Annotated in this window: 44 protein-coding genes and 3 other annotated features; of the genes, 36 read left to right on the top strand and 8 right to left on the bottom strand. The window is 30.8% G+C overall.

The window, feature by feature from the left end; all coding sequences use genetic code 11:
- Nucleotides 1-176: 176 nt before the first annotated feature.
- Nucleotides 177-2,528 carry a PAS domain-containing sensor histidine kinase gene (locus COL3_RS11510; RefSeq protein ID WP_008419483.1) on the top strand — a complete coding sequence of 784 codons (2,352 nt, stop codon included), beginning with the start codon at nt 177-179 and terminating at the stop codon, nt 2,526-2,528.
- A gap of 92 nt (nt 2,529-2,620) precedes the next feature.
- Here COL3_RS11510 and COL3_RS11505 read toward each other — a convergent pair whose 3' ends face one another.
- Both COL3_RS11505 and COL3_RS11500 read right to left on the bottom strand, forming a co-directional pair.
- A complete protein-coding gene (locus tag COL3_RS11505) occupies nt 2,621-3,454 on the bottom strand; it encodes a methyl-accepting chemotaxis protein (protein WP_008419484.1) in 834 nt (277 codons plus the stop codon).
- Between the two features lie 234 nt (nt 3,455-3,688).
- Nucleotides 3,689-4,342, bottom strand: a complete 654-nt coding sequence (locus tag COL3_RS11500; RefSeq protein ID WP_008419485.1) for a hypothetical protein — start codon at nt 4,340-4,342, stop codon at nt 3,689-3,691.
- Nucleotides 4,343-4,686: 344 nt separating this feature from the next.
- Between COL3_RS11500 and COL3_RS11495 the strand changes: the two genes are divergently transcribed.
- Nucleotides 4,687-7,161: a GxGYxYP domain-containing protein gene (locus tag COL3_RS11495; RefSeq protein WP_242982122.1), complete on the top strand. Its 2,475-nt coding sequence runs from the start codon at nt 4,687-4,689 to the stop codon at nt 7,159-7,161.
- Nucleotides 7,162-7,238: 77 nt separating this feature from the next.
- Here COL3_RS11495 and COL3_RS11490 read toward each other — a convergent pair whose 3' ends face one another.
- Nucleotides 7,239-7,694, bottom strand: a complete 456-nt coding sequence (locus COL3_RS11490; protein WP_008419487.1) for a DUF2798 domain-containing protein — start codon at nt 7,692-7,694, stop codon at nt 7,239-7,241.
- A gap of 241 nt (nt 7,695-7,935) precedes the next feature.
- On the opposite strand from COL3_RS11490, the gene COL3_RS11485 reads away from it, so the two are divergent.
- The 3 genes from COL3_RS11485 (at nt 7,936) to serS (ending at nt 11,392) form a co-directional block, all read left to right on the top strand.
- Nucleotides 7,936-8,367, top strand: a complete 432-nt coding sequence (locus tag COL3_RS11485) for a MarR family transcriptional regulator (protein WP_008419488.1) — start codon at nt 7,936-7,938, stop codon at nt 8,365-8,367.
- A 498-nt stretch (nt 8,368-8,865) separates the two neighbouring features.
- On the top strand, nt 8,866-9,519 hold the full coding sequence (locus tag COL3_RS11480; protein WP_008419490.1) for a membrane protein: 654 nt from the start codon (nt 8,866-8,868) through the stop codon (nt 9,517-9,519).
- A 289-nt stretch (nt 9,520-9,808) separates the two neighbouring features.
- Nucleotides 9,809-10,035: a binding site (T-box leader), on the top strand.
- Nucleotides 10,036-10,114: 79 nt separating this feature from the next.
- Nucleotides 10,115-11,392: a serine--tRNA ligase gene (gene serS, locus COL3_RS11475; protein WP_008419491.1), complete on the top strand. Its 1,278-nt coding sequence runs from the start codon at nt 10,115-10,117 to the stop codon at nt 11,390-11,392.
- Between the two features lie 270 nt (nt 11,393-11,662).
- Here serS and COL3_RS11470 read toward each other — a convergent pair whose 3' ends face one another.
- Entirely contained in the window at nt 11,663-12,724 is a 1,062-nt protein-coding gene (locus COL3_RS11470) for a galactose ABC transporter substrate-binding protein (RefSeq protein ID WP_008419493.1), read from the bottom strand.
- A gap of 220 nt (nt 12,725-12,944) precedes the next feature.
- Between COL3_RS11470 and COL3_RS11465 the strand changes: the two genes are divergently transcribed.
- Nucleotides 12,945-14,558 carry a beta-N-acetylhexosaminidase gene (locus COL3_RS11465; RefSeq protein ID WP_008419495.1) on the top strand — a complete coding sequence of 538 codons (1,614 nt, stop codon included), beginning with the start codon at nt 12,945-12,947 and terminating at the stop codon, nt 14,556-14,558.
- 129 nt (nt 14,559-14,687) lie between these two features.
- On the opposite strand, the gene COL3_RS11460 is transcribed toward COL3_RS11465, so the two are convergent.
- The 3 genes from COL3_RS11460 to COL3_RS11450 all read right to left on the bottom strand — a co-directional run bounded on the left by COL3_RS11460 (nt 14,688) and on the right by COL3_RS11450 (nt 16,059).
- Entirely contained in the window at nt 14,688-14,969 is a 282-nt protein-coding gene (locus COL3_RS11460) for a hypothetical protein (RefSeq protein ID WP_008419497.1), read from the bottom strand.
- A gap of 129 nt (nt 14,970-15,098) precedes the next feature.
- Nucleotides 15,099-15,740 carry a phosphoribosyltransferase family protein gene (locus COL3_RS11455; protein ID WP_008419498.1) on the bottom strand — a complete coding sequence of 214 codons (642 nt, stop codon included), beginning with the start codon at nt 15,738-15,740 and terminating at the stop codon, nt 15,099-15,101.
- 121 nt (nt 15,741-15,861) lie between these two features.
- Nucleotides 15,862-16,059: a hypothetical protein gene (locus COL3_RS11450; protein WP_008419500.1), complete on the bottom strand. Its 198-nt coding sequence runs from the start codon at nt 16,057-16,059 to the stop codon at nt 15,862-15,864.
- A gap of 346 nt (nt 16,060-16,405) precedes the next feature.
- Here COL3_RS11450 and COL3_RS11445 point away from each other — a divergent pair, with 346 nt between their 5' ends.
- The 22 genes from COL3_RS11445 to gltX all read left to right on the top strand — a co-directional run bounded on the left by COL3_RS11445 (nt 16,406) and on the right by gltX (nt 46,075).
- Complete coding sequence (locus tag COL3_RS11445) at nt 16,406-17,569, top strand: sensor histidine kinase (protein WP_008419503.1); 1,164 nt, start codon at nt 16,406-16,408, stop codon at nt 17,567-17,569.
- A 47-nt stretch (nt 17,570-17,616) separates the two neighbouring features.
- A complete protein-coding gene (locus COL3_RS11440; protein ID WP_008419505.1) occupies nt 17,617-18,294 on the top strand; it encodes a response regulator transcription factor in 678 nt (225 codons plus the stop codon).
- Nucleotides 18,295-18,440: 146 nt separating this feature from the next.
- A complete protein-coding gene (locus COL3_RS11435) occupies nt 18,441-18,953 on the top strand; it encodes a DUF1453 family protein (protein ID WP_008419508.1) in 513 nt (170 codons plus the stop codon).
- A 221-nt stretch (nt 18,954-19,174) separates the two neighbouring features.
- Nucleotides 19,175-20,893, top strand: coding sequence for an ABC transporter ATP-binding protein (locus tag COL3_RS11430; protein WP_008419511.1), 1,719 nt, complete (start codon nt 19,175-19,177; stop codon nt 20,891-20,893).
- Nucleotides 20,894-20,898: 5 nt separating this feature from the next.
- The gene (locus tag COL3_RS11425; RefSeq protein ID WP_008419513.1) at nt 20,899-22,764 is read left to right on the top strand and encodes an ABC transporter ATP-binding protein; all 1,866 of its coding nucleotides are present in this window, start codon (nt 20,899-20,901) and stop codon (nt 22,762-22,764) included.
- Between the two features lie 456 nt (nt 22,765-23,220).
- Nucleotides 23,221-24,051 (top strand): transporter substrate-binding domain-containing protein, encoded by an 831-nt coding sequence (locus COL3_RS11420; protein ID WP_008419515.1) that lies wholly within the window; start codon nt 23,221-23,223, stop codon nt 24,049-24,051.
- Between the two features lie 119 nt (nt 24,052-24,170).
- A complete protein-coding gene (locus COL3_RS11415; RefSeq protein ID WP_008419517.1) occupies nt 24,171-24,830 on the top strand; it encodes an amino acid ABC transporter permease in 660 nt (219 codons plus the stop codon).
- Nucleotides 24,817-25,539: an amino acid ABC transporter ATP-binding protein gene (locus COL3_RS11410; RefSeq protein ID WP_008419519.1), complete on the top strand. Its 723-nt coding sequence runs from the start codon at nt 24,817-24,819 to the stop codon at nt 25,537-25,539. The genes COL3_RS11415 and COL3_RS11410 overlap by 14 nt, the downstream gene beginning before the upstream one ends.
- Before the next feature lie 107 nt (nt 25,540-25,646).
- On the top strand, nt 25,647-27,206 hold the full coding sequence (locus COL3_RS11405; protein WP_008419521.1) for an amidohydrolase family protein: 1,560 nt from the start codon (nt 25,647-25,649) through the stop codon (nt 27,204-27,206).
- A gap of 21 nt (nt 27,207-27,227) precedes the next feature.
- Nucleotides 27,228-28,058, top strand: a complete 831-nt coding sequence (locus COL3_RS11400; RefSeq protein ID WP_008419522.1) for a sugar phosphate isomerase/epimerase family protein — start codon at nt 27,228-27,230, stop codon at nt 28,056-28,058.
- Nucleotides 28,059-28,290: 232 nt separating this feature from the next.
- Nucleotides 28,291-29,715, top strand: coding sequence for a Na+/H+ antiporter NhaC family protein (locus COL3_RS11395; protein ID WP_008419524.1), 1,425 nt, complete (start codon nt 28,291-28,293; stop codon nt 29,713-29,715).
- 71 nt (nt 29,716-29,786) lie between these two features.
- Nucleotides 29,787-30,755 (top strand): SIS domain-containing protein, encoded by a 969-nt coding sequence (locus tag COL3_RS11390; RefSeq protein WP_008419526.1) that lies wholly within the window; start codon nt 29,787-29,789, stop codon nt 30,753-30,755.
- Nucleotides 30,749-31,624 (top strand): fructoselysine 6-kinase, encoded by an 876-nt coding sequence (locus COL3_RS11385; RefSeq protein WP_347474374.1) that lies wholly within the window; start codon nt 30,749-30,751, stop codon nt 31,622-31,624. Before COL3_RS11390 ends, COL3_RS11385 begins: the two co-directional genes overlap by 7 nt.
- 185 nt (nt 31,625-31,809) lie before the next feature.
- Complete coding sequence (locus COL3_RS11380; RefSeq protein ID WP_008419530.1) at nt 31,810-32,541, top strand: GntR family transcriptional regulator; 732 nt, start codon at nt 31,810-31,812, stop codon at nt 32,539-32,541.
- 780 nt (nt 32,542-33,321) lie between these two features.
- Nucleotides 33,322-38,211 (top strand): starch-binding protein, encoded by a 4,890-nt coding sequence (locus COL3_RS11375; protein WP_008419532.1) that lies wholly within the window; start codon nt 33,322-33,324, stop codon nt 38,209-38,211.
- Between the two features lie 247 nt (nt 38,212-38,458).
- Nucleotides 38,459-39,268 (top strand): alpha/beta hydrolase, encoded by an 810-nt coding sequence (locus tag COL3_RS11370; RefSeq protein ID WP_008419534.1) that lies wholly within the window; start codon nt 38,459-38,461, stop codon nt 39,266-39,268.
- 612 nt (nt 39,269-39,880) lie between these two features.
- A complete protein-coding gene (locus COL3_RS11365) occupies nt 39,881-41,431 on the top strand; it encodes an acyl CoA--acetate/3-ketoacid CoA transferase (protein WP_008419536.1) in 1,551 nt (516 codons plus the stop codon).
- A gap of 27 nt (nt 41,432-41,458) precedes the next feature.
- On the top strand, nt 41,459-42,094 hold the full coding sequence (locus COL3_RS11360) for a class II aldolase/adducin family protein (protein WP_008419538.1): 636 nt from the start codon (nt 41,459-41,461) through the stop codon (nt 42,092-42,094).
- A 156-nt stretch (nt 42,095-42,250) separates the two neighbouring features.
- Entirely contained in the window at nt 42,251-42,772 is a 522-nt protein-coding gene (locus COL3_RS11355) for a GNAT family N-acetyltransferase (RefSeq protein ID WP_008419541.1), read from the top strand.
- A gap of 67 nt (nt 42,773-42,839) precedes the next feature.
- Nucleotides 42,840-43,211: a zinc ribbon domain-containing protein gene (locus COL3_RS11350; protein WP_008419543.1), complete on the top strand. Its 372-nt coding sequence runs from the start codon at nt 42,840-42,842 to the stop codon at nt 43,209-43,211.
- A gap of 192 nt (nt 43,212-43,403) precedes the next feature.
- Nucleotides 43,404-43,632, top strand: a binding site (T-box leader).
- A gap of 96 nt (nt 43,633-43,728) precedes the next feature.
- On the top strand, nt 43,729-44,289 hold the full coding sequence (locus COL3_RS11345; protein ID WP_008419544.1) for a DUF1697 domain-containing protein: 561 nt from the start codon (nt 43,729-43,731) through the stop codon (nt 44,287-44,289).
- A gap of 124 nt (nt 44,290-44,413) precedes the next feature.
- Complete coding sequence (gene gltX / locus COL3_RS11340) at nt 44,414-46,075, top strand: glutamate--tRNA ligase (protein WP_008419545.1); 1,662 nt, start codon at nt 44,414-44,416, stop codon at nt 46,073-46,075.
- Between the two features lie 391 nt (nt 46,076-46,466).
- Here the strand turns inward: gltX and COL3_RS11335 are convergent, their stop codons facing one another.
- A complete protein-coding gene (locus tag COL3_RS11335) occupies nt 46,467-47,744 on the bottom strand; it encodes a glutamate-5-semialdehyde dehydrogenase (protein WP_008419547.1) in 1,278 nt (425 codons plus the stop codon).
- A gap of 484 nt (nt 47,745-48,228) precedes the next feature.
- Between COL3_RS11335 and COL3_RS11330 the strand changes: the two genes are divergently transcribed.
- From COL3_RS11330 to COL3_RS11295, 8 genes are all read left to right on the top strand, one after another.
- A complete protein-coding gene (locus COL3_RS11330; protein WP_008419548.1) occupies nt 48,229-49,137 on the top strand; it encodes a 4Fe-4S binding protein in 909 nt (302 codons plus the stop codon).
- Nucleotides 49,138-49,299: 162 nt separating this feature from the next.
- Complete coding sequence (locus COL3_RS11325; protein WP_008419550.1) at nt 49,300-50,604, top strand: O-acetylhomoserine aminocarboxypropyltransferase/cysteine synthase family protein; 1,305 nt, start codon at nt 49,300-49,302, stop codon at nt 50,602-50,604.
- Nucleotides 50,605-50,753: 149 nt separating this feature from the next.
- The gene (locus COL3_RS11320) at nt 50,754-51,605 is read left to right on the top strand and encodes an EamA family transporter (protein WP_008419552.1); all 852 of its coding nucleotides are present in this window, start codon (nt 50,754-50,756) and stop codon (nt 51,603-51,605) included.
- Nucleotides 51,589-52,260 (top strand): ABC transporter permease, encoded by a 672-nt coding sequence (locus COL3_RS11315; RefSeq protein ID WP_008419554.1) that lies wholly within the window; start codon nt 51,589-51,591, stop codon nt 52,258-52,260. Before COL3_RS11320 ends, COL3_RS11315 begins: the two co-directional genes overlap by 17 nt.
- A 109-nt stretch (nt 52,261-52,369) precedes the next feature.
- Nucleotides 52,370-53,278 (top strand): glycine betaine ABC transporter substrate-binding protein, encoded by a 909-nt coding sequence (locus COL3_RS11310; RefSeq protein WP_008419555.1) that lies wholly within the window; start codon nt 52,370-52,372, stop codon nt 53,276-53,278.
- 23 nt (nt 53,279-53,301) lie between these two features.
- Nucleotides 53,302-54,063: an ABC transporter ATP-binding protein gene (locus tag COL3_RS11305; RefSeq protein ID WP_008419557.1), complete on the top strand. Its 762-nt coding sequence runs from the start codon at nt 53,302-53,304 to the stop codon at nt 54,061-54,063.
- 6 nt (nt 54,064-54,069) lie between these two features.
- Nucleotides 54,070-54,681, top strand: a complete 612-nt coding sequence (locus COL3_RS11300) for an ABC transporter permease (protein ID WP_008419558.1) — start codon at nt 54,070-54,072, stop codon at nt 54,679-54,681.
- 305 nt (nt 54,682-54,986) lie between these two features.
- Nucleotides 54,987-55,338 (top strand) — a binding site (T-box leader).
- Between the two features lie 68 nt (nt 55,339-55,406).
- Nucleotides 55,407-57,398 carry a class I tRNA ligase family protein gene (locus COL3_RS11295; protein ID WP_008419560.1) on the top strand — a complete coding sequence of 664 codons (1,992 nt, stop codon included), beginning with the start codon at nt 55,407-55,409 and terminating at the stop codon, nt 57,396-57,398.
- Nucleotides 57,399-57,671 lie beyond the last annotated feature (273 nt).

The raw sequence follows: 57,671 nt of genomic DNA, 5'->3' as shown, positions 1-57,671 counted from the left end.
TTTATTAAGTATATTCCTAAGGAATACTTAATCATAATTAACCATTATTGAAATTTAAATTATGTAATAATTTATTTTAATTTGATCAAATATAGAAATTATTGTAATAATATGTTAAAATATTAATAAAAGAAAGTTATAGATTTATATTGTTAATAGAAGTGGAGGTGCTACTTATGGATAAAAAGAATTTTAGCAAAAATATGAATTATCCCATTTTTATAGTTGAGAAAGGCGGGATAATTGTTAAGGTTAGTAAACAATTTACCAAGTTGACAGAATATACGCGCGACGAATTACTGAATAATAATATAGGGAAAGTATTTAAAACATTAGGAATCGGTACCGATATTGATATGGAAAATATTAATAATCGAACCGATTATTTTTTATTTAAAAAGTCTTTGGAGGTCGTATTTGTTAAAATCAAGGTGATATACGAAAAAAAGAAAAAAATATATATTTTTTTGGAAAAATCCGGCCTAAACCTTGAAGAAAACTACCCTTTTTTAAACGCATTATTTCTTGATGATTATTATGGAGTAGGGGTATACAGTTCAGATATGACACTGCTTAAAGCCAATGAAAGATATGTTGCTTATAAGGATGAGCCGTTTAACTCTATGGAAAATTGTATAGGAAAGCATATATCAGAGTTTCTGGCTGGTTTTAAAGGAAGTTCGTATGAGGAAATTTGGAACACTGTTCTCCAAACACAACAAACGTATAACATAGATGAGTATATGTACGAAGGACTTGAGCGTGGTACTACTTATTGGAAGCTATCTCTAATTCCACTTTCTGAAGAAAATAATATAAAGTACTACGTTGTAATGGTTGTAGAAATAACTGAACAAGTTTTACATAGAAAAAATGCAGAACAGGCAGCAAAGATTATGAAAGAGCAGAATAAAAAGCTCGAAGCAGTTATTAATAATGTATCAGATGCAATGTTTTTGTTTAACAACGACAATAGCATAACATTATTAAATGATAATTCAAAAAGTTTTGTATATAATATATTGGAGTATAAGAAGCCAGGGCAGGATGGTTATCTTTATAAAAATACTAAATGTTTAGATAAATATGGGAATATCATTGAATATAATGATTTACCAGGAGTCAGGGCAAGAAATGGTGAAAAAATTGAAAATTATTTTATGACTGTGAAAAAAACTAATAAAACATATTACTATAATATAAGTGCCAGCCCTATATATGATGAAAAAGAAAATATTATTTCTGTACTAATATGTGCTCATGATATTACAGAACTTGTAAACAACGAAAAATGGGTGTTAGAACAAAAAGAGCAATTGAGAGCTCTTCTTAATAATATGCAGGATTCTATTTATGTTTTCGATAGTGAAGGGAATAACTTTGTTATGAACAAAGTTGCCAAAGAAGAATTAAAGACTAAATACGGAGGCATAAATAACATATATCAAAATGCAAAGCATTTTGATTTAGATGGAAATGAAATAAAATTAGAGGATATGCCGCAATATCGAATAATAAATGGAGAGATTATCCGAGATTATATTATTAGCTCAAAAGTAGGCAATGTCGATGAATATTTATCAATTAGTGGTTCCCCAGTTTTTGATAATGAAGGAAAGTTCATGTATGGAATTATTTGTAGTAGAGATGTAACTGGTTTTATGAAAAATGAGCAGGCCCTAAAGGAAATTCAGTCAAAACTTTTGCAAGCGGAGCAAGAAAAAAATGAAACGCTGGAGAAAGCATTGGAAATGAAAGATGAGTTTGTTTCTTTTATATCCCATGAATTTAGGACACCCCTTAATGTTATTAATACTGCAATTCAGGCTATAGATCATCTTTGTGGTAAAGAATTATCTGACCAAGTAAAAAAGTATTTAGGAATGATAAAATCAAATACCTTTAGGCAGTTAAGGCTTGTAAATAATCTCTTGGATATTACACGAGCAGATGCGGGAAGAATTAAGATTAACAAAAAGAACATAGATATAGTTTTTCTTACAAAGGCAATAACAGAATCTGTACATACCTATGCCTCTCAAAAGGGGGTTAAACTAACGTTTTCATCATCTATAGAAGAAAGAATTATTGCAATTGATGATGAAAAATATGAAAGAATATTGTTAAATCTTCTTTCAAATGCTATTAAATTTACTCCGAAAGGTAAGTCTATTGCAGTAAAATTAGTTCCAAAAAGAAGCGGTATTTCTATTGAGGTTAAAGACAATGGCATAGGAATACCAAAGGAGAAGGTAGATATAATCTTTGAAAGGTTTGGACAGGTTGACAGTTCATTATCTAAGCAGGCTGAAGGTGCTGGAATAGGACTTTCTCTAGTAAAGAGATTTGTTGAAGCATTGGGGGGAAGTATATCTCTTAAGAGCAGTGTAGGAAGAGGAAGTACTTTTACAGTATTGCTTCCAAAACAAAAAATAATAGAAGAAGATGTGGAAAAAGAGTTGGTTGAATTTTCAGATAACCGTTTAGTACAAACTATCGATGTAGAATTTTCAGATATTTATTTGTAAAAATTAATTGTAATTATTTGGATATTTTTTCGTTATTCTGTAAATATAAAAATGGGGAGAACTTCAGTTTTCTGAAAATTCTCCCTATTATATTAATTCATTTTTATGTTATCAACTAATACTTGTGAATTTAAGGTGATTTGTTCTACTGTTGCAGATACCTCTTCTAAGGAAGCCGCTTGATTAGTAGCTATTTGTCCTAATTCATTTACTGTTTCTATTATTAATTTCATACTATTACTCATATCTGCAAGGGCTGCTGAAATTTTCTTAGAGGATTCACCGCTATTCAATGCCAATTTTCTCATTTCGCCAGCTACAACTGAGAAACCTTTTCCATACTCACCCGCTCTAGAAGATTCTATTGCAGCATTAAGTCCTAGTAGATTGGATTGTTTTGAGATACTTTCAATTAAGGTCACAGCTTCGCTGCTTTCTGCGATTAATTTTTCTGTATTTTTAGTATTATCTACCATATAGTTTAATTTTTCAGATAGTTGAACTGCACTGCTAGCAATTTCTGATACAGTTACATTAGTTTCCTGAAGTGAACTCATTAGTTCTTCAGTAGACGTTTTAATTCTTGAAAAATTTTCAGTACTTGTAGATATACTTATAAATCCAGAAACCTCGCCAGTATCATTTATGGCTGGGATTATAGTGGCTCTTGAATCTACACCATGATCTTTTTTATTATATAAGGTAGTTAATGTTTTCTTTTGCCTATATACCGTATCTATAATGCCTGTTTTTTTCGCTAGTTCAATATCAGCTTCTTGTCCAACATGCATAGGTGCCTTAACGCCTTTACCATCTAAAGAATATATACATCCATTTTTATCACAAATGGCAATTGCTGCATTTCCTCCAAACATTTCGCTTATAATTGGCGCGGATTGAATCAAAGACTCTAAGATTTTTTCCATTATAATACCTCCATATTTCATTAGTAATGTTATAATAATAATATAACACAGCGAAACAACATTTTCTACAAATAACATAATTAAGCAACAATTAAATATAAATTTAGAGGCAGTAATATAATAGTATTATTCTTTACATAAAACTATTATATTACTGCCTCTAATTTATATACTATTTTTGGAATGAAGTAATATTAAATGAATTTATATAAATTGTTATATTATGACTTTTAATTAGAAAATAATTATCTCTGCCTCTTCATTTACCCTTTGAATAGCCCCAATTGTTCTTAAAAGATTACCAATAACAGAATATAAGAAAACAAGAGTTATATTTATATTAGGGCCAATCGTGAAATTGGTTTGGTGTTTTTGAATCATATCATTTATTTCATTAAGTCTGATAAATGCAACTCTAGTATAAATAAGTATGGTAAATACACCAAGGCAACTAGCAAAAGTACCTAATTCACTTGGAGTTGGATGAATAGTAGTATCCTGCTGTTGCTGATCCTGATTCTGTTGCTGCTGATCCTGATTTTGGTTCTGATTTTGATTTGTATTTGTATTTGTGTTTGTATTCTGTTGTTGGTTTTGTTGCTGGGGCTGCATTGCCTTTTGAATTATAAGCTGCTCAGCTTGTCGCGCTGCAACAAGACCAAGTAAAGATGAAAATATATCAACATATGTTGCAGCTATTTCTATTTCTATTAATTCTAAATCTAATATATCATTACCAGTAAAAAATACACCAGCATTTGGTCCTTGATTTTGTCCTTGGTTTGGCCCTTGATTTTGAGTTTGGCCTTGGTCCTGGTTTTGACTTTGATTGGGGTTTTGATTCTGACTTTGGCCGCTACTCCTACTTTGATTCCGCTTCCGTGGCATATTTTCACCTCAAAAAACTACTATATTATAATATATTACATTTAAGGCTTAATGTTCTAATTATATTTTCATTAATATTATGTTCGTTTTAGTGAAATTTCGAATACTTCTTAAGAACGTTTTTACTATAGTTATCATAATATGAGAACTCACATTTATTTAATAATATATTTTAACTTAAATGTAGTGGTGGAAAATTGCACAAGGTATACCATAAATAACTTGAATAGAAGTGATTTTACTATCTTATACTATGGTTAGGAAACATAAAGTTTACTTTATCATAAAGGAAGTGAGAAAAATTGAATAGAAAATTAAAAAGTTTCTTTGCATTAATATTGACCATAGTTATTTTTTTATCCTTTACAGCAAATAATACTATTATAACTAAAGCTGCTGAGGAAAATAATGTACACCTTATTTTAGACTCATTAGATTATAATGATGTCCTTCCTAAAAACTTTCGAAAAACATCAGATTTATCAACTATACAGGACAATAAGGATTTAAATCTTAAGGGGGTGGAGCAACTAAATATTTCTGGAAGTCAGCAATTTTCAGAATATAATCTTCCTATTTTAGTGAAAGCTATAGGAACCTCATTGCCAATAACTGTGGTGGATTTAAGGCAGGAATCACATGGATTTATTAATGGATTTGCAGTAAGCTGGGCAAATTCAAAAAATAATGCTAATGAAGGATTAACAAGGGAACAAGTTTTAGAAGATGAAACTAGTAAGTTAAAAAGTATAAAATTAAATATTCCAATAACATTTTATAATCACCCTGGAAAAATTATTGTGCCAACAAAGGTTCAAGATGAAAATGAATTAGTTAAGACTAAAGATTTATTATATAATCGAATAACTGTCAGAGATGGTGGAATACCTTCAGATGATATGGTTGATTACTTTATAGACTTTGTTAAAACTCAACCTAAAAATTCCTGGCTGCATTTTCATTGTAAAGAAGGTGTAGGAAGAACAACTCTTTTTATGATTATGTATGATATGATAAAAAATTATAAGGAAGTTAATGTAGATGAAATAATAAAGAGACAATTAGCTTTAGCGGGTTTTGATGAAAAAAATATTAGTTCTTTTTATAACAATAAAGAAAAAGTTTCTTTCTTAAATAAATTTTATGATTATTGCAAGGCGAATGGAAATTCTTTCAATTTAAAGTGGAGTGAATGGAATAAAACTGCAGTTACCAGTGCTTCAATAGAGTTTAAAAAAGCTTTATCCTTAAATAAAACTTCCGCATATATAAAGAATGCAGAAATGCCTAAATCATTATGTGTTATTTCTTTAGATTCAATTACGCCAAGTGAAAGAACAATGGTAGCCAGCCTTCAAGGGTTGGTCAACAGCCATTGTTCTTTTCAAATATATACCTTAAATTCTTCTCAGCCTGATTATAAAATATGGTTAGAAGATTTAATAAATAATTATAACATATCTTATAATATGATCTCAGATCCTTGGCAACTGCTAAATATGTACAAAGACTACATAGAAGGATATATACTTTATAGTAATAAAATACCGAAAGATCCATCAATAAATAATGCATGTTCTCTCGCAGCCTTAAGTAAGTCCATAATAATAGACGAAGTTTTAGAGGCTAAAGTAAAGGAACATGATATAAAAATGAAAGGAGATTGCAGAAATACTGATGAAAGCTGGGCATATAATAATTTATGGAACAATGGATTAAACCATTCAACGGTAATAGAACTATCTCCAGAAAGAATTGATCCATTAAGAGATTATGCCATAATGACTAAGTCCTTGGTATTTTACGAAGATAGTGCTCAAAAAACTACTCTCAGAGAAAAGATCTTTTCATCAATGAAAGGAAATGCTATTTGTCTGGGATGGGGACCTGATGAACATATTAATGTAAGCACAGCTTCAAAATGTGGTGTAAGCATTGTTGCAGCAGACTGGGCATATAATTTGTCTACATTGAGTTCTTTTCCATCAATTCCTTTAGAAGCAGTATCATCAATGTCAATTCCCAAAGAAGAAAATGTTCATTATGTAACATTTATAATGTCTGATGGAGATAATTTGCAATGGAATCTAGGAACAAATTACACTTCTACAAAGTGGTTTGGTTATTCTAATAGGGATAAGCTTTCCTTAGGCTGGTCCATGAGTCCAGCATTATATTATTTGGCACCAACTGTTTTTAAAATGTATTATAGAAGCATAGGTAGCGGAAATGTACATAATAACTTTATAGTTTCTCCTTCAGGTAATGGATACATGTATCCAAGTAAATTTGCTAAAAATAAATTAAGTAAATATATCAATTCATTAAATAATTATATGGGGGCAGTGCAAGAAAAGTATGTAGCAGTAATAGATGATTCTTCTTTTTATAATATTAATCTTTGGAACAAGTTTACTGAAATGCCTAATATCTCTGGGTTATTTTATCTTGATTATATAAAGCATGATAATTATCAAGGAAAAATTGTATGGTCCAATAATAAGCCTATCGTTTCGTGTAGAGATTTACTATGGAATTCATTGGAGAGTGAAGATGAGTTAGTGAAGAATATAAATGATAGAATTAACTCAGGTCAAGTAAATGTACATAGCCCTGAAGCCTATTCTTTTGTTTATGTACATGTTTGGAGTAAAGATGTGAGTAATGTTGAAGAAGTTATAAATAAACTTAGGGAAAATTCCAATGTAAGAATAGTTGTGCCTGAAGTATTCATGGAATTAATAAAAGAAAATGTTAGACAAAAAACGAAGGAAAAGCCAATGGCTTTTCCTTCAAACTATAAAATTTGTAGTTTATAACTTATCATTAATATTAAAATCTGTTTTTATCCATGTTGTACCATGAGTACCTATTTTCAAAATATTAAAATTTTTATTTAGATAGCAGGATATAATTTAAAGAATATTGCTCTTGCAATTGGACCGACAATTATAAGTTGAAGTGGCAAGGCGCATATAAAATTTCTTATTAAAGTTATAGCAAAATTAAGAGGGAGTTCACGTGATATACCTTGGTGAATTATTAATGTTATTAAAGATAAAGAAAAACACATACCACATACCATAAAAAAGGATGTAAGTAGGATTTTTTTTATGATTGGAGAATCGTGATTCACCAATTTAGATACAATTGATTTCGCAATTTTACCAACTAAAAACCAATCTACAATTAAAGCTATACAAAAAATAGGAAGGAACCCTATTACAACATCTGTTGTAATAGAACTACTTAATCCATTTCTTAGAATAACATTATATATAGTCATTCCTAAAACCATTAACGTGCAACAAATTAGTGTAAATACGAAATTTTCTTTTTTATTTTTTCCCATTTCAAATCTCCTTTTATAAATAAAATTGTCAACTAAGATTACAATTAAGTATACAATATTGAATATAAAGTGTCAACTTGGTTTACAATGACATTGCATTTAATTTTCATGAATAGTTATTAACACGGTTATAAAGTTATTAAGATTACGGATAAAATGAATATGTAAAAAGGATATTATGGCAATATGAAATACTGTGTAGTATAGTAGTAAGTATTAGAAAGTAAGAGGAGATTTAGTAATGGATGATTATATAAGTGGGTTAAATCTAATAGATTTAGTAAGTTTAAAGCATAAAAAACTTAGAAGAGAAGTTATGGAATTATGGATGAAAAATAATGGAAATGAAATAACAGATACTGAAGCACATATGCTAGGAATGTTGGAAATAAAAAATATGACAATGGCAGAGAGTGCTAGGATGATGAATATATCAAGGCAGGCAGTTCACAAATGTGCAAAAAAGCTCATTGATGAAGGATATATTAAAATGACATCAATTGAAGGAAATAAACGCGATAAGTTAATATCTCTAACTGAAAAAGGTGAAGAATACTGCAACGAAATGATAAAGCTTAAAGAACGAATAGAAGAGCATATTTCTAAAAATATAGGACGCAAAAATGTTGAAATGTTAAAAAGATATCTGAGAGAAGATTGGATAGAAAGTTAGATGGTTATTATAACTTTCCATAGAAAAAAGAGTAGCATGTGCAGGGGTAATGCACATGCTACTCTTTATCACTTTATATTTAACGGGATAAATATTTATGAAAAAAATTTTATCAATCTTTTAAATTTATTATAGTATGGCTATGTGTCAAATTTGTGACAAGTTTGAATTTAAAATATTATTAAGTAAGTTTTGTGAGTTTATACAAAAAACTATTACAGGATACTATATTATCCAAAGCTTTTGATAAAAGAAAATAATGTGTATGTCTAAGGCTTCTAATCATAATCTCTAATAGTAATAGATGAACTCGTTTTATCGAAAGATTTAGGTAATTAAATGGAATTGAATTTTCAACTAGTTTAATGTACACTGACTATTGATTAAAAATTAATTGGTATCAGTTTTTAGTGCAAATTATTATTTGATTTTTAAGTCCTGAAAATATTTACTACTTTACAATTAAAAAGATTACTTTATTAAAAGAAAAGGAGAATCATGAAGAAATTATTTAGTCTTATAATTAGAATTACATTCGGATTTTTATTGTGTGCATGTGGAACTGTTATGGCACTTAATTCACATTTGGGATTAAGTCCATGGGATGTATTCCATCAAGGATTAACAAATATAACAGGATTAACTATTGGACAAGCAAGCATTGCTGTAGGAGTAATTATTGTTATAATAACAAGCATGCTTGGTCTCAAAGTTGGATTAGGAACAATTGCAAATATGATAGTAATCGGATGTTTTATAGATCTTATAATATATACTAAGATTATTCCAGTTTGTAATAACTTATTTACTGGCACACTTATGATGTTAGGTAGTTTGTTTGTTACAGCCTTAGGCAGCTATTTTTATATAGGTTGTGAAATGGGTTGTGGTCCTAGAGATGGTCTTATGATTGCATTAGTAAAACTTACAGGTAAACCAGTAAGTATAATAAGATTTTTTATAGAAGCAGGAGCTTTAGTTATTGGTTGGATGTTGGGAGGATTTGTTGGAATTGGAACACTTGTTACTGCACTTGGAATAGGGTATTGTGTACAACTTGTTTATAAGCTATTTGATTTTGATGTAAAGATACTAAAACACAGAACCATTAAAGAAGGTTTCAAATTTGTTAACGAGTGCATAACTAATTAGATTAATGGTTAGGCACAATCAAATAAATAACAAGCTCATTTGCCAGCCTATTTTCCATCATCCTGCGTCGGCAAATTGATGACCTAATAGGCTCGCTATGAGGGCAATTCGTCTCCTTGCCTGATGAAAAATATACACATTAGAAAGAAGCAGCTATGCTGCATATGATGAACCTTTATGGCAACTTTGGACTTGTTATTTATTTTCATATGCCTTATAGATTCAAGGACAAGCAAATACTTGAAAATTAGTATAAATGCATATATAATAGTATTATATGATATATGTATAGACAGCGATGATAAAAACTACGATTTATAAATTTCTTCAGAGAGCCGATGGTTGGTGAGAATCGGTGAAAGGTTAAGTCTTTCCACTTTTGGAGCTGTATGTGATAAAGCGCAATTAATACTTGTGCCTAAATATAAAGGGTAGTAACCTCTATATTACTAATGAAGTGGCTGATTTATATTTATCAGCAATTTGGGTGGCAACGCGGATTATTCCGTCCCAAGTATATATGTTTATATATTTGGGGCGGTTTTTTATTTTTTAATTCATTATAATAATTTATATTTAACCAGGAGGTAATGAAATGTTAGACATTAAATTCGTAAGGGAAAATCCAGAGATTGTAAAGCAAAACATAAAAAACAAGTTTCAAGATAGTAAGTTAGGTTTAGTTGATGAAGTATTAGAATTGGATATTGAACTTAGAAAAGTTAAGCAAGAAGTAGAAGCTTTAAGGGCTGATAGAAATAAGTTATCAAAACAAATTGGGAGCTTAATGGCTCAAGGTAAAAAAGAAGAAGCTGAGGAAATTAAGAAAAAAGTTAATGCTGATTCAGAAAGAATGGCTGAGTTAGACGTTAAAGAAAAAGAATTAGAAGAAAAAGTTAAAACTATCATGATGACTATTCCAAACATAATAGACCCAAGTGTTCCAATTGGTAAAGATGATAGTGAAAATGTAGAAGTGGAAAAATTTGGTGAACCTGTTGTTCCAGATTTTGAAATTCCATATCATACAGATATAATGGAAAAATTAAGTGGTATTGATTTAGATAGCGCTAGAAAAGTAGCTGGTAATGGTTTTTATTATTTAATGGGAAATATAGCTAGACTTCATTCAGCAGTAATTTCTTATGCTAGAGACTTTATGATAGATAGAGGATTTACATATTGCATTCCACCTTTTATGATTCGTAGCCAAGTTGTGACTGGTGTTATGAGTTTCGCAGAAATGGATGCTATGATGTATAAAATTGAAGGTGAAGATTTATACTTAATCGGAACAAGCGAGCATTCAATGATTGGTAAGTTTATAGATACAATATTACCTGAAACTGCACTTCCTCAAACTTTAACTAGTTACTCACCTTGCTTTAGAAAAGAAAAAGGTGCTCATGGTATAGAAGAAAGAGGAGTATATAGAATTCACCAATTTGAAAAACAAGAAATGATTGTTGTATGTAAACCAGAAGACAGCATGAAGTGGTATGATAAAATGTGGAAAGATACAGTAGATTTATTCCGTTCTTTAGATATACCAGTAAGGACTTTAGAATGTTGTTCAGGTGATTTAGCAGATTTAAAAGTAAAATCAGTGGACGTAGAAGCTTGGTCTCCAAGACAAAAGAAATACTTCGAAGTAGGAAGCTGTTCTAATTTAGGTGATGCACAAGCCCGCCGTTTAAAAATTCGTGTTGACGGCAACGATGGAAAATATTTTGCTCATACATTAAACAATACAGTAGTAGCTCCACCAAGAATGCTTATTGCATTTTTAGAAAATAACTTGAACGAAGATGGTTCAGTAAATATTCCAGTTGCATTGCAACCATATATGGGTGGTATGACTATAATTAAATAATTAAGCTTAGATAAAAAATAAGAGAAGCATGCATAGGGGTAATTATGCATGCTTCTCTTATTTTTTATATATTTATAAGGGTAAATATTTATGAAAAACGTTAAATTATCTCTATAAATAATTATATTAAATCTATGTGTCAGAATTATGACAATATTAGAATTCTTTTCTTTGCTTTCTTTTAAAGTGACATAATAAAATCGTCCATTAATTAAATTTCTTTAAATATAAGAAAGATTCTAAATTTATAAAGAAAAAGCCACAAAATACTTATAAATTAAACATTGGTCCAATGTATTCTTTAAATGGAATACGAACTGCTGCACCTGTTTCATCTAAATTATATGGCGTACCTTCAACTGGATTTTTGCCATAAACTAAATTCATTCCTATAGTATAAATAGCATTGGCCATATCGCGATGATCCTGGACTGCCGTGCCTAACATAAAGCCTTTTGAAATTAAATCTATAGCCTCGGGAACTCCATCTACTCCTACAACTGGAATTACTTTTGTTTTATCGCCCTTGTTATAGCCAAATTTTTGTAATGCTTGAACAGCTCCAATTGCCATAGAATCATCATTTGAAATTATGGCTTCTATTTTGTTACCATATTTTAAAAATAATGATCCAACATCATTTTGAGCATTTTCGGTGTTCCAGTTTAATATCTTTGATGCAAGTTCTTCTGTCTTTATTCCGGCTTCTTGGACAGTTGAAATTGAGAATGTTGATCTATCTAAGGAGGTTTTATTAAACCTTTCCCCGACAAGCATAATATACTGCAATATATTGTCTTTATTTTTATCGATAGATTCTTTATGACTGTTCCACGCATCAACTAGCATTTTCCCTTGCAGAATACCAGCTTGCCTTGAATCTGTTCCTACATACAAGGCTTTTTTGTAAGTTTTAATTCCATCTATTGTAAGAGGTTCTCGATTAAAGAATATTACTGGGATTTCATATTTTGAGATTTTGTTTACAAGTTCAGCTACTTTATTTACTTCAACCATATCTATTAATAAAAGATCAAGGCCTTCTCTAAGTTTTTTGTCTATATCAGCGTTTTGTGTCTCCTGATTAAATTTGGCATCGTAAAAAGTAAATGTAACTTTTCCTTCATTATTTTTTTGAATATCTTCAAAATCTTTACGCAAATCTATAAGATAATCATCAGAAAGATCCTTTGAAAATAAACCTACTCTAACAGGAAGCCTCGGAGAAATATTTGTGTTTATTTCAGTAGCCTTAATGTAGTCATTTCCTATAGTTACAATTACAATAATAAAAATCATAGTTATAGTTGTAAGTTTCGTAAATATTTTCATTTGAATCCTCCAAATTACTTTACTAATAATTTTATTATGTACTTTAATAAAAAGCTTATACCTCTTAATAGTTAGAAAAATGCATACTAAATTCAGATCTTGATCGCAATTTTTTAAGTGAGCAGTAGTATAAACCAATTTGATTTTGGTTAAAAAATAATAACGAAGGTTTTAACAAATAAACTTATATTTAAAAATACACAATAAGGATGGTGAACTAATGAAGAATAGACTTAATCCATACTTAAAGTTGATATCACTAATTGTGGTAACCATAATGATAGGAATGTACTTCACTACATTGAATCTTAAAGGAAAGAGTAAAGCACAGCAAACTATTGGAGCAAAAAATAGTAATAATGATATTATACCTAAGCCTCAAAGTTGTAAAGGGGGCGAAGGAAAATTTGTAATTAATGATGATACTTCAATTTATGTGAAAGGAAATAGTGAACAAGAAACAGAAGAAATCAGTAAAATTGCAGAATTTATAAAAGGAAAGTTAAAGGTAGCGACAGGATATGCGTTAAATATTATTAAAGAAGATAATCCTCCAGCAGGTAATATTTATTTAACGACAATAGGATCAGAAGAAGATAAAGGCGATGAAGGATATAAAATGATAACAAGTCCTAAAAATATTAAAATTATAGCATATAGGCCAAAAGGTATTTCACGAGGAATCCAAACATTAAGACAATTACTGCCGGCAGATATTGAAAAAGAAACTGTAGTTACTGATGTAGAGTGGAGTATTCCAGTTTCTACAATAGATGATAAACCTGAATATGCCTATAGAGGGCTAATGCTTGATGTTGCTAGACACTTTTTTACTATAGATGAAGTTAAACGCCAAATCGATCATGCGGCACAGTATAAAATTAATAAGGTCCATTTGCATCTAAGTGACGATCAGGGTTGGCGTCTAGAAATAAAGAAGTGGCCAGGTTTAACATCTATAGGTGGAAGTACTCAAGTTGGAGGCGGGCCTGGGGGATATTATACTCAAGAAGAGTTTAAAAATTTAGTAGAATATGCAGCCGAGCGATATATTGAAGTAATTCCTGAATTTGATATGCCAGGTCATAGTAATGCAGCACTGGCATCTTATGGATTTTTGAATGAAGATGGTAAAAAGAAACCTTTATATACAGGTATAGAAGTTGGATTTAGTTCCTTTATGACTCATGATGAAAAGACATATGAATTTATTGATGATATTATTAGAGAAGTTTCTGAGATATCACCTTCAAAGTATTTTCATATAGGAGGAGATGAAGCACTTAACACTAAAAAGATAGATTATGATTATTTTGTTGGAAGAGTAGCAAAAATAGTTGAGAAGTATGGAAAAACTCCAATTGGTTGGGATCCAATTGATACATCTCCAGAAATAAGCTCAAGTGTAGTATTACAAAATTGGAAAGATACAAATAACGCAGCTAGAGAAAAAAATATGCCTATTATTATGTCCATAGCAAAAAAAGCTTATTTGGATATGAAATATGATGAAAGTACACCATATGGATTAAATTGGGCTGGATATATTCCAGTAGAAACTGCATATAAATGGGATCCTACTGAATATGCTCCAAAGAAATTACTTTTAGGTATAGAAGCTCCATTATGGACAGAAACAATTCCTGACTCAAAAGCCATGGATTATATGATATATCCAAGATTATTAGGCTATGCTGAAATAGGCTGGACATCACAAAGTGCTAGAAATTGGGACGATTTTAAAAGCAGGCTTGAGACACAAGGAGCAAGGATGAAGAATCAAGGAATAAATTATTATCATGATAAAAGTGTATGGAAATCTGGAAAGGAATGATTGAAAAATATAAATTTAAGGACCTCAACAATAGCATCAAAAGCATTGTTGAGGTGTAGTTGAGTTGCTATATATTTAGGTATAATTTTTTTATCTTAAGATCAAGAAAAAAGAATGTAGTTTAAAATTTTAATATTCTCCTTGATAATCATACTTATCATCATCTTTATTAATATCAGGATGAGAATATTTTATTATTGTAGGTATTCTTTCAGTAAGATTTAATTCATTCTCTCGCTTTATGCTTCTATCACTTGAATTGTAGCTATTTTTTGTACGAAGTTCACTAGGAGTCTGACTTAAATTTCTTGCATAAGAAGAAGGTTCTGATTCTGATGAATGGATATCTGTTAATTTATTTGTATCGTAATCTCCTGGCGTTGGAGTATAAGGTGTTCTTTCTTTGCTCACAATGATCACTCCTAACATAATAAGTTTAAATTGTGTTTATAGTATCCAGTATTTTAAACTAAAACATAATTTAATTACATCAGTATTATTTGAAGAAATAGGACTATTAATACGTGGAATATTTTCTAATTAAGATTGTATATTTTTTAATTCTTCAACTAGCTTAAAAACTTCTTCATCAGTAGTTTGTTCGAAATTTTTATAATATGGACCTACTGCATAAAATTCATCAGGTATAAGCAGGCATATAACTTCATCTACAATTTCCTTCAGCTTAAATATAGTATCCTTGGGCGCTACTGGCACAGCTAAGATAATTTTTTCTGCATCATGCTTTTTTATAGACTGTATAGCAGCTTGTATTGTAAAGCCAGTTGCAATTCCATCATCAATAATTATTACTGTTCTATTTTCTACATGAGGAAAATCTTCATTCCCTTTATATTTTATTAATCGTCTTTTAATTTCGTCTGTTTGTTCAAATATTTCATTTTTTATATACTCATCAGATATATTTAACATATCTACGTATTCTTCATTTAAAAGATAAGTTCCATCTAGAGCCACGGCACCAATAGCGATTTCTTTATTATGAGGTAATCCAATTTTTCTTGGAATAATTAAATCCCAATCAAATTTAAATTTTTTAATAGTCTCATAAGCCGTAATGATTCCACCTCTTGGAATAGCAAGAATAATAGGATTTTCATTTTTAAATTTTTCAAGTTCAATTGAAAGTTTTTTTCCTGCATCTTCTCTATCTTTAAACATATTATCATCTCTCCCGTAACCCAATATGGAGTATTTTGAGTTAAAATTATTGATTATTCAATAGATATTTTTAGAACACCTCAGCAGTGAAATCGCTGAGGTGAACTTAGATTATTTATATTTAAGGTCTAGAAGTTATATTATTTGGATTTATATCATTTGAGCCATGAGTATATTTTGAACGCGGTTCATGACTTTTAACGTATCGTATCTTTTCTGAATCAAGGGAAGGATCATCCTCATATGAATGTATATCAATCATTTTTTCTGTATCATAGACTTCTGGAATTGGTCCTTCTGTTATTTTTTCTTTGCCCATAAAATCACTCCTGACATAATAAATTTTAATATCCAAAACATATAATAACTAAATTAAGTTTCGTTATATCATTATTATTAAGATAAACAGGCTTATTAATACGTGAAATAATTGAGAATTAAGAGAAAAATAGTAAAGTTATTATAAATTTTTGATGAAATTATAATAATAAAACCTAGTGCGCATTAAGTTTATACTTATATTCAGCATAAGATGATTTAAACTAGAAATACACCTTTAGATAGATAGACAGTGTATTTTATGTTTGTTAAAATATTAGAATATAATTAATGCATATGAATTTAGGATCATAGTTAAGTGATTTTTATGTAGGAAGTGAAATTATTTGAAATTTAAAGATAGGATACTAGGCTTGCATTTTTACAGTGTCTTTGCAATTATTGCTTTTATATTTATATATCATCGAGTTTTTGAGAATGTTAGAGGAATGCCTTTAATTGTTTGTATAGTGATATTATTTTTTGAAATAGTTTTAATTTGGTCTAAGAAAACAAAATGGAATAGTATGACGTACATTTGTATTTCTATATTTATAATTGCAATGGGAATGATTCTTCAGTATTGTTATGGCGTCGAAGCTTCAACAATATTATGGCCTTTAATATGGGCTTTTGGAGTTATGCCAGGGACTTATAATAATTTATCGGTTGTGCTCGCATTTTTAACTACAGTTCTTATTCTAATAATGTCTTACACTTTTCCATTTCCATTTGGAACATTGTTTAATTTAGTAGGTGTATATTTAGGTATACGAAGTATTAGAATCAGGCAGGAGGCATACCGTACCAGTCAGTTGCATTTAAGTGAATTGAACAAGGCCCATAGAGAGCTGCAGGAAGCTCACGCTGAACTTCAAGAAGCGTCTGTATATTCAATGAGATATGCAGCATTGGAGGAAAGAACAAGGCTTGCTCGTGAAATTCACGATGGAATTGGCCATCAGCTTACTTCACTTATAGTGCAACTGCAAGCTCTGGAGATTATGCTTCCTCAAGATCCAGGAAAAGCATCTGAATTAGTATCACAATTGCTTAAAATATCAAGGCAGACAATGGCTGAAGTACGCGTGGCGGTGAAAGAATGGTCTGATGATGAGATGGGACTTGGTTTGATAGCATTGAAAGGACTTATTTCACAAACACAAGCGCGTTCAGCAATTCAATTTAGTTTTATTCAGGAATCAGAGATTACAGAATGGCCAATTGAGATTAGTATTGTTTTGTATAGAATACTTCAAGAATCATTGACTAATATTTTACGTCACTCTAATGCAATATCTGTTGAGGTGCGAATAAAGGAAACAAATGATCAGGTTGTCTTAATAGTATCTGATAATGGTCGGTACACAGAAAATACACCATTAACACCAGGTTTCGGAATTAAGGGAATTATGGAACGATGTAAATTACAAGGTGGGACTTGTAACATTATTCCTGAAAGACCACATGGTCTTCGTGTGGAAGTTATTCTCCCGATAGAGAATATATAAAGATTAGATTTATAAAGTAATTTTAATGCATATGGAGGAAACCTTAAATGGATTTAAATAGTAAAATTAGAGTAGTGCTTGCTGATGATCAGCCAATAATTCTACAAGGACTACGTTATATTATTGATGCCCAGTCTGATATGGAAGTAGTTGGTGAAGCATCAGATGGTGAAAACGTAATAAATATCGTATTAAACACTAAGCCAGATGTTGTATTGATGGATATACAAATGCCTAATCGCACTGGTATAGAAGCTACAAGTACAATATTGAATTCGCTGCCAAATGTAAAAATTGTCTTGCTCACAACTTTTGATGTTCAAGAATATGTTTTTGACGGAATTCGTGCTGGTGCTGTTGGCTATTTGCTTAAAGATACGAATACTAAGGAACTTTTAGATGGAATTCGCTGGGTTCATCAAGGTCAAGCGATTTATAGAACTGCCACTGCCAGCAAAGCTTTAGCTGAAGCCATAGCAAGTGAAAAAAGTGATATTGGAGGCATTTATAACAATCAGCTTGAACTGCATGAGCCCTTAACTGAGCGTGAGATTGATGTATTGCAGCAAATAGCTTATGGACGTCGTAATTCAGGAATAGCTGATATTCTGCACATCTCACAAGGAACAGTAAAAACTCATGTTCACCGAATTATTCAGAAGTTAGGAGTTGAAGAACGCACTCAAGCTGTAGTATTTGCTATACGTAATGGTATTGTGAAGTAGAATTCATGTAGGTATATCTATAGATATACCTATTTCTTTTAAAAATCATCCATAGGGTAGACGAAATGATTCTGATTCGCCTGTATAATGTTTCGCATAGGTATCCAATAATTAAAATTGAATTTTAGGTGGAGGATGAATTAAAAATGAACACAAATCAGATAATTACTACATTTATAAGTGTAACATTAATCATTTATGCAATATTTCGTCAGTTATCAGAACGTAGAGTGAAGATACTTAATTTTATTATTTTCCCAATATTTGCAGCGTATGAATCCTATCAATTATTTCCCGGATTCATAATCCCTTTCAATCAGATTATTGAATTACTTCTAATAATTCTTATTGGGCTATTAGCAGGGGTGATTCAAGCTCACTATACAAAAGTATATTATAAAGGCAATCAGCTTTATATGCGTGGAGGCAAGGAAACACTTATTGCATGGATAGCAATGATATTCTTTAGATATATCGTCAGAGCTCTTTTTCAGGGAAGCAACTCATTTACATCATTCAAAAGTACTGGGTGGATATTATTTGCTGGAGTAGCTGTAGTCTTCGCTTTCAAAAGTATAATATTATTTTTAAAACATGAGGAAGTTAGACAGTTTTTTGAAGAAAGACTGATTAATGGACATAGTAAAATCAAGAGTTAATAAATAAAAAAAGAAGTATCTAGCTTTAAACAAATAGATTCATGGTCAAAGCAAAATTAGCATAAAATTTTATTAAAAACAGCAATAAGTATAATTCTTTTATCTTGTAGCTGTTTTTATTATGTGCATAAATTAATAAACAATGGTACATTTTCATAGTAAAAAAGATGTATAATATGATTTAGAATTATACTTTAAACGAAGGAAAGGAAATATTAAATATGAATTTATACAGTAAATACTTTAAAAAGTATAAAGTTCCATTCAGTATAGCTGTATCATGTGTTGCTTTTGAGGCATTTTGTGATTTGCTTGGGCCTACACTTATGTCAAATATTATTAATACTGGAATTGAACAAGGCGCACTTTCAAAGGTCTATTACTGGGGAATGCTCATGCTCATAGTAACTGGCGTTGGAGCATGTTTCGCCGTTACTCGAAATATATTAGCTAGCAAGGTATCTCAGCATATGGGGGCAGATTTACGGTATGATTTGTTTCAAAAGATTGTATATTTTTCAGAAGTAAGTGCTGATAAGATAGAAAGTGGTTCACTTATTACACGTATGACAAATGATACAGCACAAGTGGTACTATTTGTTAATGGAATTATGAGAATCTTTTTAAAAGCACCTATTACATGTGTTGGAAGCATAGTACTTGCAACTTTGCTTAATTTTAGATTAAGCCTTATTATTTATGGGGTTGTACTTGTGGTTGCTATTCTTATTACATTAAGTATGAGGTTAAGCTATCCTCGTTTTTATGAATTGCAAAAAGCTATGGATAAGGTAAATTCTATTGTGCAGGAATATCTTATTGGTGTACGCTTAGTAAAGGCTTTTGGAACATATGATAAAGAAAGTGATAAATTTGAAAATGCAAATTCAAATTTAATGGAAAAAGGTGTGTCATCTCAAATGATTATTACATTAATATCACCACTTATGACACTTACAGTCGGAATTGGTACAGTAGTTGTAATTCTTAGTGGAAGCATATTGTTTTCTTCAAGCATTGCAAATCCAGGAGATATTTCTGCATTTACAATTTACATGGCACAAATTCTGACATCCTTAATTATGATAACTAATATATTTAATACTTTTGTACGAACAAAGGCTTCAACTGCCCGTATTAAGGAAGTGCTTGATTGTGATGAAGATTTTTCTAATAGTGGTGAAGCAATAAAATTGAATGGTGACATTGAATTTAAAAATGTGGCATTTGCTTATCCTAATGGAAGTGGAGTGCCCGCGCTAAAGGATTTATCATTTTCTATTAAAAGTGGACAAAGTTTAGCAATAATTGGGCCGACAGGCAGTGGCAAATCAACTATTGCTTGGCTGCTTTTGAGATTTTATGATGTAGACAGTGGAGAAATTTTAATTAATGGTTGTAATATTAAGAGTTTAAATGTAGACTCTGTCCGCAAAAATATTGCTATTGTACCTCAAAAACCAATGCTTTTCTCAGGGTCTATTGCTGAAAATATTAGATGGGGAAATAATAAAGCTGATAATGAGATGTTACATGAGGCTGCAAATAAGGCACAAGCGGATTTTATTAGTAATATGAATGATGGTTATGAGAGTCTTTTAGGAAGTGCAGGAGTTAATATCTCAGGTGGGCAAAAACAGCGTATTTCAATAGCTCGTGGAATACTTAAAGATTCTTCTGTACTTATATTAGATGATGCAACTAGTGCACTAGATGCAGTAACTGAAGCTAAAGTTAGAGGGAACTTGAATTCAAAAAAAAGAAACCAAACTATAATCACAATTACTCAACGTTGTGGGACAGCTATGTTTGCGGATAAAATCTTAGTTATAGATAATGGAGTTAGAGTTGGATATGGAACACATGATGAACTTATGGAGAATTGTGAGATATACCAAGATATATATAAAACACAAATAGAAAGCAGCAAGGAGGGATAGGAAATATGTCGGAGCGATTTTCAAAGGGTGAAGTAAAAATGCCAGCCATTGGAGGAAGACCAGTTGACAGAGGTGGAAATAGATTTGCACCAACTGCTAAACCTAAGAATACAAAAGGCACGTTATTGCGTATTATAAAAATATATATGCGCTGGGCTAAAACTATCTTTGTGGCTGTAATTTTTACAATTATTTCTTCAGCAATTTCTGTTGCCATTCCTTATTTTGTGGGAAAAACTTTTGATACCTTTAAAGTTTCAACTAGAACAGTGGATACAAAAAATCTTTTAATGCTTTTAAGTATTATCTTAGCCTTGTATGTAATCAATTGGCTGATTTCATGTTTAAATGGGGTTATTATGCTTAGGGTTTCACAAAAACTTGTATATGTAATACGTACACAATTTTTTGAAAAGATGCAAAAACTACCATTAAAATTCTATGATACAAGATCTCATGGTGACACGATGAGTAGAATTACGAATGATGTAGATAATATTAGTTCAACAATTGCACAAACAACCACACAATTAATATCAAGTATTTTAACTCTTATTGGTTCTTTTGTTGTTATGGTTGCATTAAATGTACCTCTAACAGCGGTTGTTTTATTATGCATTCCTCTTGTTACGCTTTTAACACGTGTAATTGCGTCAAAAGGCCGCGCCTACTTTTTAGCACAGCAGCGAAGCCTTGGTTCACTTAATGGTGTAATTGAGGAAAATATATTAGGATTAAAAATGGTAAAGGCCTTTGGTAAGCAGGAGGATGTTTTAAAGCAGTTTGCAGAAATTAATGAAAAATTATATGAAAGCAGTAACAAGGCACAAATATGGTCTGGATATATGATGCCTCTTATGAATGTTATTAATAATTTTATATTTGCAGTTGTTGCCATTGTTGGAGGAGTATTATCAGTAGGATATGGTTTATCAATTGGAACTGTTGTAAGTTTTTTGAGCTATTCAAAACAATTTTCTCAGCCACTAAATGCTATAGCTGGCATGTTTAATACAATTCAGTCAGCACTTGCCGGTGCAGAACGTGTTTTTGAAATTTTAGATAGCGAAGAGGAAAGTGCCGATATAGAAAATGCTATCCAAGTAGAAAACCCAAAGGGAGAAGTAATATTCGAAAATGTATGTTTTTCATACAACAAGTCTACACCTATACTGAAAGATGTAAACTTTAAAGTAAACCCTGGGGAAACAGTTGCTTTAGTAGGAGAAACTGGTGCTGGAAAAACTACAATTGTAAATCTTTTGACTCGCTTTTATGATGTAGATAGCGGAAGAATTTTAATTGATAAAGAGCCAATTATTAATATAAAACGGAGCAGCCTCAGAAAGTGTTTTTCAGTAGTGTTGCAAGACACTTGTCTTTTTACAGGAACAATTATGGATAACATTCGATATTCACAAAAGGATGCAACTGATGAAGAAGTAATAAAGGCAGCTAAAATAGCTCATGCTCATGATTTTATTGATAAACTTCCAAAAGGGTACTATACAATGGTGTCCGGAGTTACGGATAATTTAAGTCAGGGACAACGTCAGCTTATATCAATTGCCAGGGCAGTATTATGCGACAGTCCTATTCTAATTTTAGATGAAGCAACAAGCAGTGTTGATACAAAGACTGAGAAAGATATTCAGCATGCATTACTAAGATTAATGAAAAACCGTACAAGTTTTTTAATTGCACACCGTTTATCTACGATTAGAGATGCAGATCACATTATGTTAATTGGTGGGGGAAAAATATTGGAAAGTGGAAACCATAAAAGTTTAATGGATAAAAAGGGACAATATTATAATATGGTAATTAGTCAAATGGGAAGGTTGAATAAAGAGAAATTGTCTGATATATAGAACTAAACAATAAAGAGTACCATGCTAAGGGGGAATTAAGCATGGTACTCTTTATTTCTATATTTTAGATGGATAAATATTTATGAAAAACATTAAATCAACTTATGAGTTAATTATAAGACCTTGTTGTGTCAAAATTATGGCAAACCTTATTTTTATTACTAAATATTAAGCGCTCTAATTAATATATTTAGATAAATTAAATGATAAAGTCAGTATAGGGCTAGAGTTGATTACAATTTTATAAGTAGTTTAATTTTAGGGAAAAATTTATATCTTAAGATAAAAGAGAAGCAAGATTTTATTGTAAAAACAAATTATAAATCGAAGATACTTAATAATACGTATTAGAACATTATTATAATGTATTGACTTTTTAATAGTATAGCAATATTATTCAATTAGTAGTAAAAATACTAATATTAAATTTAACTAAAATATTAAAGGGGGAAAAATATGAAAAAAAATGTATTAAAAGAGTTAATAGTATTTGTAGCAATTAGCAGTATGGCAATTGGAATTATAGGATGTAGCAATAGCAGTAATTCTAGTAAAAATTCCGAAGTAAAATCCTCGTCATTAAGTGACATAAAGTCAAAAGGTAAAATTGTGATTGGGACAAGCGCTGACTATCCACCATATGAATTTCATAAGCAAATAGATGGAAAAGATCAAATAGTTGGAATTGATGTCAGCATTGCTCAAGAAGTTGCAAAGGACTTAGGAGTAGAACTTGAAGTAAAAGATATGGATTTTGATGGACTTTTAGTATCACTTCAAGCAGGAAAATCAGATGTAGTATTTGCGGCAATGAATCCGACTGATGAAAGAAGAGAAAATGCAGATTTTTCTGATATATACAATAAAGAGAAGAATATATTTATTGTTAGAAAAGGCGACGAAACTTCAATAAAATCAATGGATGATTTAAAAAACAAGAAAATTGGAGTTCAAAAGGGATCGGTTCAAGAGACATTAGTAAAAGATAATCTTCCAGATGCAGAGGTAAAAGGATTAGGAAAGGCTACTGATTTAGTGTTAGATCTGAAAAACAAAAAGGTAGATGCAATATTGCTTGATTCGCCTGTTGCTAAGTTTAATTGTGAAAAAAATAATGATATTGCATTAACTTCAGTGACTATTGAAGCAAAAGAAGATGGGGCTGCTATTGCAATGAGAAAAGGTTCAACAGATTTACAAGCAGAAATTAACAAAACAATAAAAAGATTAAAAGATGAAGGAAAAATTGATGAATTTGTTGTTGAAGCAAATAAATTAATGGATTAGCATTCATATTAACTTAAATACAATAATTAAATTATATACATAAATTATTGATGTAAGGTATGAATATATTTTACATCAATAATTTTATAATTATTATTTAAAGTAAAAGGAGGATACTTTTGAATTTTATATTTCTAAAAAGGTACTATGAATATTTTTTAAAAGGTACATACACAACAATAGAATTAGCTTTCTTTGCAATAGTATTTGGGACAATCATTGGGTTAGGACTAACTCTTTTAAAAAGATCTGAAATTAAAATTATACGATTTTTAGCATCTACATATGTTGAATTCATACGGGGAACTCCTATTTTAGTGCAAATATATATAATTTATATAGGATTACCTAAATTAATAAATATAGGTTTAGCTGATATAGTTGTAGGTGCTGTTGCGCTATCTTTAAATTCAGGTGCTTATGTATCTGAAATTATAAGAGCTGGAATTAATGCAGTTGATAAGGGGCAGAGTGAAGCAGCTAGAAGCTTGGGAATGAATAAAAGAATGGCAATGTTTGAAATTGTAATTCCACAAGCATTTAAGAATGTTTTGCCTGCATTAGGAAACGAGTTTATTGCAATTATTAAAGATTCATCTATGGTTTCAGTTATTGGAGTCGCAGAATTAATGTACAATGCTGGAATAGTGAGAGGAAATACTGCTTTAGGACTAGAGCCGATAATAGTTGCAGCTGTTATTTATTTTATATTAACGTTTGCTATGACAAGAGGATTAATTATTTTAGAGAGGAAAATGAAGAAAAGTGATATTCGTTAAAAATTTATACAAGAGCTTTGGACAAAGTGAAGTTTTAAATGGTATTGATGAGTATATTTCAAGAGGAGAAGTAGTTGTAATTATTGGTCCATCAGGATCAGGAAAAAGTACGTTGCTAAGATGCCTTAATTTATTGGAAATGCCTACATCGGGAGAAATTATTTTTGAAGGAAAGAACCTTGTATCAAAATCTAGTGACATAAATAAAATTAGAGAAAAAATGGGGATGGTATTTCAGCAATTTAATTTATTTCCTCATAAAACTGTATGCGAAAATATCTGTTTAGCACCAATTAAAGTAAAAAATATTTCGAAAGCTGAAGCAAAGGATAAAGCATATGAACTTCTTGGTAAAGTTGGATTATTAGAAAAGGCTGATTGTTACCCAGCATCACTTTCGGGTGGACAAAAGCAAAGAATTGCAATAGCAAGAGCTTTGGCAATGGAACCAGAGGTTATACTATTTGATGAACCAACTTCCGCTTTGGACCCAGAAATGGTTGGAGAAGTATTAAGCGTTATAAAGAAGCTTGCAAAAGAAGGAATGACAATGGTGATTGTAACCCACGAAATAGGATTTGCCAGAGAAGTAGGAGATAGAATAATATTTATGGATGGAGGAAAGGTTATAGAGAGAGGAAGTCCAATAGAAATATTTAATAATCCTAAAAAATTAAGGACTAAAGATTTTTTATCAAAGGTTCTTTGATAAACAGGGCATTTTAAGAGAATCAGCATTATTTTTAATAAAATTTTCATATAACTATTGCATATAACGTTATATAATGTTATAGTATGTATCAAGGAGGTGTAGTAATGATTAAAAATAATATCGATATAATTTTAAAATCAAATAATATCTTTACAGGAATATCAGATAAGATAATTAATGGATATGTTGCTATTTCTGGTAATAAAATTGTTGCGGTTGAAGAAGGAGATGGTTATAAAGAGTTATTATCTAATAAGACGAATTTTATTGATCTTGGTGAAAACGTTATTAGTCCTGGATTTGTAGATACCCATACATTTTTCACTGGATATATAATTTTTAATATTGGGGTTGATGTTAGTAAAGCAAGTTCAATAGATGAATGCATAGAAATTCTAAAAAAATATGAAAGTACACTTGATAATAATGCTACAATTTTTGGGCATGGCTGGAACCCAGAAGCTTTTAAAAGCTTAACTGCAGTAGAAAAGTTAGATGAAATATTTATAAATAGAAGAGTCATTGTTTTTTCTAATAATAGAGATACTTGCCTTATGAATACAAAAGCAATTGAAGTTTATAAATTTACTCCAGATGAATGTTATCCAGAAGCCTATTGGAGGATAATGAGAGAATATTTGAATGATAGAAACTTTATAGACAAGCAATTTAAAGATTATATGCAAATGATGAATAGCAGAGGAGTTACGGCTGTAAAAGAAATGGGATTTGACGACTATTATGGATTTACAGATTACTTAGAAGAAGTAGAAAAAAATAATCTGTTATCCCTTAGAATTTCATTTATGTCTCAGCCAGTTGGACAAGGAATTAATATTCCATATGGACTAAAAATGAGGGAAAAGTTCAGTAGCGATTTCATTAGGTTTTCAGGATTTAATAGGATGACAGATGGCACAGTTGCAAGTTTAAAAGCAGATTTACTCAAACCGTATGAATGTTTGGAAAATGTAAATTGTATCATAGATATTGATTATGATCTAATTGAAAAAGAAGTTTTATTAGCTGATGAACACAATTTTAGATATTCCCTTCATGCGCAAGGTGATGGGGCAGTTCATAAGGTTTTAAATATTTATGAGAAATGTAAACGAGGCCAAGGAAAGTGTATTAACAGACATGCAATTACGGATATGGAATTTACACATCCAGATGATCTGGAAAGAATGGGTAAGCTAGGTATAATAGCAGAAATTTATCCACAAATAATGTCATTAGATTTAGAAGATGAAACAAAAGAAATGATAGAAAAAAATGTAGGACTTGAACGTGGGAAATACTTTTGGAATCGTAGAAAAATGCTAGACAGTGGTGTAGTTGTATCTTGTGGAACAGACTTACCACTTATGATAACTAATATACCGGAATCTATATATCATGCTTGCGGTGGATATTTTGCAGATGGTAAAGATCCGTATAATAAGCAAAACACTATGTCTATTGTAGAACTACTAAAAGCATGGACAATAGGTGGCCAGTATAATTGTGGATTTGAAGATAAGTTAGGAACCTTGGAAGTAGGAAAATTAGCGGATATTGCTGTTCTAAATAGAAATATATTTGAAACTCCAGTGGAAGAAATGAAAGATGTAGAAATTTGCTTAACTATTGTTGATGGTAAAATTGTGTATAATAAACTTTAAGGGTTTGAGGGGGAGTATTATATGGGTCTTATAACTAGGGAACAAATAGCAGGAATGAATATTCATTATCTGTTCTATTCATTAGATTATTTTTTAGATGCTCAAGTTAAAGCTGGGATTAAGACTATTGAACTATGGCCAGGAGTACCTCATTTTTTCCTTGATTCTATGACATATAGTGATTGTAAGATTATAAAGAAAAAAATTGAATCAAGGGGATTGAACGTTAAGATTTTAACTCCAGAAAATTGCACTTATCAATATCAATTTGCGGCTAAAGAACCTGAACTTTTTGAAAAGAGTTTTAAGTATTTTAGCAATGCAATAAAAGTGGCTGGAGAATTAGATTGTGAAATTATGGCTATAAACTCTGGATGGGGTTATCTAAATGAAGATAGAGAAGAGGCCTGGAAGCGTTCATCAAATATGCTTTCAAGGTTAGCAGATGTTGCGAGGAAAGAAGGGATAAAACTAGCAATGGAATCCTTAAGACCAGAAGAATCACAACTTGTAATTACTCTTAATGATGCAAAAAGAATGTTCGATGAAATAAATCACCCCAATTTAAAAGTAATGATCGATACCATAGCAATGGGAGTAGCGGGAGAAACGATTCAGCAATGGTTTGATGTATTTAAGAATAATATAATACACACTCATTTTGTTGATGGAAATCCGTATGGACACTTAATTTGGGGTGATGGTAAGTATGATCAGGAGAGTTTTCTAAAGACTTTAAAGGATAATGGGTATAAAGGATATTTAGGTCAGGAAATTACAGATTTTAATTATTTTAAGGATCCAGCATCACATGATATACGCAATATGAAATCGTTTGAAAAGTTTATCTAAAGTTTGATAATATTACCGATTAACTAACATTTAACTTGAAAATAAATACTCGAGCTTGTGAAAGCTAAATAAGTTGCATTACATCTAATAATACGTTATAATACGTATTATTAGATAGGAGTCGAAGTAAGGTTTAAGTTAAAAGTTATAGGCAATCATATAAGTTAAGTTAATACAAGATAACGACACAAAGTTCAAGGATATAAATTAACTATTAATAGGAGTGATTAATTTGTTTAATAGAAAATTAAAAATGCCACATACTTATACTTTACTCTTTGGGTTAATAATCTTAATAGCAATATTAACATGGATTATACCTAGTGGACAATTTCAAAAACAAGATCAGGTTTTATCGGGAATGACAAAAAGTGTTATAGTACCAGACACATATGAGTCTGTACCAAAAGTTAGTGAAGATGGAACTGATTTAAGACAAGGTCCCTTTGATGTATTAATGGCTCCGAGTAAAGGGATACAAAGATCAGTGGAAGTAATAGCATTTATCTTTGTATTAGGAGGTTCATTTTCTATATTAATGAAAACAGGAGCAATAGATTCAGGAGTTTCTGTTGTAGCAAGAAGATTTCAAGGAAAAGAAAAAATAATTATAGTACTTATGATGACCCTTATTGGAATTGGTGGATCAGTAATAGGAACTAGTGAAGAAACAATACCATTTTATATGGTGTTTATACCACTGATGATGAGTTTTGGATACGATTCGCTTACAGCTATTATGATGATATTTTTAGCATCACAAGTTGGATATGTTGGGGCAACACTAAATCCATTTTCGGTACTTGTTGCTCAAGGAGTGGCAGGAATACAAGGAAATCCACAGTTGTGGTTTAGAACAATACAATTCATTGTTTACATGATAATTACAATAACTTTTGTATTGTTATATGCAAAGAAGGTAAAAAGTAATCCTGAAAAATCTTTGGTTTATGAAGATGATTTAAAAAATAGAGAGTTCTTTTTAGCCAATAGAGAATCTTTAGATAAAGTTGAGTTTACAGGCAGGCACAAGATTATACTTGTTGGTTTTGCAGTGAGTATGGGAATAATGATTTGGGGCTTACTTGAAAAAGGATTTTATATGAATGAAATTGCAGCAATTTTTCTTATGCTTGGTTTATTCTCAGGTATTGTTGCTAAGTTTTCAGAAAAAGAAATGGCTGAAACTTTTGTAGAAGGATGTAAAGATTTTGCATACCCAGCAGTAATAATAGGAATTGCAAGTGCAATACTTGTAATCGCTGAAGATGGTATGATAATTGATACTATTTTAAATACATTAGCAAATAGCTTAAAAGGAATGCCAGTAGCAGTATTTACAACAATAATGCTTTTTGTACAAAATATCATAGCATTATTTGTTCCATCATCATCAGGTCAGGCCGCTTTAACAATGCCTCTTATGGCTCCACTTGGAGATTTAATACATGTTAATAAAGAAGCAATTGTTACTACTTATCAAGCTGGAAATGGTTTAACTAATATGATATCACCAACTGGTGGGGTTTTAATGGCTGCACTTGGAATTGGAAGAATCAGTCTTTCTAAATGGATAAAATCAGTAGCAAAAATAGTGATTGTATTAGAAATAACTGCAGCAGTATTTTGTGCAATATCAGCATATTTACCAATGTAGTAAAAAGACAAATAGTAAAAAATCATAAAATGATTTAAACATATAATTTTAAAATATTAGGAGGAATAAAAATGAACATTAGAGAAATCGTAGGAAAAATTATAGCAGGTAAAGAAAATGGAATAAAAGAAGTATTTTTAGTAGCATGTGGTGGGTCTTTAGTAGATATGTATGCATCACAATATTTCTTACAAAGTGAAACAAAAGAATTAAGAGTTTTATCGTATACAAGTAATGAATTTGTTCATGCAACACCAAAATCTTTAGGAGAAAATTCAGTTGTAATTGTATGTTCACATGGTGGGAATACTCCAGAAACTGTTGAAGCTGCAAGAGTAGCTAGAGAGAAGGGAGCAGCAACTATAACATTAACACATAATAAAGATGCTAATTTAATTAAACATGCAGATTATAATATACTTTATGTTTGGGGAAATGACACAAGCGTAGAAGATAATCCAATGGCAATTATTCTTAACATAGCAGTTGAAATATTAAATCAAACAGAAGGCTATGAAGGATATGACAAATTCATGGAAGGTTTAAAGATTGTAAATGATGTTGTAAAAAGAGGTCAAGGCTTAGTTGCAGAAAGAGCAAAAAGATATGCAGAAAAATATAAAGATGAGCCAATAACATATATATTAGGAAGTGGGGCGTCTTATGGACATGCATATGGATTTTCAATATGCTCACTAATGGAAATGCAATGGATGAATGCATCAGCGGTGCATTCAGGTGAATACTTCCATGGGCCATTTGAGGTAACTGATAAGGAAACATTATATTTATTATTAATGAATGAAGGTAGAACTAGAGAATTAGATGAAAGAGCACTCAAATTCTTAAATAAGTATGGTGCAAAAGTTGAAGTGGTTGATTGTAAAGAACTTGGCATTAGCGTAATAGATAGTTCAGTAGTTGAATTCTTCAATCCTATAGTATTCTATAGCATCTTATGTGTATATAGAGGAGAATTGGCAAAGATTAGAAATCACGATTTAGATACAAGAAGATATATGGGAAAAGTTGAATACTAAAATATTTAAGTATAGGAGAAAATATTATGGTTAAAGTGATTGGGCTAGGAGATAATGTTGTAGATAAATATGAACATATTAGAACAATGTATCCAGGTGGAAATGCTTTAAATTTTGCCGCTTATGCAAAGAATTTAGGAGCAAGTTCAGCATTTTTAGGGGCATTTGGATCAGATGCTGAAGCAGAACATGTTCAAAATACAATTCGTGAACTTGATTTAGATATTTCAAAATGCAGAAATTTTGATGGTGAAAATGGTTGTGCAAGAGTAACATTAGAAGGTGGAGATAGAGTTTTTCTAGGAAGTAATGAAGGTGGAGTTTTAAGAGAAAATGGTTTAAATCTTACACAAGATGATTTGGATTATATTAAAACTTTTGATTTACTACATGCAGGATTATATGGCTATACAGAACCAGAACTTGATAAAATAAGAGAATTAAACATTCCAATATCTTTTGATTTCTCTGATGATTTTACAATGGAAGAAGTTGAAAGAATTGCTCCTAAAGTAGATTTTAGCTTCTTCTCATGCAGTCATCTAAAAACTGATCAAATGCTTAATTTAATAATGAGAGCTCATGAGCTTGGAAGTAAGATAGTAGTAGTTACTATGGGAGAAAAAGGTGCGTTGTTATATGATGGGATTAAGTTCTATGCACAAGAACCAGAACTTGTTGAAGCTGTAGATACAATGGGAGCGGGAGATTCATTCTTAACTGCATTCCTAGTAAATTATATAAGCAAAGTCAAAGAGAATAAATTAGATAAGGAAACAATAATTAAAGAAAGTCTAAATGAAGGTGCAATATTTTCAGCTAGAACATGTTTAATTGAAGGATCATTTGGATATGGTAAAAACTACTAGTTAATTTACAACAGTGGCTGTCAAAAATGGTTTTTAACCATATAATAAGACAGCCATTTTGTTTGTATAGAAGAAATATATTATATTAATTTATTCAATATCATTGTGTAATAACATAATTGAAGTTTTTATAATGGTATGATAGTATATAAGTAATATTATACATGCATAAAAGGAGTTTTCATATGCTAATACAAGATAGTATTAATCCTTTATATCAACAATTGGCAGATATTATACGTAATTTAATTATTAGTGGTGAATTAAGATATGGAGATAAAATTCCAACTGAAGTTGAATTGAGTGAAAAATATAATGTTAGTAGGATAACTGTTCGTGCAGCTATTTCTGAACTAGTCGAGATGGGATTTCTGATAAAAAAACAAGGCAAGGGAACATTTGTAAGTAAGCCAAAAGTTCAGCGTAAAATTGAGTACTTATCTAGTTTTACTGCGGCTTGTGAAGCTAATGGATTAAAAGTAACCAATGAAGTGATTAAAAGAGAGATAGTAGGGCCTGAATTAGAAGATAAAAAAGATCTTGAATTGGATGAGGATGATAAATTAATATATATTCAAAGAGTAAGATATGCTGGTGGCGAACCATTAATGTTGGAAAATAATTATTTTTCTTGTAAGAGATTTAGTTTTTTACTCACTGAAGATTTAAGTGGATCATTGTATGAGTTATTAAGAAACAAGTATGATATAAATCCTTCAGATTCACCTAGTTCAGGAATTGATAGAACTACAATTGAAATTGCCAAAGCTGCTGATGAGGAAGCTTCATTGTTAAAAGTGCAAAATGGTGAACCATTATTTTATATAAAGACTGTGATATACGATGATAAGAATATGCCAGTACATATAGGTAAGCAGTATGTAATAGGAGAACGATATAAATTTGTAATATCGTAACATATAAATTTATATAATAGAACACGACTTGACATAATTAGAAAATCCTTAAATGAGCATCTTTTTAGTAAAATAAATACTTATAATAAAGAGTAACATTACTAGTCTCCCCTAGCATGTTACTCTTCATTTTTTATGGTGTAGATATTTATGAAAAAAGGTAACCAACGTATATTTCTATTATAGTAAATTAATAAAATTCATTACAACAGCATTCTTTAGAAAATCAGATGGAATCTTATTTTGGCATAAGATATGTGTTTTTCGTCACAAGTGTAGTATTAAAAATAAATGTAGCAGAAGCTTATTTCTAAGTATATAAAAAATGGCTTTATGCGAAAAGTATACATTGAAATATTAACAAAAATGAATAGGTAGTTTTAGCTTAAAATGGGAAATAAATATACAAATTGATAATTTGAATTAATATTTTTTAAGGAAGAGTAAAACTAAAAAGTTGGACTCTTCTCTTTTGTGTAGAATATAAAATAGATTTAGTAACTATAATTTCAGAAAATACAGTAAAAAACTATTGATAAATAAATGCAATTATACTAATATATAATTTATGATAGAATTAATATTAACTAATGGAATATTATTCTTTAATGAAAACGTATTATCTAAGAATATAATACGATAAATCTTGTGTAGGAGGTGAATGCAAATTGTTGGAATCGATACCAAGAGAAAACGTTTAGGAAATTAGAGTCATAAACTATATGCATTTTTGGTACCGATACCAGGGGCGATCAATTAATTTCATATGGAGGAATGAAAATGCAAAGAAATCATAGAAGTTTTAAAAGTATAATAGCAATTACTTTGGTCCTTAGTATTATTATTACATGTGGTCCAAACACTGTAATTGCAAAGGCAGAAGACAATAATTCGGTAATAACCAGATTAACTACTGCAGAAAAACAAGGAGTAATATTACATGCTTGGGATTGGTCATTTAATAATGTAACAGCTAACTTAGATGCTATTAAAGCAGCAGGTTACACTGAGATACAAGTGTCACCAATACAAGTAAACAAGGACTTAAATGATGAATATACAACTTCTGACAAGTGGTGGATTTTGTATCAACCAGCTGGGTTTCAAATTGGGAATAAACAGCTTGGAACAGAAGATGAGTTCAAGGCAATGTGTGCAGCAGCAAAAGCTAAGGGTATTAAAATTATTGTAGATACTATTGTAAACCATATGGGTAACAATGGAGATCCAGATATACCAGCTGAAGAAGTGGCAGATTTAGATCCAGACCTTTCGTTAGCAAATCACCCTGATATGTGGCATGTAGATAGCAATGGTAAATTAAATGTAATTTCTGATTACAATAACAGATATGATGTAACTCATAACGGGGTTGGACTGCCAGATTTAAATACTGCCAATCCGCTTTTGCAAGAAAAAATAAAGTTATACTTACAAAAATGTTTAGATGATGGAGCTGCTGGATTTCGTTTTGATACAGCTAAACACGTAGAACTTCCAATTGATCCAGACAATGTAAAAAGCGATTTTTGGCCAAACGTATTATCTGGATTGCATACTGCTGACGGAAATACACCTTTTATTTATGGAGAAGTTTTACAAGGTGGTGCAGATAACATTGCAGGATATGCAAAATATTTTAATGTTACTGCAAGTAAATATGGTGCTGATATAAGAAGTACTGTAGGTGTTGGAACTTCGGGTCCAAATTTAAGTGGAAATATTGATAAATTAAAATCCTATGATGTTCCATCTGGGATTGATAACACAGAAATTGTAACATGGGTAGAATCTCATGATACTTATGCAAACGATTCATCAGAATCAACACCTATGACTGATGAGCAAATTAAAAATGGATGGGCAATAGTAGCATCTCGTGAAAATTCAACTCCACTATTTTTTGACAGACCAGCAGGAAGAAAAAAATTACAAGGTAATATAGGAGATGCAGGAAGTGATACTTGGAAGGACCCAGACGTAGTTGCAATTAACAAATTCCATACTGCCATGGATGGACAAGATGAAAGCTTAATTAAATTAAGTGATAATGTACTTATGATTGAACGTGGTACAAGCAGTGGTGCTAGTAAAAAAGGAGTTGTAATCGTAAACTTAGATTCAATCCCTTATCAATTACCAGCAGGTCAAGCTATAAATTTAGAGGATGGAATTTATACTAATTGTGCACCTGTAGGTGGAACATTTACTGTAGCTAGTGGTCAGATATCAGGAACTGTCCCAAGTGGAATTACAGTACTTTATGCAGATGGAATACCAGAACAACCAGTTATAACTCCAAAGGTTTCAATTGATAAGGAAGATTGTTCCTTTGCTGATAAGTTAGATTTAACTTTGCATGTTACAAGTGCAGCTTCAGCAACTTATTCAATTGATGGAGCTCCACAAGGTTCATATGCTGATGGGCAAACTATTACAATTGGAGAAAGTGCTGCTGCTGGAGCAACAATAAAAGTTGTAGTATCAGCTACAAGCAGTGATGGTAAAACTGCATCAGAAACTTATACGTATATAAAGAGAGACCCAAATGCAAAAACTGTAGTGTATTTTACAAAACCAGCTGGTTGGCAATTACCTTATGCTTATGTTTATAATGATTTAAAAGAGAATTATAATAATGAAGCATGGCCAGGAACTAAAATGGTTAAGATAGGGGACAACTTATATAAACTAGAAATAAGTGGTTTTACAAATGGTCAAGTTATATTTAATGATTGGTTTTATGGCAGTCATCAAACAAGTGCTTTTACAATAGCACCAAGTGAGAGTGTTGAAAAGAAGCTTTATGATACTGATGGAACTTGGAAAGATACGACTGCTACATTTGACAATGGCACTACCTTACCAGATGATGGGGTTACAAATGGAACAGCAAAGGTATATTTTCAAAAACCAAGCACTGCTGAATGGGCTTATAATGATGTAAATATATACTTCTATGGTAAAGGCGGTCCAAGCTGGCCTGGAGTACCAATGACAAAAGTTAGTGATAATTTATATACTTACACATTACCAGCAGGCCTAGAAGGTTCGAATGTAATCTTTAATGCAAATGCTGGAAAAATACAGGTGCCTGGATCTGGTGAATCAGGATTAACTGCACCAGCTAATACTAGTATGATACTTGCGGATGGAGTTTGGAAGGAATACACTAAGGGAGTATCCAAAGCATACTTTAGAAAACCATCTGATTGGGCAGAACCTAATATCTACGTATTTAATGATCAAGGCGTAAAAGTAAGTGAATGGCCAGGAGTAAAAATGGATAAAGTAGCTGGAACAGAAACTTTATATTCTTATACTTTGCCAGAAAATTTTGGTGATGCTAAGATCATATTTAATGATAAGATAGCTGGAAACGATTCTGGAAATCAAACAGCTGATTTGGTATTGCCATTTGAAACTTCAAAAATATATGACGAAACAACTAAAACTTTAAGAGATTTCACTCTAGATGATTTACAAGAACCAGAAAAGCCATCTACAGATGCACAAGGTGTAACTAAAGTTTACTTTAAAAACACTTTTGGATGGGAGAAGGTTAATGTATATGCATATAACGATGGATCATCTGATAAAGTAAAGGATTGGCCAGGAGCAAGTGCTGTTGATGAAGGCAATGGATTATACAGTTATACATTACCAAAAGGTTTTGAAAGTGCAACAGTAATTTTTAATAATGGCGGTAAAGGTAAGCAGACAAATAATTTACCAACAAAAGTTGGAAGTACTATGGAATTTGTTTCTGATGGAACAGAGACTGATGGTAAACTTAATGGTGAATTAGTAAGCAAGTCAAAAGTTTACTTTAAGAATACAAGTGGATGGAGCAGTGTTAAAATATATTACTGGGTGGACGCTAATAATAATGGTTGGCCTGGAAGCAGTATGGTGGATGAAGGGGATAATTTATATAGCTTTGTAATGCCAGATGGTTTTGAAAATGCCAATGTAATATTTAATAATAATGGTAAGGGAAAACAATCACCTGATAAACAAGCACAAGCTGGAAAGACACTAATACTTGACGGTGATACTTGGAGAGAATTCACAGAAGCTGATATACCAGGGGCAAATACTAAACCAACCAACCCAGGCGATAATGAAGAAGTTGGTTCAACAGTATATGTAAAAGTTCCAAGCGGATGGAATGGTATACCTAATATCCACTATTGGAATACAGCGGGCGGAACAACTACTTGGCCAGGAGTTGCAATGAAGGATGAAGGTAATGGAATATATAGTGCTGCTATACCAAAATCCTTTGGTGATGTTTCGATAATTATTAATGATGGAAGCAATAAGCTTGCTGATAAGGATGGAAACACTGAATTTACCGTAAAATTAGGAAGTACTATAATTTTTGAAGATGGTGCATGGAAAGACTATGTTAAACCAACACCTGATCCAGGGGCACAAGAAGTATCAAAAACTCCTATAGTTGATGGGATAATTTATACGGGAACTACTACGGTTAAAGGAACAGCAGGTGCAAATGCAGATGTAGTATTAGGCATAGATGAAGACAATGTTACTACTTCAGCCGCAGTGCAATGCACTACTTCAGCAGGAGCTCAATATGTAATTGGAACTTCAAAGTCAGATGAAAATGGTAACTGGTTAGTACAAATTCCTGCTCAAAGTAAAGGAACTGTTATAAAAATTACTGCAAAAGAAGAAGGAAAGTTGGAAGCATCAATTACGGTTACAGTTCAAGAGAAACCTTCTTCAAGTTCAGGTTCAAGTTCAGGTTCTGATTCTGGTTCAAGTTATAGTCATAGTTCTCACAGAAAAGAAAAAACCGTTACTGTAGATGGAAACTCTACTATAATAAAATCTTCAGATGCATCAGTTATAATAGACGGAATTGTAAATGCCAATACATCGAATATAGTAGTTAAATTATCATCATCACAATCAGTAGCTATGAAGAGCATATTTGAAGCCTTATTAAGTAAGCCGGATAAAACTTTAACATTAGTTCAAGGCAATGTTTCTTTGACATTTAAAGGAACAGATTTATTAGCTAATGGAGCAGCAGATTTAGATACTACAATACAATCAATTTCATCAAATGCTTCGGCTATAAATAATTTAACTAATGGTGCAGAAATAATTGATTTATCGTTTGCTTATAAAGGAGCATTCCCAGGTAAAGCAACAATTACTACAGATGTAAATTCTAAATATAACAATAAGTTAATGTATGTATATTCTTATAATGCAGCAAATAATAGATTAACATTAGTATCACTAAATGTTCCTGTTCAAAATGGTGAAGTATCATTTACAGCAAGTAAAGGTTCAGATTATGTTTTAAGTGAAAAACCAATAACTGGAGCTGTTACTGAAGGTTGGAATAAAATTACTGATGGTAACTGGATATATGTAAAAGATGAAAATAATGTTGCTGGATGGATCTATGATGGAGGTAATTGGTACCTAACTAATGAATCTGGAATAATGCAAAAAGGCTGGAGTAAAGATAGAAATGGAAAGTGGTATTACCTTAATTCAGCAGGAGCTATGCAAACTGGTTGGTTAAATGATAATGGAACTTGGTATTATTTGAGCACATCAGGAGACATGCTATCTGATACAACTATTGATGGTTATACTTTAGGAGTTGATGGAGCTTGGATTGCATAGATTAGTTTAATTGTAAGCTTTATATTATAAATTTATAAAAAATTTCATTTTTTTTATTATAATCTAGAGAGTCTAAAAATATATTTAGGCTCTCTAATTTTATACTAATATGTAGTTTTTGACAAATTTAGCTGAAAGTATAAAGAATTGCATGATATGTAACGATTATAAGTAAGATTTGATAATTAAACTTGTTATGTATTGGAATTTATAAAAATAATACTTATTGTGGAGGGATGTTTTGTATATGGAAAAAGAGGGATATATAACTTTCGATAATTCAAAATTATTTTACTCTGTAAAAGGAGAGGGAAAGCCTTTAATTTTTATTCATGGTAATTTTAATGATTCCAGAGTTTGGAGGTATCAGGTAGAAAGTTTTTCTAGTCAATATAAAGTAATATCGTATGATCAAAGAGGATATGGAAAATCTGATACACCAACATCTACTTTTTCACATTTTGAGGATCTAAAAGTAATATTAGATTCTCTAGAAATTAAAAGTGCGGTAATAATTGGGTCGTCATCAGGAGGAAGTATTGCAATTGATTTTGCTTTGAAGTATCCGGATTATGTAGATGCACTTATACTTGCTTCTCCAGCGGTAAATGGATATCGTTATCCATTAAAACTAATAATAGAAGCGATGAAAAGTATCTCTTTATTAAAGTCAAAGGGGTTTGAAGCAGCAATTGAAAAATTTATTAATAGTTCATTTTGGAGTTATTTTATTCCGGATCAAAGTAATGAAAAAGCTAGAAAGTTAATCTTAGAGACTATTAGAACACAAAAGAACTTTTATAGCTGGAATTTTAAACTTGCTGTACCTGAAAAACCTTATGCAGCAAAGAGATTAGGAGAAATTCATATACCTACATTAATTGTTCTAGGTAATAGAGATTTTGCTTTTAATGTGAAAGTAGGAGAACGTCTTCATGCAGGTATAGAAAGTTCAGACAAAATTACTATATCAGATTGTGGTCATCTACCATTTGTTGAAAAATACGAAGAATTTAATAAACAAATATGTAAGTTCTTAAAACAAAGAAATTTGTAAAATAGGTTGTATAGGAATAATTATATTTACTAAATTTATGCATAGTAAATTTTTCATGTATCCGCAGAAGAGGAGTGAAGCTTAATGATGTAACTCCTCTTTTTTTTTTGCACTAAAGTCGCTATAACTTTGTGATTATAAGCTATCTTTGTTATTTTTAGATAGTTTCTATAATGAGAATGTAAAAGCTAACTAGCAGGTTAATACTATATTAAATGATATTCATTTAAGAATTTTTATGAAAGGAGATGAAGAATAAGATTTGATATGGAATTTATCTAACAATGATTATGAAAAAATAGTTAAAAAAGTAACAATAAATAATAACAATTTGTATGCATATTTCATAAATTATAAGTATATTTTATAGAAATGAATTTGAATTTTATTAATTTATTTTAGAAGAACATACATAAAGGTAATTTCTAAGTAATATTAAAGTAAAAAAATAATAAAGCCCATAATAATTTTAAGATTAGGGAAAAGAAAACAAAAAATATTCAGAATTATCAGAAAATTGATTGACAAAAAATAAACAAAGAATTAAAATTTAATTGGGATATATTGACAAATAAATAACTATCATATTTAAAAAGTTAGGAGTTGATATTCATGGTGAAAGTAATTAGTTCTACTGAAGCAGCAAAGTTGATAAAGGATGGAGATGTTTTAGCAACGTCGGGGTTTGCATCATTGGGAGTTCCAGAAGCGCTTTTGAAAAGCTTAGAGAAAAGATTTATTGAGGAGCAGAATCCAAGGAACTTGACTTTAATGTTTGCAGCAGCACAAGGTGATGGAGAAAGTAAAGGTTTAAATCATTTAGCCCACGAAGGTTTGATAAAAAAAGTTATAGGAGGCCACTTTAATTTAGCACCTATGATAGGTCAATTAATTAGAAATAATAAAATATATGCATATAATCTACCTCAAGGAATTATGTGTAATATATTTAGAGATATAGCAAGTAAAAAAACAGCAACCATAAGCAAAGTTGGATTAAATACTTTTGTAGATCCAAGAATAGAAGGTGGGAAAGCTAATTCAATTACTAAAGATGAAATAGTTGAAGTAATAGAAATATTAGGTCAGGAAAACTTACTATATAAATGCCCAAGTATTGATGTGGCCTTTATTAGGGGGACATATGCTGATGAGAAAGGTAATATTACGATGGAGCATGAAGCTACTTACTCTGAAGCTACGTGCATAGCGCAAGCAGTTAGAAATTGCGGTGGAATTGTCATCGTACAAGTTGAAAAAGTTGTTAAATCAGAAACATTAGATCCGAGATCTATTAAGATACCAAGAATTTACGTTGATTATATAGTAGAATCAAAGGATAAGGAGGATCAAGAGCAAGTATTAGGATATAATTATGATCCATCATTGGCTGGAGATATAAAGATAACAGTTAATAATTTAGAACCATTGAAACTAGATTCTAGAAAAATAATAGGAAGAAGAGCTGCTATGGAACTAATTAAAGGAACAGTTGTTAATATAGGAATAGGAGTACCTGAAGCTGTATCTAATGTTGCAAATGAAGAGGGAATTGGAGAGTTTATTACGTTGACTGTTGAACCTGGACCTATAGGAGGAATACCTCAAGGTGGAAAAAAATTTGGAGCTTCAATAAATCCAGAATGTATATTTGATCAACCTACACAGTTTGATTTTTATGATGGAGGAGGTTTGGATATTGCATTTTTAGGTCTTGCACAAGTGGACAAGCATGGGAATATAAATGTAAGCAAATTTGGGACAAGGATTGCAGGCTGTGGGGGATTTATTAATATTACACAGAATTCTAAAAAGGTAGTTTTTTGTGGTACATTAACAGCTAAAGGACTAGAGGTCAAAGTAGATAATGGAGAGTTGAAAATTATAAATGAAGGAAGAGAAAAAAAATTTGTTAATTCCGTTGAGCAAATTACTTTTAGTGGTAAATATGCAATGAAGGTAAAGCAAACTGTTATATATATAACTGAAAGAGCTGTATTTGAATTAAAAGATAGCGGAGTGCACTTAATAGAAATAGCACCAGGTATAGATATCCAAAAAGATTTATTAGATTTATTAGATTTCAAACCAATTATAGATGAAAATCTTAAGCTTATGGATAGGAGAATATTTATGGATGAATTAATGGGATTAAAAGGATAATTAAAAGATATGAAGGAGGATAAAAGTATGTTAGAAAATTTAAAAATAAAACTTCTTAAAATGGCTAAATATGCAGAAAAGTATAATTTATGTACAGAAAATACAGGTAGTTTTAGTATACGAGATGAAAGTTCTGGATATGTAATTATAACGCCTTCAAAAATTAAAGTGGAAAATTTGACTGAAGAGCATGTTTGTATAGTAGATTTAAATGGAAATAAAATTCAAGTAGTTGAAGGAATTGAAGTGTGTAGTGATTTACAAATGCATCTTGAAATTTATAAGGCTAGGAAAGAGATACGAACAATTATGCATGTTAACCCAAGCTATGCATCTTCCTTTGCCGTTATAAATAAGGTTATTCCACCAATAACTTATGATGCTGCTAATTATGGAGGGTATATTTATGTTGCTAATTATGATAAAACAAAAACTACTGAGACATCTAAAGATTTAATAGAGAAATTTAAAACAAGTGATGCATGTTTGTTGGAAAGTAATGGTGTTGTCGTAATAAGTAAAGATATAGAAGATATATTATCAAAGGCAAAATATGTTGAAAGGGTGGCAGAGACTTATTATAAAGCATTAACCTTAAATGGATTCAAAGAACCTAAAAGATTTACAAGAGAGGAATTAGTTTTATATCTTGCCAATAAATAAAGTGTTATTTATAAGCTTTTATTACAAAAAGAAGGTGATTTAACTACTAAGAAAATCAGTTTTATCACCTTTATAACTTATTTCTATTTAATGACTTGTTATATATTTTTTAGCGCAGTATAATCTGTTTATAATTAATAACTTGAGGTATTGAAAATGAATAGTGAAGAAACAGTTAGAAAAAACAATTCTAGAATAAAAGTAGAGAGAGTTTTACCAACCTATATGGAAGATGTAATTAAATTAGCAACAGAAGTATTTAATGGTGAACAAAATATTCCAACGAACTTAATTCCTTTAAATGAAAATTTAAAGCCAATATGGTGGTGTGCAAAAGTGGAAGAAGATATTATTGGTATTTCAGCAGCATGGATAGAAAATGATGAATGGCATTGGGGAAGGTATGCTGTTGATAAAAAGTTTCGTGGTATAGGAATTGGTAAGAAAATAGCTTTATTTTCACTAGATGAAATTTTTAATTTTGGGGCTGAAGAGATTTTTAGTGAAGCGCGTGATATAACAGTTAAAATGTTAGGAAGGCTAGGATGTAAAATTATAGGGACACCAATAAATTTCTATGGTGATTTAGTTACACCTATAAAAATAAAAAAATGTGATTTTATTAAAGCAAAGAAGAATATTAGTGATTTTCATCATGCTACCTTTATAGTGAAATAGTTGAATATTGTGGAAAATAAAGTGAAATGATATAATTATTTGTAAATACTGTATAAGGAGTGATAAAATGATAATCTGGGGCTGGGGAAGAGTGACAAGAAAGTTTATAGGTGGAGTGACACAACGAACTTGCAATTATTGTAATAAGACAAGTGTTTGGCAGCTATGTATTGTAAGAACATGGTTTACTCTGTTTTTTATACCTATAATACCATACAAAAAAACATATCAAATTGCATGTCCTAGTTGTGGAAGCTATATTAAACTGACACAGGAGCAATTTGAAAAAATTAAATTAGAATTAAGTGGTGCTAGCTCAAATGGAGCAACTGTTAACGAGATTGAGAATAGCTTGAAGTATGAAGGAAAAACAGAAACTCAAATTAATTATTTGAAACAAATGGAAGAACAGAAAAGAATGCAGGCTAATAATCAGTAATTGAGAAAAAATTTTGCTTAGTTCTTGGTCTTATTAGAAACCACGCATGCTATTTGTAGTAAATAAAATTCATTATCAGCGTAACGAATATACATAAATTCTTTTAACTGATAGAATTTATCTTTACATTGAGATTTTCAAAATGTATAATTAATTTGTATTTTGAAAATAATAGATGAAATATGAATATAGATAATAGCAATGAAAAAGAAGAGTAAATAGAATTTTAATTTAAAGAGATCTAGGGAGGGTGTAATCCTAGAATTTAAAGCTATTGAAGGAAGCTTTGGAGCAATAAATAGAAAGCCTTTCGGCGTAGTATATTTATGGGGTTGTTCCCTTAAAGATAATTAAGTGGATTAAGTTAATTAATTTAATCAATTTAGGTGGTAACGCGGAAGTTAAGCCTTTCGTCCTAAGTATTTTTAGGATGAAGGGCTTTTTAGTATTTATAAAAATAAAAAATTTAATAAGAAAAGCCGCTAATCATCAAATTGATAAAGGAGAGTGGGTATAAATGACTATTTTTATAGCGCTTCTGAGAGGCATTAATGTTGGTGGCAAAAATATTATTAAGATGAATGACTTAAAGAGCGTATTAGAATCTATAGGATTAAGCGAAGTTCAAACTTACATTCAAAGTGGTAATGTTTTATTTAAATCAAGTGAAGACAAGGGAATGTTAATAGAAAAAATTGAGCAAGAGATTGAAAAGGCTTTTGGGTTTTCGGTTGCTGTTATTTTAAGAACAAGTAAAGAAATAGAGCAGATTATAAAGAATTGCCCATTTTCAGAGAAGGAAATACTTGAGGCTGAATCTTCATCAAAAGCAGAAAGTCTATATATTGGGATACTTAGTGATGCGCCATTAGAAGAAAATATTAAGAAATTGGATGTCTATAAGAATCAAAATAATAAGTATAAAATCATAGGTCAAGAAGTTTTTCTTTTATTTCATAACAGTATCAGAAATTCCAAGCTGGCTAATAATCTTCATAAGCTAGATGTTTTAGTTACAGTGCGAAACTGGAAAACAATAAATAAACTTTATACATTGGCGAAAGCCAAAGAATTTTAAAATTGACCTAAGTAATAATAAAATGTTTAATTGCAAGCTATATTATATAGCTTTTATATAAATCGCCATGACAAGGGGCTAATAATTCCTTGTAAGCAAGATATTTAAAGGAGAGATAAAAGTAATGAGTTTTGAAAAATTAGCAGATATAATATTTGGAAATGTTGAACACACGCCTGAATATTATATTGAGAAATATCCAAAGAGAAATCTTAAAGAAGGAGCAAGAGTTACAAGATATGCACCTAGCCCAACTGGATTTCAACATATAGGCGGAGTATTTGCTGCGCTAATAAATGAAAGATTAGCAAGCCAAAGTGAAGGTATTTTCTATTTAAGAATAGAAGATACTGACCAAAAAAGAGAAGTGGAAGGTGCAATAGAAGATACTATAGCTACAATGCATAACTTTGGTATGGACTTTAGTGAAGGGATGACAGGAGAGAATACTTCTAAAGGTGAATATGGTCCATATAGACAAAGTCAAAGAGCTGAAATTTACAATACTTTTGCAAAAGATTTAATTATTAAAGGATTAGCTTATCCAGATTTTTGTACTCCAGAAGAATTAGCTGAGCTTAGAGAAAGACAAATAGCGAATAAAATAACTCCAGGGTATTATGGAGAGTATGCTAAGTTTAGAAATATAACTGAAGAAGAAGCAATAAAGAGAATTGAAAATGGAGAAAAATATATTATAAGATTAAAATCTCCAGGAAATCCTGAAAAAAGAGTTGAGTTCCACGATTTAATAAAAGGTGATATATCATTCCCAGAAAATAATCAAGATGTGGTACTTATTAAAGGAGATGGACTTCCAACTTATCACTTTGCTCATGCAATAGACGACTATTTAATGAGAACAACAGATGTAATAAGAGGAGAAGAATGGTTATCATCACTTCCTATACACGTTCAATTATTTGAAGTATTAGGTTTTGAAGCTCCAAGATATGCTCATATCCCAACAATAATGAAGCAAGACGGTGGATCAAAGAGAAAGCTTTCAAAGAGAAAAGATGCAGAAGCAGCTGTTTCTTATTATAAAGAAGTTGGATTCCCAGTAGTAACTGTAATTGAATATTTACTTAATATAGTAAACTCTACTTATGAAGAATGGAGAGCTGAAAATCCTAAGGCTGATTACCATGAATTCGAAGTTCATTTAGAAAAAATGGGTAAGAGTGGAGCATTATTTGATTTAGTTAAGTTAAATGACGTATCAAAAGATAGAATAGCGGCTATGAGAGCTGCTGATGTTTATGACCAATATGTAGCTTGGGCTAAAGAATTTGATGAAGAAATGTATAAATTAGTTACGGAAAATGAAGCTATGGCAAAAGAAATCTTTAACATAGATAAAGAAGGTCCAAAGCCAAGAAAAGATTTTGCTAAATGGGATGAAGTTAAGGATAAGATTTTCTATTTCTTTGATGAATTATTCTATAAGGAAACTGCGCAGCAAATAGAATTACCAAAGGGAATGACAATAGAATCTGCCAAGGAAGTTGTAGAAACTTATAAAAATGAATTTAATTACAATGTTGAAAGTCAAGAAGCTTGGTTTGAAGACTTAAAAGAAATTGGACTTAGACTTGGATATTGCGCAAATAGAAAAGAATTTAAAGCAAATCCAGATCAATATAAAGGAATGATTTCAGATGTTGCAGGCGCAGTTAGAGCTGCATTAACTCACAGAACTAACTCACCTGATATTTACACTATAATGCAAATAATTGGTGAAGAAAACACTAGAGACAGATTTGATAAATTCTTAAGTTTATAAACTATTTATTAGGCAGAAAATTATAAAGCAATATATTCATTTACAATACTACAGATTATAGACAAAGTTCTAGCCAGACTTAAGCTTACAGTCTAGGGCCTGTTGCAAAATGGATAAATATCCTATTATAAAGCTAAAACCATGCATAAATGAGAAATTAACTCTCATCAAATGCATGGTTTTTATTTATGTAAATTTATAAATACGCAGTCTTAAATATTAATTTAGAATAACTTACTTTATTTCATTAGATTAAGTTTGAATAAATATTATCTTAAATGATTATGAAATTATATATGTTGCAATAATAAAATTACATTTTGGATGTCTGTAGGTTAAGTAAATACCTAAATATAGCGTGCGGAAAATCAATTGCAGCATATATATTGTTTTATAATTTTTTGTGTGTAAAAGTTTTAGTTTTATTAGCATAATCAGCAACAATATTACCGTTACCGTATAATTTATACTTATATATAAGTAGTCCATCAAGTCCAACAGGTCCTCTAGCATGAAGTTTGTTAGTACTTATTCCAACTTCAGCTCCAAAGCCATATCTAAAGCCATCGCTGAATCTAGTAGAACAATTCCAAAATACATTAGCAGAGTCAATTAGATTCATAAATAATTCTGCTTTATCTTTGTTTTTGGTAATTATAGATTCTGTATGCCATGAGCTATAAGTGTTTATATGCTCTATAGCTTTTTCTAGATTTTCAACTATTTTTATAGAAAGTTTATAATCAAGATACTCTGTTTTCCAATCTTCATCTGTAGCTGGTTTTACAGAAATAATTTCTTGAGTTTTATTACAGCCAACTAGTTCTACATTTTTTTTATCTAACTCTATCTTTAATAAAGGAAGATATTCTTTTGCAACAGCTTCATTTACTAAAAGAGTTTCCGTAGCATTACATACAGATACATATTGAGTTTTTGAGTCTAACACAACCTTCACTGCCATGTCTAAATCAGCTTCTGAATCTACATAGCAATGGCATATACCATCTGCATGGCCCATAACTGGTATATTTGAAATTTTCATTATATATTGAACAAATTCATTTGAACCTCTTGGTATTATTAAATTTATATATTTATCTAATTTTAACATTTCACTTACATCATCTCTTGTTTCTAGAAGATGCAGCCAGCCCTGTGGTAAACCAGCAGCTTCAGAAGCTGTCTTTACAATGTCAAATAAGATTCTGTTTGTATGCAAGGCTTCTCTTCCACCTTTTAATAAAGCAGAATTTCCACTCTTTAAGCATAAAGTAGATATTTGAACTAAGGCATCTGGTCTAGATTCGAAAATGACACCAATTACACCTATAGGACAGCTTATTTTATAAAGCTCAAGACCTTGGTCTAATTCAGTAGCTGCTAAAGTTTCTCCAACCGGATCAGGAAGATTTATAAGGCTTTCAATTCCGCTTATAACATCATTAATTTTGCTTTCATCAAATTTAAGACGCTTTATTAATGGATCTGATAAGTTTTCATTTATACTTCTTTCTATATCTTCTTTATTTGCTTTAATTATTTCATCTTGCCTTTTTAATAAGGCCTTTGAAATTTCAATAAGTGCTTTGTTTTTTAAATCAGTACTACAATTTGCAAGAGTAATAGATGCTTTTTTAGCTGAAGCAGCAGATTCTTTAATGTTCATATTAAATCCCCATTTCGTTATTTTCTTTAACGTATTTTATTAAAAATGATACTATAGCTTAGCTGGTTCTTCAATATTATATTTATTTAGAGATGATATTTTCAAACTGTTAATAATATATATGTTGCAACTATCAGTGCTAAACATTCAATGGTAAACTAATAGTTGTCTGTTGAGTTTTTTTGAAATAAGTAAGTTTTTAATAATTATTTTTGAAACACATATAAAATAAGTTTTGAGGAAAAAATTTTGTTGACAAAATATAGGTTAGATAATATACTAATAAAAAAAGTAATCATATAAAATTAATAGGAATTAAAGTTTGCATTTGTTTACTAATAAAAATGAATATAAAATGATTGACTAGAAAACTAGAGATCGTGAGAATTTTGGGCAGTTAAGTATTTTTTTAAACTCTTTCTGTTTATATATTTTTGCGGTCTTTTTTCATATTCCTTAATAATTTTGCAGTGGGGAGTTGCTTATGAATTTACAAAATTTTATTGAGAAATTTAAAATACCGGAGGTAGCTTATCCTTTTATCAATAAAATATTTACAGATGAAGAAATTAATTTTGTAGATAAGATAGACAAGGAAGTATTTACTAAAGAAGATATAGAAAAGGTTGTAGGCGAAGATTTTGAGGGATTTATAAAAAAAAGTTATAGAAGGGGTATTGTTTCAAGTGCAGATGAAGAATTAGCTACATATAAGTTAGCTGATTTTTATAGCAGGTTAGATATCTTTTCAATATCTGAGCAAGAAGTTTATAGAAGTATTCCTAAGGAAGCTCAAATTGCAATAGATGCTTGGTATTTTAAGGCTTATTATGATGGACTAGATTCTAATCTTAAAGTAAGACCTACAGAAGATGAAATTTTAGAACTTAATAAAGTGCTAGAATTCATCGATGCTCAAGACAGACCTGTATATTTAAATTATTGTGATTGTAGAAGTCTTAGAGGCGAATGTGGAAAACCAACACAAACTTGTATTACGTATAAAAATGGAATTAACACCTTTGCACACAGAGGCTTATCAGAAGAAATAGATAAAGAAAAAGCAAAGGAAATAGTAAAAAATGCTGATAAAAAAGGTCTAATGCATACGGTTAACCCAAATGGTATATGTAATTGCTGTGGAGATTGCTGCTATTTATTTAGAAGTCAAGCAAAAAGAAATAGCAGTGGATTTTGGCCTAAAACAAATCAAATCATTGAGTTTGATTCTGAGAAATGCATTAAATGTGGTATTTGTATAAAAAGATGTCACTTTGATGTATTTACTAAAATAGATGGAGCTATAAAAACGGATATTTCAAAATGTGTAGGTTGCGGAATTTGCGCAAATTCATGTCCTACAAAGTCGCTTAAATTACTTGAAAGAAAATAAAATATTAAAAAGCATCACTTATTTTCCACCATTAAAGAAAGTAGGTTTTTATCATTGCAGAATTATTAGTGGAACTTACTTATGTTGCATGGTACAAAATATACAAGCCTATTAGTAGGTGTTATTTCTTGAAGGTGACTAAACTAAAAGAGAGGGATTAAAATGAGTTACGAAGCATATAAAAATAATCAGTTAGGTTTTACTACAAGACAATTACATGCTGGTTATAACCCAGCAGAACATTATAGATCAAAAGCAGTTCCGATTTATCAAACAGCAGCTTTTGAACTTGGAGATTTTGATAGATGTATTAGATTATTTGATTACTCAGAGGAAGGTCATTCTTATGTGAGATTTTCAAATCCAACTAATACAGTTTTAGAAAGAAGGCTTGCATCCCTTGAAGGCGGTGCAGAAGCAATTGCATTAGGCTCAGGAATGGCGGCAATATCTAACACCTTTCTAAATATTGCAAAGACAGGAGATGAAATAGTAGCAGTTAATACCTTATATGGAGGAAGCACAACTTTATTAAACAGCATTTTGCCTGACTATGGAATTGTTGGAAAGTTTGTAGAAGATGAAAATGATATAGAATCATACAGAAAAGTTATTACAGGTAAAACAAAAGCAATCTATATTGAAAGTCTTGGTAACCCAGGGATGAATATAATAGACATTGAAGCCGTGGCTAATTTGGCCCATGAGCATGGAATACCACTTATTATTGATAATACTTTTGCTACGCCTTACTTATTAAGACCTTTTGAATATGGTGCTGATATTGTATGCTATTCAGCAACAAAATACCTTGCTGGGCATGGAACTACAATTGTAGGAGCTGTAGTGGAAAAAGGCGGTTTTAATTGGTTAAATGGGAAGTTCCCTCAATTTGAAAGATTCTATGATGAATATAAAGATACAATAGGAAGAGAGACCTTAGATGAAACCATGTTTACAAAGAGACTTAGAATAAGATATTTAACAGACTTAGGTGCGCACTTAAGTCCAACTAGCGCCTTTTATTTATTGCAAGGAATAGAAACTTTATCTTTAAGAATGCGGGAACATGCAGCTAATGCACAAAAGGTGGCTGAATTTCTTGAAAGTCACCCGCAAGTTCTTTCAGTAGCTTACCCAGGACTTGAAAGTAGCAAGTATCATGAGTTGGCGAAAAAATACTTTCCTAAAGGGCCTGGTGCAATTATGTCTATAAGATTAAAAGGTGGAATAAAAGCAGCAAGAAAAGTACTTGAAAAAGTTAAAGTGTTTGACTATATGGTAAATGTGGGAGATGCAAAATCTCTTATAGTGCACTCAGCAACCTCAACTCATTTTGGACAAACTAAAGAAGAAAGGGAAAAAGCTGGAGTATATGATGATACATTGAGACTATCAATAGGAATTGAAGAGGCAGAAGATTTAATAGCGGATCTTAAATACGCACTCGATTCAATACAAGAATGATGAATATTAAGGTATTCTTTGTCATATACAAAACAAACCTATGTTCTCAGAACATAGGTTTGCTATAAAATATGTTATATGATATAATTATTGGAAGAATGGAGGGCGCTTAGAAATGATAGAGAAAAAATTTAGGGAATTAGAAGCAAATGAAGAACTATAAAATTTATTCAATGATAACTATAATAATTTGGGTAATGGCGTATATATTTACAAAGATAGGACTTATGTATTATTCACCATTAGGCTTAAGTGTATTTAGATATGTTGTAGCATCAATATTTTTTCTTATTGTAGTTTTTTTGAAGAAGGTACCAATTCCAGATATTAAAGATATACCTTGGTTCTTTGCCCTGGGAGCCACTGGTTTTTCAATATATGTGTTAACCTTTAATATTGGAGCACAGTCAGTAAGTGTAGCAACCTCAAGTATTATTATTTCAACTACACCGATTTTTACTGCATTAATAGCCAGAGTAATCTTTAATGAGAAAATAAGTAACATTGGATGGAGTGGAATATTAATTGAGTTTATTGGAGTTGTTGTTATATGTTTATGGGAAGGCATCTTTTCTTTAAATGCTGGAGTGCTTTGGATTTTAATTTCAGCGATTTCCTTTAGTATATATAATATTTTGTCGAGAAAATTGGTTAATAAGTATACACCAATACAAACAACTACTTATAGTATTTTTGCCGGAACTATAATGCTGCTGCCTTTTCTGACTAAGGTATTGCCAGAACTTAAAAATTCAATTTGGCAGGCTAATGTGAGTGTAATTATAATGGGGGTTTTCTGTAGTGGTATAGCTTATTTGCTCTGGTCCAAGGCATTATCATTGTCAGAAAAGACGAGTGAAGTTAGTAATTTTATATTTGTATCTCCTTTTTTGGCCATAATAATGGGATTTTTCACATTATTTGAAATACCGAGCGTTGGTACGTGGATAGGCGGAGCAATTATATTTTTAGGAATTATACTTTATGAAAAAGGGAAGTGAAAATATGTGGCAAGACATCTTAAAATATTTTCAAACGGATATGAATAGTTATCTGCAGGCAATAGGGCAGCATTTAGAAATAAGTCTAATATCCTTATTTGCCGCAGCCATTATTGGAATTCCTTTTGGAATATTAGCTACAAAAAATAAAATATGGTATCAGTGGATAACCACATGGTTTAATACCTTCAGAATTGTTCCGAGCTTAGCTGTTCTCATTATGTTAATTCCTATAGTTGGGACAGGAGTTAAGCCAGCAATGATTGCTTTAGTTTTACTTGGAATACCACCAATATTATTAAATACAGCCCTTGCCTTTAATACGATTCCCGAATTTATGATAGAAACTTCCATGGCAATGGGAATGTCAAACATACAAGGATTTTGGAAAGTAAAAGTACCATTAGCAGCACCTCTTATATTGACAGGAATTAAAACTGCAATGGTCGAGATAATTGCAAGTGCAACCCTTGCAGCCTATATAGGCGGTGGTGGCGTAGGTAATATTATTTTTACTGGCTTAGGATTAAATAGAGCAGATTTACTGATTATAGGAGGCGTTACCGTAGCAATTCTTTCAATGCTTGCCAATGTAACTATGTTAGGTTTAGAAAAACATCTGTTTAGATATAAATATATTAATTCAAATATATAATTAGAAATTAATTAACCTGTATAGATTATAGCTAAATATACGTATGAATGAGCTCTGATAAAGCTTATTAAAAGATTTAATAAAAAATTTAAAGGTGGGAGTGATAGTAATGAATAGAAATATTAAAAGAATAATAGGAACTTTATTAATTACAGTTGTGCTTGGAGGACTTGTTGCCTGCGGTAATAGTAAAGGTATTAGTGGCAGCGGAGATAAAAATACAATTCGTATAGGATCAAAGGATTTTACTGAGAATTCAATAGTAGGTGAAATTTATGCATTAGCTCTTGAAGATAAAGGTTACAAGGTAGAAAGAGTGCCAAACATTGCTAGTTCAGTTATTCATACTTCATTGGTAAATAACGAAATTGATTTATATCCTGAGTACACTGGAACTGGTTTGTTAGCAATTTTAAAGAAAGATTTAATTACAGATCCTCAAAAGGTTTATGACACAGTTAAATCAGAATATGAAAAGCAGTTTAATTTAGTATGGTTAAACTATTCATCAGCAAATGATGGACAAGGCTTAGTAATTCGTACAGATGTAGCAGAAAAACTTGGAATTAAAACTATTTCTGATTTACAAAAACATGCAAGTGAAATAAGATTTGCATCGCAAGGTGAATTTGATAAAAGAGAAGATGGTATTCCAGGCTTAGAGAAAGTCTATGGAAAGTTTAATTTTAAATCTTCAAAGGTATATGACAATGGTTTAAAATATGAGGTATTATCAAAAAATGAAGCTGATCTTGCACCTGCATCTACAACAGAGGGGCAATTAACAAAACCTAAGTTTACCTTATTAGAAGATGATAAACATGTATGGCCTCCATACAACTTAGCACCAGTAGTTAAAAAATCAGTATTAGATGCACATCCTGATATTGCTAATATTTTAAATAAGGTTAGTGCAAGTTTAGATACAAAGAAGATAACAAAATTAAACGCAGAAGTTGATGTAGATAAAAAAGAATACGAAGAAGTAGCAAAGGAATATTACGATTCTATTAAATAACAGATAGAAGGAGATATTTAAGAATGAGTGTAGCAATAGAATTTAAGAATGTTAGCAAGAAATTCAAGGGATCAGCATATAGTGCGGTTGATAATGTAAGCCTAACAATAGAACATGGTGAATTTATTACAATATTAGGTTCATCAGGATGTGGAAAGACAACTCTTCTTAAAATGATTAACCGCTTATATGACCCCCATAAAGGAAGTATTGAATTTTTTGGTGAAGATATCAGTGTTACAGAGCCAGTACAGTTTCGAAGAAAAATAGGTTATGTAATTCAACAGGTAGGTTTATTTCCTCACATGACCATAGCAGGCAATATAGCAACGGTTCCTAAGATACTTAAGTGGCCTAAGGAAAAAATAGATGCCAGGGTATGGGAACTTCTTAAACTTGTGGGGCTGGAGCCAAGTGAATTTAAAAATAGATATCCGTCTCAATTATCAGGTGGTCAGCAGCAACGTGTAGGACTTGCTAGGGCTTTAGCAGTTAATCCTGATGTAATGTTACTTGATGAGCCTTTTGGAGCTATCGATGCAATAAATAGAATTAATCTTCAAGATGAATTATTAAAGATTTATAATGCTTCAAAGAAAACTTATTTATTTGTAACCCATGATATTAATGAAGCCTTTAAACTTGGCAGCAGAGTATTAATAATGGATAAAGGTAAGATACAACAATTTGATACTCCAAAAAATATTGTTAGAAATCCAGCAAATGATTTTGTAAAATCACTAATTAATTCTGCAAAAGTGCAGGAAGTATTTCTGGAGGATTAAAAATTTATGATAGATTATTTGTTAAAATATCCAGATAAGCTATTAAAGGCTTTTGTAGGACATATAGAAATTGTTTTAATTACCTTAGTAATTTCAATTATGTTAGCAGCTTTGTTAACAATTTTAGCAGCCTATTCAAAAATAGCATCTAAGCTGCTGATTAATATATTTGCTATGATATATTCAATTCCTAGCTTAGCGTTATTTGCAATTTTAGTGCCGCTAACTGGACTTGGAAAGGTTACTGCAATTATAGTTTTAGTACTTTATAATCAGTATATATTACTTAGGAATATCTTAGATGGATTAAATAATGTAGATGCATCAATAATTGAGGCGGCAACTGGAATAGGAATGAACAAAAGCCAAATATTATTTCAAGTAAAAGTGCCTCTAGTAACTAAACCGATCTTTGCAGGAATTCATCTAGCAGTAGTATCTACCATAGGTATAGCTACAATTGCAGCATCAATTAATGCAGGTGGAATTGGCAGTATTTTATTAGATGGACTTAGGACAGTAAATACAGCTAAAATACTATGGGGAACCTTAATGTCAGCAGGCTTAGCTATAGTGGTAAATGCAGTGCTTAATGTGATTGAGAAAAAAATTACTTAAAAGTTTTAAAGAGCCCCTATTTAATAAATTAATATATATTTTAAGAGAGGATACTTTATAATGGAGCATCCTCTCTTTTTGTAAATTTCAATTTCTAGTACTGAGCAGTCGTAAATGATTTTTCAAATCATCGCGATTGCCTAATTGAATTTAGTTAGCTATTTATATTAATACATTTATTTGCACCAACTAAATAAGTCCTGTAATATAAATATCAGGAATACTTACGGATACACATTCACTCCCCTTTCCATATTTAATTAACCCCTTGACAAAAAACTATATATTTAATATAATTTTACAAAATAAAGGCTATGAAGAGAAAAGTAGTTACTATAGAAGCTTACAGAGAAGTTCCTGACGCTGAGAGGGAATAGCGGAAATTTTAACGAAACAAGGCTCGGAGCCGCATACGGATCTTAATTCATATAGTATGTTTGAGTAGACTATAGTTTTGAATAAAGTATTTATACATTGTTCAAAAGTATATATAGAACTTTCTTTTTGAGATTTCCTCATTCATAGTTAACTGAATTAAGTGATGCTATGACGTTTGTTCACGTTACAGAACTAGAGTATAATTTTGTACTCAATAAGATTAGTATGGTGACATACTAATGAAATAGGGTGGTACCGCGATATAAATTCGCCCCTGCAAATGATTTGTAGGAGGTGTTTTTTTATACGCTTTTTTCAGCAATATTATATCTAAAGGAGTGGGAACTATGGAAGAAATGAAAATAAAACGGCCTATATTTCCTAAAAAAGCTATTGTAACAGCAGGTATGCCTTACGGAAATAAAGAATTACATTTTGGTCATGTGGGAGGAGTGTTTGTTCATGCAGATACTTTTGCAAGATTTTTAAGGGATAGGATAGGCAAAGAAAATGTAATATTTGTATCAGGAACAGACTGCTATGGATCGCCTATTTCAGCAAGCTATCGAAAGCTTGTTGATGAAAATAATTATGAAGGTACGATAGAGGACTATGTTCGTGAAAATCATGAGAAGCAAAAAGAAGTATTAGATAAATATGAAATGAGCTTAAATTTATATGCAGCTTCTGCATTGGATAGGGCTGGCGAAATACACAAGAAGGTATCAGAAGAAATATTCAACAAACTATATGAGGGAGGATATTTAGTAAAACTATCTTCACCACAATTTTATGATCCTGACTTTAAGGTGCTATTAAATGGTCGTCAAGTAGTCGGTAAATGTCCAATTGAAGGTTGTAATTCAGATAAAGCATATGCAGATGAATGTGCTTTGGGACATCAATATATGCCAAATGAATTGATTGAGCCAAAGAGCATTTTGTCTGGAAAAACACCTGAGTTAAGAGACGTGATAAATTGGTATTTTGAATTAGATAAATACAATGATATTTTAAAAGACAATGTAGACTATTTAAAGACACATTCTAATTGGCGAAAATATTTATTAAATACTATTGAAGAATTCTTAAAGGCACCAATTATATATGTGAAACGAAAACAATTAGAAGGTATTAATAATCTACAAGAAACTTTGCCTAAACACACAATTATTGATGAACAAAATAAGTCGTCTATTTCATTTGTATTCGATAATTTAAAGGACAGAGATATGGCAAGAGAAGTATTTGATAAATTAGGAATTCGTTTTAGAACTGGTAAAACTTTAGTTCCATTTAGGTTATCTGGAAATGTTGAATGGGGAATTGAAGTACCTGAAAAAGAAAACCTTAAAAATTTAACTTTTTGGGTTTGGCCAGAATCGCTTTGGGCACCTATTTCTTTTACTAAAACATACCTTGAATCTATTGGTAAGAATTCAGGTGAATGGGAAGAATGGTGGCATTCAAAAGATGCAAAAGTATATCAATTTATTGGTGAAGATAATATATATTTTTACGGAATTGCAGAAATGGCATTATTTATGGCACTACGAGGAATTAGTAGTGAAGATAAAGTAGATTTTGATAATATTAATCTTCCTCATCTAATCGCTAATAATCATTTATTGTTTATGGATAAAAAGGCAAGCAGCAGCAGTGCTATTAAGCCGCCTATGGCAGGAGAACTGTTACAATATTATACAGCAGAGCAATTACGTATGCACTTTTTAGGGCTTGGTCTCTCAAAGAAAAGTGCCAGCTTTACGCCTCAAGTTTTTATGGCTGAAGAAGATAAGCAAGGTCCTGATACAGTGTTGAAAGATGGTAATTTACTTACTAATGTATTTAATAGGCTTGTCCGATCTTGCTTTTACACTGCACAAAAATATTTTGATGGAAAAATACCTGTGGGGGAAATAAGTAATAATATTTTAGATGATGCCAATGAAGCTATTCTCACATATGAAAGACAAATGTATAGTCATGAATTTCATAGTGTGATCTATGTTTTAGATAGTTATATACGTAAGATGAATAAATATTGGGCAGGTAATATGAAACTTGCAGAAACAAATGATGATAATGCACTTAGAAAACAAGTACTAATTGATTCTTTTCATGCAGTAAGAACTGCGATTACTTTAATTCATCCTATTGCACCAAATGGATGTGAAATGGTAAGAGAATATTTAAATGTAAATGAAGAAATTTGGAATTGGGATTATATTTTTGAACCAGTTTATAAATTTATTGAAAATGAATCAGCTCATAAGCTAAAATATTTAGAACCACGTGTTGATTTTTTTGAAAAACACGAAAGTCAAATTGTAAATTAGTAATTTTATAAATCAAAAGGGAAAGTAAGAATGCCAAAATGAGAATCGAAATTTTACATTTTGGGACTTTTACTTTCCTTTTAATGAGTTCATTTTTATGCATTTCACTTATAACTATTTTTATTAATTGAATAAAGTTTTATTTATGTCTGGGAAATTATAGAATTTTTAATTGTTAAAATTGATTGATATCAATGCTTGTGAGATTGTTAAGTGATGAAAAATGAACAATGAATGATGAATGATTAAGGAAGAAAAGCCTTTGGCTTTTCA

It is taken from the genome of Clostridium sp. LS, from assembly GCF_002760435.1.
Classification (GTDB): Bacteria; Bacillota; Clostridia; order Clostridiales; family Clostridiaceae; genus Clostridium.
Note: the sequence above shows the minus strand (reverse complement) of the source record. Positions and strands in the feature narration are given on the sequence as shown.

Bases quoted from the DNA above. Each gene is read 5' to 3' on its own strand.
- COL3_RS11510 (WP_008419483.1), top strand. From the start codon at position 177: ATGGATAAAAAGAATTTTAGCAAAAATATGAATTATCCCATTTTTATA.
- COL3_RS11505 (WP_008419484.1), bottom strand. From the start codon at position 3,454: ATGGAAAAAATCTTAGAGTCTTTGATTCAATCCGCGCCAATTATAAGC.
- COL3_RS11500 (WP_008419485.1), bottom strand. From the start codon at position 4,342: ATGCCACGGAAGCGGAATCAAAGTAGGAGTAGCGGCCAAAGTCAGAAT.
- COL3_RS11490 (WP_008419487.1), bottom strand. From the start codon at position 7,694: ATGGGAAAAAATAAAAAAGAAAATTTCGTATTTACACTAATTTGTTGC.
- COL3_RS11485 (WP_008419488.1), top strand. From the start codon at position 7,936: ATGGATGATTATATAAGTGGGTTAAATCTAATAGATTTAGTAAGTTTA.
- COL3_RS11480 (WP_008419490.1), top strand. From the start codon at position 8,866: ATGAAGAAATTATTTAGTCTTATAATTAGAATTACATTCGGATTTTTA.
- serS (WP_008419491.1), top strand. From the start codon at position 10,115: ATGTTAGACATTAAATTCGTAAGGGAAAATCCAGAGATTGTAAAGCAA.
- COL3_RS11470 (WP_008419493.1), bottom strand. From the start codon at position 12,724: ATGAAAATATTTACGAAACTTACAACTATAACTATGATTTTTATTATT.
- COL3_RS11465 (WP_008419495.1), top strand. From the start codon at position 12,945: ATGAAGAATAGACTTAATCCATACTTAAAGTTGATATCACTAATTGTG.
- COL3_RS11455 (WP_008419498.1), bottom strand. From the start codon at position 15,740: ATGTTTAAAGATAGAGAAGATGCAGGAAAAAAACTTTCAATTGAACTT.
- COL3_RS11450 (WP_008419500.1), bottom strand. From the start codon at position 16,059: ATGGGCAAAGAAAAAATAACAGAAGGACCAATTCCAGAAGTCTATGAT.
- COL3_RS11440 (WP_008419505.1), top strand. From the start codon at position 17,617: ATGGATTTAAATAGTAAAATTAGAGTAGTGCTTGCTGATGATCAGCCA.
- COL3_RS11435 (WP_008419508.1), top strand. From the start codon at position 18,441: ATGAACACAAATCAGATAATTACTACATTTATAAGTGTAACATTAATC.
- COL3_RS11430 (WP_008419511.1), top strand. From the start codon at position 19,175: ATGAATTTATACAGTAAATACTTTAAAAAGTATAAAGTTCCATTCAGT.
- COL3_RS11425 (WP_008419513.1), top strand. From the start codon at position 20,899: ATGTCGGAGCGATTTTCAAAGGGTGAAGTAAAAATGCCAGCCATTGGA.
- COL3_RS11420 (WP_008419515.1), top strand. From the start codon at position 23,221: ATGAAAAAAAATGTATTAAAAGAGTTAATAGTATTTGTAGCAATTAGC.
- COL3_RS11405 (WP_008419521.1), top strand. From the start codon at position 25,647: ATGATTAAAAATAATATCGATATAATTTTAAAATCAAATAATATCTTT.
- COL3_RS11400 (WP_008419522.1), top strand. From the start codon at position 27,228: ATGGGTCTTATAACTAGGGAACAAATAGCAGGAATGAATATTCATTAT.
- COL3_RS11390 (WP_008419526.1), top strand. From the start codon at position 29,787: ATGAACATTAGAGAAATCGTAGGAAAAATTATAGCAGGTAAAGAAAAT.
- COL3_RS11380 (WP_008419530.1), top strand. From the start codon at position 31,810: ATGCTAATACAAGATAGTATTAATCCTTTATATCAACAATTGGCAGAT.
- COL3_RS11375 (WP_008419532.1), top strand. From the start codon at position 33,322: ATGCAAAGAAATCATAGAAGTTTTAAAAGTATAATAGCAATTACTTTG.
- COL3_RS11370 (WP_008419534.1), top strand. From the start codon at position 38,459: ATGGAAAAAGAGGGATATATAACTTTCGATAATTCAAAATTATTTTAC.
- COL3_RS11365 (WP_008419536.1), top strand. From the start codon at position 39,881: ATGGTGAAAGTAATTAGTTCTACTGAAGCAGCAAAGTTGATAAAGGAT.
- COL3_RS11360 (WP_008419538.1), top strand. From the start codon at position 41,459: ATGTTAGAAAATTTAAAAATAAAACTTCTTAAAATGGCTAAATATGCA.
- COL3_RS11355 (WP_008419541.1), top strand. From the start codon at position 42,251: ATGAATAGTGAAGAAACAGTTAGAAAAAACAATTCTAGAATAAAAGTA.
- COL3_RS11350 (WP_008419543.1), top strand. From the start codon at position 42,840: ATGATAATCTGGGGCTGGGGAAGAGTGACAAGAAAGTTTATAGGTGGA.
- COL3_RS11345 (WP_008419544.1), top strand. From the start codon at position 43,729: ATGACTATTTTTATAGCGCTTCTGAGAGGCATTAATGTTGGTGGCAAA.
- gltX (WP_008419545.1), top strand. From the start codon at position 44,414: ATGAGTTTTGAAAAATTAGCAGATATAATATTTGGAAATGTTGAACAC.
- COL3_RS11335 (WP_008419547.1), bottom strand. From the start codon at position 47,744: ATGAACATTAAAGAATCTGCTGCTTCAGCTAAAAAAGCATCTATTACT.
- COL3_RS11330 (WP_008419548.1), top strand. From the start codon at position 48,229: ATGAATTTACAAAATTTTATTGAGAAATTTAAAATACCGGAGGTAGCT.
- COL3_RS11325 (WP_008419550.1), top strand. From the start codon at position 49,300: ATGAGTTACGAAGCATATAAAAATAATCAGTTAGGTTTTACTACAAGA.
- COL3_RS11320 (WP_008419552.1), top strand. From the start codon at position 50,754: ATGAAGAACTATAAAATTTATTCAATGATAACTATAATAATTTGGGTA.
- COL3_RS11315 (WP_008419554.1), top strand. From the start codon at position 51,589: ATGAAAAAGGGAAGTGAAAATATGTGGCAAGACATCTTAAAATATTTT.
- COL3_RS11310 (WP_008419555.1), top strand. From the start codon at position 52,370: ATGAATAGAAATATTAAAAGAATAATAGGAACTTTATTAATTACAGTT.
- COL3_RS11305 (WP_008419557.1), top strand. From the start codon at position 53,302: ATGAGTGTAGCAATAGAATTTAAGAATGTTAGCAAGAAATTCAAGGGA.
- COL3_RS11300 (WP_008419558.1), top strand. From the start codon at position 54,070: ATGATAGATTATTTGTTAAAATATCCAGATAAGCTATTAAAGGCTTTT.
- COL3_RS11295 (WP_008419560.1), top strand. From the start codon at position 55,407: ATGGAAGAAATGAAAATAAAACGGCCTATATTTCCTAAAAAAGCTATT.